Origin of the sequence: Thiocystis violacea (assembly GCF_016583575.1) — a bacterium.
GTDB classification, from domain to species: Bacteria; Pseudomonadota; Gammaproteobacteria; order Chromatiales; family Chromatiaceae; genus Thiocystis; species Thiocystis violacea.
Genome location: NZ_NRRG01000007.1, coordinates 1 through 55,162 on the forward strand (window position 1 = coordinate 1; position 55,162 = coordinate 55,162).

General features: G+C 64.1%; 56 protein-coding genes, 3 tRNA genes and 2 pseudogenes (1 of these 61 cut by a window edge). 30 read left to right on the top strand and 31 right to left on the bottom strand.

The annotated features are described in order from the left end of the window. Nucleotides 1-161: 161 nt before the first annotated feature. Nucleotides 162-581: pseudogene (locus CKO27_RS05310) on the top strand (EAL domain-containing protein); the annotation flags it as partial. A gap of 20 nt (nt 582-601) precedes the next feature. Next, a complete protein-coding gene (locus tag CKO27_RS05315) occupies nt 602-1,342 on the top strand; it encodes a substrate-binding periplasmic protein (RefSeq protein WP_200373846.1) in 741 nt (246 codons plus the stop codon). 40 nt (nt 1,343-1,382) lie between these two features. Here CKO27_RS05315 and CKO27_RS05320 read toward each other — a convergent pair whose 3' ends face one another. The 4 genes from CKO27_RS05320 to CKO27_RS05335 are packed head-to-tail and all read right to left on the bottom strand — an operon-like array spanning nt 1,383 to nt 4,388. Then, the gene (locus CKO27_RS05320) at nt 1,383-1,676 is read right to left on the bottom strand and encodes a YkgJ family cysteine cluster protein (RefSeq protein WP_200373847.1); all 294 of its coding nucleotides are present in this window, start codon (nt 1,674-1,676) and stop codon (nt 1,383-1,385) included. Next, entirely contained in the window at nt 1,663-2,565 is a 903-nt protein-coding gene (gene asd / locus CKO27_RS05325) for an archaetidylserine decarboxylase (protein ID WP_200373848.1), read from the bottom strand. Before asd ends, CKO27_RS05320 begins: the two co-directional genes overlap by 14 nt. Next, nucleotides 2,562-3,179 (bottom strand): SCO family protein, encoded by a 618-nt coding sequence (locus tag CKO27_RS05330; protein WP_200373849.1) that lies wholly within the window; start codon nt 3,177-3,179, stop codon nt 2,562-2,564. The genes asd and CKO27_RS05330 overlap by 4 nt, the downstream gene beginning before the upstream one ends. Before the next feature lie 12 nt (nt 3,180-3,191). Continuing rightward, on the bottom strand, nt 3,192-4,388 hold the full coding sequence (locus CKO27_RS05335) for a pyridoxal-phosphate-dependent aminotransferase family protein (RefSeq protein WP_200373850.1): 1,197 nt from the start codon (nt 4,386-4,388) through the stop codon (nt 3,192-3,194). A 104-nt stretch (nt 4,389-4,492) separates the two neighbouring features. On the opposite strand from CKO27_RS05335, the gene msrB reads away from it, so the two are divergent. After that, nucleotides 4,493-4,894, top strand: coding sequence for a peptide-methionine (R)-S-oxide reductase MsrB (msrB, locus tag CKO27_RS05340; RefSeq protein WP_200373851.1), 402 nt, complete (start codon nt 4,493-4,495; stop codon nt 4,892-4,894). A 50-nt stretch (nt 4,895-4,944) separates the two neighbouring features. Here the strand turns inward: msrB and CKO27_RS05345 are convergent, their stop codons facing one another. Continuing rightward, nucleotides 4,945-5,589 carry a hypothetical protein gene (locus CKO27_RS05345; protein WP_242470749.1) on the bottom strand — a complete coding sequence of 215 codons (645 nt, stop codon included), beginning with the start codon at nt 5,587-5,589 and terminating at the stop codon, nt 4,945-4,947. Nucleotides 5,590-5,885: 296 nt separating this feature from the next. Between CKO27_RS05345 and CKO27_RS05350 the strand changes: the two genes are divergently transcribed. The 4 genes from CKO27_RS05350 to CKO27_RS05365 all read left to right on the top strand — a co-directional run bounded on the left by CKO27_RS05350 (nt 5,886) and on the right by CKO27_RS05365 (nt 9,436). Then, nucleotides 5,886-6,386, top strand: coding sequence for an ATP-dependent zinc protease family protein (locus CKO27_RS05350; RefSeq protein ID WP_200373852.1), 501 nt, complete (start codon nt 5,886-5,888; stop codon nt 6,384-6,386). Nucleotides 6,387-6,526: 140 nt separating this feature from the next. Continuing rightward, entirely contained in the window at nt 6,527-7,987 is a 1,461-nt protein-coding gene (locus CKO27_RS05355; RefSeq protein ID WP_200373853.1) for a circularly permuted type 2 ATP-grasp protein, read from the top strand. An 18-nt stretch (nt 7,988-8,005) separates the two neighbouring features. Further along, nucleotides 8,006-8,968 carry an alpha-E domain-containing protein gene (locus CKO27_RS05360; RefSeq protein ID WP_200373854.1) on the top strand — a complete coding sequence of 321 codons (963 nt, stop codon included), beginning with the start codon at nt 8,006-8,008 and terminating at the stop codon, nt 8,966-8,968. A 177-nt stretch (nt 8,969-9,145) separates the two neighbouring features. Further along, nucleotides 9,146-9,436, top strand: coding sequence for a hypothetical protein (locus CKO27_RS05365; protein ID WP_200373855.1), 291 nt, complete (start codon nt 9,146-9,148; stop codon nt 9,434-9,436). 89 nt (nt 9,437-9,525) lie between these two features. Here the strand turns inward: CKO27_RS05365 and CKO27_RS05370 are convergent, their stop codons facing one another. Further along, nucleotides 9,526-9,969 (bottom strand): helix-turn-helix domain-containing protein, encoded by a 444-nt coding sequence (locus tag CKO27_RS05370; protein ID WP_200373856.1) that lies wholly within the window; start codon nt 9,967-9,969, stop codon nt 9,526-9,528. A gap of 358 nt (nt 9,970-10,327) precedes the next feature. Between CKO27_RS05370 and CKO27_RS05375 the strand changes: the two genes are divergently transcribed. Beyond that, a complete protein-coding gene (locus CKO27_RS05375; protein WP_200373857.1) occupies nt 10,328-10,741 on the top strand; it encodes a bacteriohemerythrin in 414 nt (137 codons plus the stop codon). 159 nt (nt 10,742-10,900) lie between these two features. Here the strand turns inward: CKO27_RS05375 and CKO27_RS05380 are convergent, their stop codons facing one another. Further along, nucleotides 10,901-11,494, bottom strand: coding sequence for a VPLPA-CTERM sorting domain-containing protein (locus CKO27_RS05380; protein WP_200373858.1), 594 nt, complete (start codon nt 11,492-11,494; stop codon nt 10,901-10,903). Between the two features lie 683 nt (nt 11,495-12,177). Between CKO27_RS05380 and CKO27_RS05385 the strand changes: the two genes are divergently transcribed. Further along, nucleotides 12,178-12,438, top strand: a complete 261-nt coding sequence (locus CKO27_RS05385) for an antitoxin (RefSeq protein WP_200373859.1) — start codon at nt 12,178-12,180, stop codon at nt 12,436-12,438. Beyond that, on the top strand, nt 12,435-12,833 hold the full coding sequence (locus tag CKO27_RS05390) for a type II toxin-antitoxin system VapC family toxin (protein WP_200373860.1): 399 nt from the start codon (nt 12,435-12,437) through the stop codon (nt 12,831-12,833). The genes CKO27_RS05385 and CKO27_RS05390 overlap by 4 nt, the downstream gene beginning before the upstream one ends. A 197-nt stretch (nt 12,834-13,030) precedes the next feature. On the opposite strand, the gene CKO27_RS05395 is transcribed toward CKO27_RS05390, so the two are convergent. Both CKO27_RS05395 and htpX read right to left on the bottom strand, forming a co-directional pair. After that, nucleotides 13,031-13,115 (bottom strand) — tRNA-Leu (locus CKO27_RS05395). A 193-nt stretch (nt 13,116-13,308) separates the two neighbouring features. Beyond that, nucleotides 13,309-14,196: a protease HtpX gene (htpX, locus tag CKO27_RS05400; protein ID WP_200373861.1), complete on the bottom strand. Its 888-nt coding sequence runs from the start codon at nt 14,194-14,196 to the stop codon at nt 13,309-13,311. Between the two features lie 179 nt (nt 14,197-14,375). Between htpX and CKO27_RS05405 the strand changes: the two genes are divergently transcribed. Then, nucleotides 14,376-14,451 (top strand) — tRNA-Ala (locus CKO27_RS05405). 57 nt (nt 14,452-14,508) lie between these two features. Beyond that, nucleotides 14,509-14,584, top strand: a tRNA-Glu gene (locus tag CKO27_RS05410). Between the two features lie 135 nt (nt 14,585-14,719). Here the strand turns inward: CKO27_RS05410 and hypF are convergent. Then, on the bottom strand, nt 14,720-17,113 hold the full coding sequence (gene hypF, locus CKO27_RS05415) for a carbamoyltransferase HypF (RefSeq protein WP_200373862.1): 2,394 nt from the start codon (nt 17,111-17,113) through the stop codon (nt 14,720-14,722). An 89-nt stretch (nt 17,114-17,202) separates the two neighbouring features. On the opposite strand from hypF, the gene CKO27_RS05420 reads away from it, so the two are divergent. Beyond that, nucleotides 17,203-17,790 carry an NUDIX hydrolase gene (locus CKO27_RS05420; RefSeq protein WP_200373863.1) on the top strand — a complete coding sequence of 196 codons (588 nt, stop codon included), beginning with the start codon at nt 17,203-17,205 and terminating at the stop codon, nt 17,788-17,790. A 205-nt stretch (nt 17,791-17,995) separates the two neighbouring features. Next, on the top strand, nt 17,996-18,532 hold the full coding sequence (msrA, locus tag CKO27_RS05425; RefSeq protein WP_200373864.1) for a peptide-methionine (S)-S-oxide reductase MsrA: 537 nt from the start codon (nt 17,996-17,998) through the stop codon (nt 18,530-18,532). A gap of 366 nt (nt 18,533-18,898) precedes the next feature. On the opposite strand, the gene CKO27_RS05430 is transcribed toward msrA, so the two are convergent. The 3 genes and pseudogenes from CKO27_RS05430 to CKO27_RS05440 form a co-directional block, all read right to left on the bottom strand. Then, a complete protein-coding gene (locus CKO27_RS05430) occupies nt 18,899-20,206 on the bottom strand; it encodes a ribonucleotide-diphosphate reductase subunit beta (protein ID WP_420825816.1) in 1,308 nt (435 codons plus the stop codon). A 459-nt stretch (nt 20,207-20,665) separates the two neighbouring features. Next, entirely contained in the window at nt 20,666-21,169 is a 504-nt protein-coding gene (locus CKO27_RS05435; protein ID WP_200373866.1) for a hypothetical protein, read from the bottom strand. A gap of 428 nt (nt 21,170-21,597) precedes the next feature. Next, a pseudogene (locus CKO27_RS05440) lies at nt 21,598-21,759 on the bottom strand (transposase); the annotation flags it as partial. Between the two features lie 41 nt (nt 21,760-21,800). Here CKO27_RS05440 and CKO27_RS25135 point away from each other — a divergent pair. Next, a complete protein-coding gene (locus tag CKO27_RS25135) occupies nt 21,801-25,088 on the top strand; it encodes a polysaccharide deacetylase family protein (protein ID WP_200373867.1) in 3,288 nt (1,095 codons plus the stop codon). Next, the gene (locus tag CKO27_RS05450; RefSeq protein ID WP_200373868.1) at nt 25,085-26,233 is read left to right on the top strand and encodes a glycoside hydrolase family 26 protein; all 1,149 of its coding nucleotides are present in this window, start codon (nt 25,085-25,087) and stop codon (nt 26,231-26,233) included. The genes CKO27_RS25135 and CKO27_RS05450 overlap by 4 nt, the downstream gene beginning before the upstream one ends. A 22-nt stretch (nt 26,234-26,255) precedes the next feature. Here the strand turns inward: CKO27_RS05450 and CKO27_RS05455 are convergent, their stop codons facing one another. The 7 genes from CKO27_RS05455 to tatA (CKO27_RS05485) all read right to left on the bottom strand — a co-directional run bounded on the left by CKO27_RS05455 (nt 26,256) and on the right by tatA (CKO27_RS05485) (nt 33,916). Further along, nucleotides 26,256-27,383, bottom strand: coding sequence for an inorganic phosphate transporter (locus CKO27_RS05455; RefSeq protein ID WP_200373869.1), 1,128 nt, complete (start codon nt 27,381-27,383; stop codon nt 26,256-26,258). Between the two features lie 10 nt (nt 27,384-27,393). Beyond that, complete coding sequence (locus tag CKO27_RS05460; protein ID WP_200373870.1) at nt 27,394-28,020, bottom strand: DUF47 domain-containing protein; 627 nt, start codon at nt 28,018-28,020, stop codon at nt 27,394-27,396. 149 nt (nt 28,021-28,169) lie between these two features. Continuing rightward, on the bottom strand, nt 28,170-29,561 hold the full coding sequence (locus tag CKO27_RS05465) for an APC family permease (protein WP_200373871.1): 1,392 nt from the start codon (nt 29,559-29,561) through the stop codon (nt 28,170-28,172). A gap of 88 nt (nt 29,562-29,649) precedes the next feature. Further along, nucleotides 29,650-31,104, bottom strand: coding sequence for a TrkH family potassium uptake protein (locus CKO27_RS05470; RefSeq protein WP_200373872.1), 1,455 nt, complete (start codon nt 31,102-31,104; stop codon nt 29,650-29,652). Next, nucleotides 31,104-32,513 carry a Trk system potassium transporter TrkA gene (trkA, locus tag CKO27_RS05475; RefSeq protein WP_200373873.1) on the bottom strand — a complete coding sequence of 470 codons (1,410 nt, stop codon included), beginning with the start codon at nt 32,511-32,513 and terminating at the stop codon, nt 31,104-31,106. The genes CKO27_RS05470 and trkA overlap by 1 nt, the downstream gene beginning before the upstream one ends. Next, the gene (locus tag CKO27_RS05480) at nt 32,510-33,442 is read right to left on the bottom strand and encodes an FAD:protein FMN transferase (RefSeq protein ID WP_338115901.1); all 933 of its coding nucleotides are present in this window, start codon (nt 33,440-33,442) and stop codon (nt 32,510-32,512) included. The genes trkA and CKO27_RS05480 overlap by 4 nt, the downstream gene beginning before the upstream one ends. A 171-nt stretch (nt 33,443-33,613) precedes the next feature. Next, the gene (gene tatA / locus CKO27_RS05485) at nt 33,614-33,916 is read right to left on the bottom strand and encodes a twin-arginine translocase TatA/TatE family subunit (protein WP_242470751.1); all 303 of its coding nucleotides are present in this window, start codon (nt 33,914-33,916) and stop codon (nt 33,614-33,616) included. 277 nt (nt 33,917-34,193) lie between these two features. Between tatA (CKO27_RS05485) and CKO27_RS05490 the strand changes: the two genes are divergently transcribed. Beyond that, entirely contained in the window at nt 34,194-35,258 is a 1,065-nt protein-coding gene (locus tag CKO27_RS05490) for an AI-2E family transporter (protein ID WP_200373875.1), read from the top strand. Between the two features lie 19 nt (nt 35,259-35,277). Here the strand turns inward: CKO27_RS05490 and CKO27_RS05495 are convergent, their stop codons facing one another. Both CKO27_RS05495 and CKO27_RS05500 read right to left on the bottom strand, forming a co-directional pair. Continuing rightward, nucleotides 35,278-36,078, bottom strand: a complete 801-nt coding sequence (locus CKO27_RS05495) for an undecaprenyl-diphosphate phosphatase (RefSeq protein ID WP_242470752.1) — start codon at nt 36,076-36,078, stop codon at nt 35,278-35,280. A gap of 293 nt (nt 36,079-36,371) precedes the next feature. Then, nucleotides 36,372-36,533 carry a universal stress protein gene (locus tag CKO27_RS05500; RefSeq protein WP_200373877.1) on the bottom strand — a complete coding sequence of 54 codons (162 nt, stop codon included), beginning with the start codon at nt 36,531-36,533 and terminating at the stop codon, nt 36,372-36,374. Between the two features lie 397 nt (nt 36,534-36,930). Here CKO27_RS05500 and CKO27_RS05505 point away from each other — a divergent pair, with 397 nt between their 5' ends. The 9 genes from CKO27_RS05505 to CKO27_RS05545 all read left to right on the top strand — a co-directional run bounded on the left by CKO27_RS05505 (nt 36,931) and on the right by CKO27_RS05545 (nt 43,603). After that, nucleotides 36,931-37,443 carry a SoxR reducing system RseC family protein gene (locus CKO27_RS05505; protein WP_200373878.1) on the top strand — a complete coding sequence of 171 codons (513 nt, stop codon included), beginning with the start codon at nt 36,931-36,933 and terminating at the stop codon, nt 37,441-37,443. Between the two features lie 17 nt (nt 37,444-37,460). Beyond that, entirely contained in the window at nt 37,461-38,042 is a 582-nt protein-coding gene (gene rsxA / locus CKO27_RS05510; RefSeq protein ID WP_200373879.1) for an electron transport complex subunit RsxA, read from the top strand. A gap of 11 nt (nt 38,043-38,053) precedes the next feature. Further along, nucleotides 38,054-38,590 (top strand): RnfABCDGE type electron transport complex subunit B, encoded by a 537-nt coding sequence (locus tag CKO27_RS05515; RefSeq protein WP_200373880.1) that lies wholly within the window; start codon nt 38,054-38,056, stop codon nt 38,588-38,590. A gap of 87 nt (nt 38,591-38,677) precedes the next feature. Beyond that, nucleotides 38,678-40,129: an electron transport complex subunit RsxC gene (rsxC, locus tag CKO27_RS05520; RefSeq protein WP_200373881.1), complete on the top strand. Its 1,452-nt coding sequence runs from the start codon at nt 38,678-38,680 to the stop codon at nt 40,127-40,129. Next, complete coding sequence (locus CKO27_RS05525) at nt 40,126-41,229, top strand: RnfABCDGE type electron transport complex subunit D (RefSeq protein WP_200373882.1); 1,104 nt, start codon at nt 40,126-40,128, stop codon at nt 41,227-41,229. Before rsxC ends, CKO27_RS05525 begins: the two co-directional genes overlap by 4 nt. Continuing rightward, nucleotides 41,226-41,837 carry an electron transport complex subunit RsxG gene (rsxG, locus tag CKO27_RS05530; RefSeq protein WP_200373883.1) on the top strand — a complete coding sequence of 204 codons (612 nt, stop codon included), beginning with the start codon at nt 41,226-41,228 and terminating at the stop codon, nt 41,835-41,837. The genes CKO27_RS05525 and rsxG overlap by 4 nt, the downstream gene beginning before the upstream one ends. Next, the gene (locus tag CKO27_RS05535) at nt 41,837-42,508 is read left to right on the top strand and encodes an electron transport complex subunit E (protein WP_200373884.1); all 672 of its coding nucleotides are present in this window, start codon (nt 41,837-41,839) and stop codon (nt 42,506-42,508) included. The genes rsxG and CKO27_RS05535 overlap by 1 nt, the downstream gene beginning before the upstream one ends. Nucleotides 42,509-42,518: 10 nt before the next feature. Then, a complete protein-coding gene (locus CKO27_RS05540) occupies nt 42,519-42,782 on the top strand; it encodes an RnfH family protein (protein ID WP_200373885.1) in 264 nt (87 codons plus the stop codon). Nucleotides 42,783-43,000: 218 nt separating this feature from the next. Next, the gene (locus CKO27_RS05545; protein ID WP_200373886.1) at nt 43,001-43,603 is read left to right on the top strand and encodes a DedA family protein; all 603 of its coding nucleotides are present in this window, start codon (nt 43,001-43,003) and stop codon (nt 43,601-43,603) included. Between the two features lie 61 nt (nt 43,604-43,664). Here CKO27_RS05545 and CKO27_RS05550 read toward each other — a convergent pair whose 3' ends face one another. From CKO27_RS05550 to tatA (CKO27_RS25140), 5 genes are all read right to left on the bottom strand, one after another. Further along, nucleotides 43,665-44,303, bottom strand: a complete 639-nt coding sequence (locus CKO27_RS05550; RefSeq protein ID WP_200373887.1) for an SOUL family heme-binding protein — start codon at nt 44,301-44,303, stop codon at nt 43,665-43,667. A gap of 9 nt (nt 44,304-44,312) precedes the next feature. Beyond that, entirely contained in the window at nt 44,313-47,483 is a 3,171-nt protein-coding gene (locus tag CKO27_RS05555) for an efflux RND transporter permease subunit (protein WP_200373888.1), read from the bottom strand. Beyond that, on the bottom strand, nt 47,480-48,661 hold the full coding sequence (locus CKO27_RS05560; RefSeq protein ID WP_200373889.1) for an efflux RND transporter periplasmic adaptor subunit: 1,182 nt from the start codon (nt 48,659-48,661) through the stop codon (nt 47,480-47,482). Before CKO27_RS05560 ends, CKO27_RS05555 begins: the two co-directional genes overlap by 4 nt. A 287-nt stretch (nt 48,662-48,948) precedes the next feature. Next, nucleotides 48,949-49,287, bottom strand: a complete 339-nt coding sequence (gene tatB, locus CKO27_RS05565) for a Sec-independent protein translocase protein TatB (protein WP_200373890.1) — start codon at nt 49,285-49,287, stop codon at nt 48,949-48,951. 34 nt (nt 49,288-49,321) lie between these two features. Beyond that, nucleotides 49,322-49,576 (bottom strand): twin-arginine translocase TatA/TatE family subunit, encoded by a 255-nt coding sequence (gene tatA / locus CKO27_RS25140; RefSeq protein WP_200373891.1) that lies wholly within the window; start codon nt 49,574-49,576, stop codon nt 49,322-49,324. A gap of 231 nt (nt 49,577-49,807) precedes the next feature. Here tatA (CKO27_RS25140) and rlmH point away from each other — a divergent pair, with 231 nt between their 5' ends. The 3 genes from rlmH to rng all read left to right on the top strand — a co-directional run bounded on the left by rlmH (nt 49,808) and on the right by rng (nt 52,536). Further along, entirely contained in the window at nt 49,808-50,290 is a 483-nt protein-coding gene (gene rlmH / locus CKO27_RS05575) for a 23S rRNA (pseudouridine(1915)-N(3))-methyltransferase RlmH (RefSeq protein ID WP_200373892.1), read from the top strand. An 87-nt stretch (nt 50,291-50,377) separates the two neighbouring features. Then, complete coding sequence (locus tag CKO27_RS05580; protein ID WP_200373893.1) at nt 50,378-50,995, top strand: Maf family protein; 618 nt, start codon at nt 50,378-50,380, stop codon at nt 50,993-50,995. A gap of 86 nt (nt 50,996-51,081) precedes the next feature. Beyond that, entirely contained in the window at nt 51,082-52,536 is a 1,455-nt protein-coding gene (rng, locus tag CKO27_RS05585; RefSeq protein WP_200373894.1) for a ribonuclease G, read from the top strand. Nucleotides 52,537-52,598: 62 nt separating this feature from the next. Here the strand turns inward: rng and CKO27_RS05590 are convergent, their stop codons facing one another. From CKO27_RS05590 to CKO27_RS24920, 3 genes are all read right to left on the bottom strand, one after another. Continuing rightward, a complete protein-coding gene (locus CKO27_RS05590; RefSeq protein WP_200373895.1) occupies nt 52,599-53,219 on the bottom strand; it encodes a DUF3782 domain-containing protein in 621 nt (206 codons plus the stop codon). Nucleotides 53,220-53,372: 153 nt separating this feature from the next. Next, a complete protein-coding gene (locus tag CKO27_RS25255) occupies nt 53,373-53,507 on the bottom strand; it encodes a hypothetical protein (RefSeq protein ID WP_420825815.1) in 135 nt (44 codons plus the stop codon). Nucleotides 53,508-53,636: 129 nt separating this feature from the next. After that, nucleotides 53,637-53,759, bottom strand: a complete 123-nt coding sequence (locus CKO27_RS24920) for a hypothetical protein (RefSeq protein ID WP_276570131.1) — start codon at nt 53,757-53,759, stop codon at nt 53,637-53,639. A gap of 283 nt (nt 53,760-54,042) precedes the next feature. Here CKO27_RS24920 and CKO27_RS05595 point away from each other — a divergent pair, with 283 nt between their 5' ends. Then, nucleotides 54,043-54,993 (top strand): LysR substrate-binding domain-containing protein, encoded by a 951-nt coding sequence (locus CKO27_RS05595; protein ID WP_200373896.1) that lies wholly within the window; start codon nt 54,043-54,045, stop codon nt 54,991-54,993. A 129-nt stretch (nt 54,994-55,122) separates the two neighbouring features. Here the strand turns inward: CKO27_RS05595 and CKO27_RS05600 are convergent, their stop codons facing one another. After that, a protein-coding gene (locus tag CKO27_RS05600; RefSeq protein ID WP_200373897.1) for an iron-containing alcohol dehydrogenase crosses the window boundary here: on the bottom strand, nt 55,123-55,162 show its 3' end. The gene runs 1,148 nt beyond the window's last position; the window shows 40 of its 1,188 coding nt (coding positions 1,149-1,188); the start codon falls outside the window, past its right edge — the gene reads right to left on this strand; its stop codon occupies nt 55,123-55,125.

Here is a 55,162-nt window from a genome sequence, read left to right on the forward strand (position 1 = left end):
GTCGTTGCCGCTGCGCGGCGCGCTGACGAGGATGCATGGGGGCTGGCTCCACGGGTGGGCAGTTGGGTTTGGCCACTCTCAGCCTACCACCACCGCCAGCCTTTCTCATGCGTTTCAGCAGGTTGGGCTTATCTTAGTGCCATTCGGAACGGGTCTCCAATTCGGACGCGCTCGTGGCGTTCATCGCGGAGGTGAAGAGGTATGGCGCTCGAATCGCGATGGATGATTTTGGCAGCGGCTACTCGAATTTCGAGAGCCTCATCCAGTTGGATGTCGATTTCCTTAAGATCGACGGCTCGCTCATAAAAAACATCATCGTTGACAGGAACTCCGAGATCGTCCTGGAGACCCTTATCTCGTTCGCCGGCAAGCTCGGCATCACGACCATCGCGGAGTTCGTGAGCAGCGAGGAGCTTTATAATAAGATCAAATCGATGGGAGTGGATTTCGCCCAGGGCTATTTCATCGGTAGGCCGGAGCCGCTCATCGAAATGGACGCTTCGTCGAATCCATCTCGTCGCGCCAGCCCAACGCGCATCGATGCTCGGGTCGCGGTTCCAGACCGACGGGAGGATTCATGAGGGCTATCGGAATCGTCTGGATGCTATTGAGTATCTGCTGGCTCGGCCTTGGCTTCGCCGAGGATAGGATCCGACTGACGAACGGCGAGTGGCCTCCCTATTTTTCGAGCCATCTCAAGCATTACGGCGTGGGTTCGCGGATCGTGTCGGAGGCGTTCGCCATGGAGGGCGTCCGGGTCGAATATGGTTTTTTCCCCTGGAAGCGTTCGCTGAAATTGGCGGAGGAAGGAACCTGGGATGGAGCGGTCGGTTGGGACAAGAATCCCGAAAGGGAACGGAAATTTCATGTCAGCCTTCCGGTATGGGAGGCCCCCTGGGTCTTCTTCCACCTGAAGTCCCTTTCATTCGACTGGATCGATTTCGATGATCTCAGGGATCTGCGTATCGGGGGTACGCTTGGCTATATGTATTCTCGCGGGTTCTTCGAGGCTGAAAGCTCGGGTCGAATCAAGGTGGAAAGAACCACGTCCGACGAGTTGAACTTCAAGAAACTGCGCGGCGGGCGTATCGACGTTTTCCCGCAACTGATGGATATCGGCTATTTTCAGCTACATGAGCTCTATGATCCCGAAACGGTCGACTTGTTCACACATCACGATATCCCGATCGGAAAACACTGCGACTATCTTTTGTTGAGCCGCCATGGTGAACGAAATACTGAAATGATGGAGCGCTTCAATCGAGGGTTGAAGAAGTTGAGGCAAAGCGGAAAGTACGAGCAATATTTCGACGAATCCCGAAGAGGCGAATACGGCGACTGAGCGCGCCGACCGAGGTTCGATCGCTGGAAAGCCCATCGAATCAGGCGTCGGCGGGCGCGGTCAGGCGCTCTAGCTCGGCGAGATAACGCATGGCCTGGGTTCTGTCGGTGCCGCACATTTCTCGATTCGGCGATAGGGATAGGCAGACCCTGGGGCGCTCGGGTGAACCGAAGAGTCGGCAGGCGAGATCCGGGGCGAGCTGCGCGCAGGGCGTCCCGGCGGGTTTGCCCGCTGGCATCTCCGGGATGGGGCTGCTGATCGAGACGGCGATACAGCAGGCGGCGCAGCCGGGCCGGCAGGCGATGGGCTGGCGATCCAGTTCAGGGCTTGGCATCGGCCCCGGCGATGACGCCCAGACGTTGCCCGAGCCGGACCTTGTCTCCGGGGACCAGGGCGGGCGCCCATCGGGCGCGACCGGGCGGGAAGAGCAGGATCACGGTCGAGCCGAGATTGAAACGCCCCATCTCCGCGCCACGCTCCAGTGGATTCGCGGGGCCGTCGGCGGTCTGGTCCCAGTGCTTGAGCCGGGTGCCTGAATGGGGCGGCGTGATCTGGCCCGCCCAGGTGGTCTCGATCCCGCCGACGAAGATGGCGCCCACCAGGATCAGGGCCATGGGACCGGTTTCGGTCTCGAAGCGGCAGACGACCCGTTCGTTGCGGGCGAAGAGATCGGGCACGCCGGTCGCCGTGGTGGCGTTGACGCTGAACAGACGCCCCGGCACATGGGTCATGCGGTCGAGACGTCCGGCGAGCGGCATGTGGATGCGGTGGTAATCATGGGGCGCGAGATAGATGGTCGCGAAGGTGCCGCCATCGAAGGGATGGGGTTCGTCCGGCTCCAGCGCCAGCAACTCCCGGACACCGTAATCGCGTCCCTTGGCCTGGATCAGCCGGCCCTGGGTGATGGGGCCGATTTGACTGATGGCGCCGTCCACCGGGCAGAGGATGGCGTCGGGGGCCGGATCCAGGGGCCGGGCCTCGGGCTTGAGGGCGCGCGTGAAGAAGGCGTTGAAGTGCGGATAGGCGGCCAGATCCGGCTCCAGCGCCTGGCGCATGTCGATTCTATAGAGATGCGCGAAGGTCTGGATCAGGAGGTTCTTGAGCGGCTTCCATCGCAGGCGCGCCAGCCCATGCATCCGCTCCGAGAGCCAGAGCTGAGGAATCAGGTGTTGCAGCGCGATGAAGAGACGCGCCTTGAGGCGCGTTGAGGCGGAATCGGTCATGGTGTCTCCGGAAGCAGGGTGTGAGCGTTCGCCAGGATCGCTTTCAGATCCTCGGCCATGGCGCCGCCGTCCTGGGTTTCCGGGAACAGGGCCAGCAGATGACCGCCGGGGGCGATCACGAAGAGGGTCGGCGAGTCCTGGGTCGGTAGCCCCAGGGCGTCGCGCAGCGGCGCGATCTCGTCCGGCGTGCCGCCGAGCAGCCGCAGGGCGGGGGACAGGCGGGCGAAGTCGCGGGCCAGGGTGCTATTCCCGTCGCCCGTGATCAGGACCAAGCCAAGCTTTTCGAGCAGCCCCCGTTGGTCGGCGAGCCGGTTATTGACGTCGATCAGTCGCCGAACGGCGCGCTGCCCCGAGGCGTCGGCGAGATCGCCGAAGGCCAGCAGGGTCCAGCCCGCGTCCAGGTCCGTGCGGGCGACGGGGCGGCCGAAGGGATCCTTGAAACTGAAATCCGGAATCTCGCCCGGCGGCTGGATGAGGACGCCGCCGATCTGGAGCGGTCCGGTCGCGCCCTGTCGATGCTGATTGCCCCATTGGTAGCCGAGCACGAAGAGCGCCATGGTCGCCAGGGCGAAGAGGAGACGGAACCAGAGGTTATGGCGGTTGGGCAGAAACATGCGGCGCCTTCCTCAGTCCGAGGCTCCGTCCAGATCAAGCACCGCCCGCGCCGCCGTGAGCGCTTGTCCGCCATCGGCGGGATGGCCCATGGCCGCGAGTTCGCTGGCCAGCGCGCCGAGACAGAGCAGGATGTTGGCGGGACGACTGCTATGGCCCATGAGTCCGATGCGCCAGATCCGACCGGCGAGTTCGCCGAGTCCGGCCCCGATCTCCAGGCCATGGCGCGCGAGCAGACGGGCGCGCAGGGCCGCCTCATCGATCCCGGCGGGAATGCTCACGCTGTTGAGTTGCGGCAGACGCTCGGCCTCGGGGACGATCAGTTCCAGCCCGAGCGCCTGCAGACCGGCGCGCAGGGCGCGATGGTGGCGGGCGTGACGCTCCCAGGAGGCTTCGATGCCTTCCTCGGCCAGCATCAGCAGCGACTCGTGCAGCGCATAGAGGGCGTTGACCGGCGCGGTGTGGTGATAGGTGCGTTTCCCCTCGCCGTTCCAGTAACCCATGACGAGGCTCAGGTCGAGGAACCAGCTCCGCGCCTTGGTCGCGCGGGCGCGCACCTTGTCCAGGGCGCGCTCGTTGAAGGTCACCGGGGCCAGTCCAGGGGTGCAGGAGAGACATTTCTGCGAGCCCGAATAGACCGCGTCCAGCCCCCAGGCATCCACCTCCAGCGGCGATCCGCCGAGCGAGGTCACGGCGTCGACGATGGTCAGACAGTCGTGACGACGCGCGATCCCGGCCAGCGTTCGGGCGTCCGACTGGGCGCCGGTGCTGGTCTCGGCCTGGACGAAGGCGAGCAGGCGCGCCTCCGGATGGCGCTTGAGGCTGTCCTCGACCTGATTGGGATCGACCGCGCGACCCCAGACGCCGGGCACCGGGATGGGCCGGCCGCCGGCGCGCTCGACGTTCTCCAGCATGCGTCCGCCGAAGACGCCGTTGACGCAGACCACCACCGCGTCGCCCGGCTCGACCAGATTGACGAAGCAGGTCTCCATGCCGGCCGAACCGGGCGCGGAAATCGGCATGGTCATGGCGTTGCGGGTCCGGAAGGCCCCGCGCAGCAGTTCCTTCAGCTCCTCCATCATGGCGACGAAGGCGGGGTCCAGGTGCCCGATGGTGGGGCGGGCCAGGGCGGCGAGCACGCGCGGGTGGACATCGGCGGGGCCAGGCCCCATGAGAGTGCGCACGGGTGGATTGAAGGAACGGATGGTCATGGGGGCTTCCGTGAATCGATCGGCGGGCTGGCGAGTATAAGTGGCGCCCCCTGGTGGCTCAAGGACGGGCGCGAACAGTCAATCGGGCATCGAACGAGGGCGATATGAACAAAAAAATCGACAAATCGGATGCGGAATGGCGCGCGGAACTCACGCCGGAGCAGTATCGCGTCTGCCGGGAGAAGGGCACGGAGCCCGCCTTCACGGGACGCTATCATGCCTTCAAGGAGAAAGGCGTCTACCGCTGCGGCTGTTGTGGGGAGAGCCTGTTCGCGTCGGACGCCAAGTTCGATTCCGGCACCGGCTGGCCGAGCTTCTGGCAAGCGGCCGATCCGGAGGCGGTCGCGACCGAGGAGGACGTCAGCCACGGCATGCGCCGCACCGAGGTTCATTGCCGGAGCTGCGGCGCGCACCTGGGGCATCTGTTTCCCGACGGCCCGCGTCCGACCGGATTGCGTTACTGCATCAACTCGGTCTCGCTGGCGTTCGAGCCCGAAGGCCCCTGATCGTTTCGGAGCCTGGTCGCGGGGAGGCCTCGTCTCGCGGTCCGACGCGGCTATTCGGGAGCCGAGTCTCCGAGTTGGTCCGGGATTTCAATCGTCTCCGACCCCTCCGGATTGTCCGGCGTCTTGGCCTCGGGTTCGCTCGGTCCCGTGCCGAGCAGTCCGGACGTGGCGCTGCGGCCCGGAACATCGAAGCGCATCTCGGGCCAGACCGCGAGACCCTTGGCGGCGGACACGGTTCCGCCCGACTCGCCGTCGATGGCGGTTCCGCTCAGGGCGGTGCGCACTATCATCGGGCTTTCGCCGGTGATGCCCGTCAGTTTGCCGGTTCCGCCCGTGATGGTGAACTTGCCCTTGCAGGCGCCGGGCTCGCCGTCGCAGGTGAACTCGGCGAAGACGTAGTCGCCGGTCGGGCTCTCGATGGTGCAATAGCCCTGCCCGGAGATCTGATTGTTGAGGACATGGATGATCTGAGTGCTGGGACAGGTGAAGAGCGCGGCGTCGAAGAGCCCGTCACCTTGCTCGATGTACATGATGCCCTCGAAGGTGCCGATGAACTGGAGCTTGTCCACCCCGACCTGAAATAACTGTCCGTTGGCCTCCCAGGGGGCCATGATCTTGGCCGTGCCCACCTCGGCGGCGACCTGGAGTGACGGAAACAGCAAGGAAAGAAAGAGGGCAAGGGTGTGTCCGTGCATGGGGCTCCGGCCGGAAACGGCCGCGGTCGGTTGAAGTTGGGCGCGATTCTAGGCTAGTTGCCGAGATGGCGTCGATTCTTGCCCGCCTGGCTTGAACGCGGGCTGGCTAATGACCGAGTGGTCTTCGGTAGGGTACATTCAGGCGGTTGCCAGGGCGGATTTAGGCATGGTCCCAGCTCGGTCACTCTCGTAATGACATCCATATCCTGACCGAAGGGGAGGATTCATTCGCGTCATGAGACCTGTGACCAAGCCTCTCCTGGCCGCGCGGTTCTTCCCTTCCCGGAGGTGGCGGCATGATTGATACCGACACGGAATCTGGCGCTATGCGGCTGGGCTGGCGCGAATGGCTCGCGCTCCCGGACCTGGGTCTGACCCTGGTCAAGGCCAAGATCGACACGGGGGCGCGCACCTCGACGCTGCACGCCTTCTACGTGGATACCTTCCGTCGTCGGGGGCGGCTCCATGCACGCTTCGGGGTGCATCCGCTTCAGCGCCGAACGGATGTCGTGATCCATGGCGAGGCCCCCGTGATCGACCAGCGGCGGGTCTCCGACTCCGGCGGTCATCGCGAGGAGCGCTACGTGATCCAGACCCGCCTGTCGCTGACCGGCCAGGAATGGCCGATCGAGGTGACCCTGACCAATCGCGAGAGCATGCTCTTTCGGATGTTGCTGGGGCGCACCGCCGTCGCCGGCCGGGCGCTGGTGGATCCGGATCGGTCCTTCCTGGCCGGCCGGGTGCGGCGACCCTGGGAAATCTATGGGGTCGAGAGAAAGGTCGACGCGGCCGTCTGATCGATCTCCGCGCCGGACGGGCGCGGTGGCGGGATGGACTTCCAGGTCTCGTGTCCAGCATACTCGATCCGGCGCGAGTCCGGACCCTCTCGGCTCGCCCGCATCCGCCCCTTTAGGCATCCGGCTTCAGGTCTCGCGTCATGAGTATCGATTGGAACGACTATCCCTGCGAGGGTTTGTACGACGAGTTGGTCGAGGCCCCCGGCAAGGGGCGCTCCAGCGTCGAGGGGCTGCTCCAGGATCTCGAGGCGCTCGGCCCCGAGGAACTGGTGGCCCGACAGGAGGCGGCCAATGTCTCCATCAAGGAAATGGGCATCACCTTCACCGTCTATTCGGAGGAGGGCGGGGCGATCGATCGAACCTGGCCCTTCGATATCATCCCGCGCATCATCCCGCAGTCCGAGTGGAATCGGGTCGAGGCCGGGCTGCGTCAGCGGGTCCAGGCCCTCAACCTCTTCATCGACGATCTCTATCACGACCAACAAATCATCAAGGACGGCGTCTTCCCGGCCGAGGTGCTGGCCAAATCGGTGAATTTCCGACCCCAATGCGTGGGCGTGAATCCGCCGCTCGGGATCTGGGCGCACATTTGTGGCTCCGACCTGGTGCGCGACGCGGACGGGGTGCTCTATGTGCTGGAGGACAATCTGCGGGTGCCCTCGGGCGTCTCCTACATGCTGGAGAACCGGCTGGTGACCAAGCGGGTGTTTCCCGAGCTGTTCGAGCACTACGCGCCGCTACCGGTCGACGATTATCCGTCCCAGCTCTTCGACACCCTGGCCGCGCTCTCGCCGCGTCCGGCCGATTATCCGGCGGTGGTGGTGCTCACGCCCGGCATCTACAACTCGGCCTATTTCGAGCACGCCTATCTGGCTCAACAGATGGGCTGCGAACTGGTCGAGGGGCGCGATCTCTTTGTCGACGATGACGACTGCGTCTACATGCGCACCGTCGACGGGGCGGCCAGGGTCGATGTCGTCTACCGTCGCATCGACGATCTTTTTCTGGATCCGGAGTCCTTCCTGCCGGACTCGGCGCTTGGCGTACCGGGTCTGATGCGCGCCTGGAAGGCCGGCAAGGTCGCGCTGGCCAACGCCCCCGGAGCCGGGGTGGCGGACGACAAGGTGGTCTACGCCTTCGTGCCCGAGATCATCCGCTACTACCTGGACGCGGATCCCATCATCCCCAATGTCCCCACCTATCGCTGCATGGAGCCGGACGCCCTGGCCTATACCCTGGCGAACCTGGAGTCACTGGTGGTGAAGCCGGCGAACGAGTCGGGCGGCTACGGCATGCTGGTCGGGCCGGCCTCGACCAAGGCCGAGCGCGAGATGTTCGCCGGGCTGATCAAGAAGGATCCGCGCAACTACATCGCCCAGCCGACCCTCAAGCTCTCCACGGTTCCGACCATCATCGGCAACAAACTGGAGCCGCGCCATGTGGATCTGCGCCCCTTCATCCTCTCGGCGGATCGCCAGCAGGTGACCATGGGCGGACTGACGCGGGTCGCCATGCGCAAGGGTTCGCTGGTCGTCAACTCATCCCAGGGTGGCGGCAGCAAGGACACCTGGATCCTGCCCGATCAATCCGAAGCCGAATAGCCGAAGGGAGCGGATTTCATGCTGTCGCGTGTCGCGGAAAATATCTACTGGCTGTCCCGTTATGTCGAACGGGCGGAAAACACCGCCCGTATCGTCACCGTCAACGCCAACCTGCTACTGGACCTGCCCAAGGGTATCGCCCCCGGCTGGGGTCCATTGATCTACATCACGGGCGCGAACGCGCTCTTCGAGGAACATTACAAGGACTACAGCGAGCGTCACGTCCTGCGTTTCCTGATCAGTGACGAGCGCAACTCCTGCTCGATCCTCTCGGCGCTGGTCGCGGCGCGCGAGAACTGCCGCGTCATCCGCGATTTCGTTCCGCGCGAGGCATGGGAGCAGCTCAACGCGCTCTACTTCTTCGCCCGCGAGGAACTGGATCGGGGCATGACCAAGGGTGGGCGGCACGCCTATCTCAAGCACATCATCCAGGGCGCTCAAACGATCACGGGCATGCTCTCCGGGACCATGCTGCATGATCAGGGCTACGACTTCCTGCATCTCGGCCGTTTCCTGGAGCGCGCCGACATGACCACCCGCATCATCGACGTGCGCTCGGCCAACCTGCTGCCCGAGGAAACCACCGAACTGCGTCCCTTCGAGACCATCCAGTGGGTCAGCGTGCTCAAATCGCTCACCGGCTATCAAGCCTATCGGCGCAGCGAGCAGATTCGGGTGCTGCGCGGTCCCGTGCTGCGCTTCCTCTTCCAGCATCCGGCCTTTCCGCGCTCGGTCAATTACAGCCTCGAATCGCTACGCAAGGGCTTGGAAAAGCTGCCGCGCAACGAATCGACCCTGCGCGTGGCTGGCCGGCTCAAACGGACCCTTGAAGGCGTCGAACCCAGGCGACTGAACCAGCAGCAGATCCATGCCTTCGTCGACGAACTCCAGGTCGGCATCGGCGAGTTGCACGACGAGATCGCCCGGACCTGGTTTCCGCCGCCGCTCGGATCGGAGCTCCAGTCCCAGACGCAAGGCTGATCACGGTCTGGCGGGAAAGGCATCGGGCTCTGGCGGGACATGGCCGAGTCAGCGCGGGTTTCCCCGGAAATCGCCTGATTCGGAAATACATTTGGATTTCACCCTGTGTCTGTTCATCGACCGGCTGTCGGAGCCTCTTTCGACGCCGGTCCTTGCCGAGAATGGAGGAGGAAGACCATGAATGTTGTCCCCTTGTTCGGCCTACTGCTCACCGGCGCCGGCTGGATGCTGACCCTGATGACCGCGACCGCCATGCTGTCCGGATCCTACGAGGCGCGCACCTGTCAGACCGAGTGCGTACAGACCCTGTTCTTCTCCGGCATGGCGGCTGGCCTCCTGGGTTTGCTGCTTGGCCTCATCGCCATCCGGATGTCGACCGGCCGCGCGCTCAGCCAGGTCGTCCTATGGCTGGCGGTTCCACTGTGCGCCATCTTCGCGGCCATCTTTCTTATCGGAACCTTGGCCTGATTCAAGATCACCGGACCACCGGGCATGTGAAGTTAAAGCTTCATCACCGGGAACCTCCCCGGCAAGACCTGAGGGCGGCGGCGGCTGTGCTAGTGCGGTCCCTGGGGTTCTTGCCGTGGTATTAACTTGCGCGCTTCATGGCTGATGATCGGGGGATCTTCTGGTGTTCTTGAGCCGTCAAGCAGGTCCAATAGCTGTCGGCGGCGGGCCTTGTCCATGGCTCTGAAACCCTCGATCAGACCGCGCTCCTCCTCAAGCAGTGGTTCGAACTCATCAAGCAGCAACAGCCAAGCGGGAGTCACCGACTCCAGCGCGGACGCCAGTTGCGAAGCGGCCTCCAGGCTCATGCGGCGAATGCCCTGTTCATAGTTGCTGATTCTGGATTTGGAAAGTTGCCCGTCGGTGCGCATGGAAAGGTCTCGCAACGACCAGCCGCGCCGTTGTCTTTCCGCGCGAAGACGGGTTCCGATTCGCTCCGAGAGTTTTGCAAATTCAGGTTCCACGATCGGATGGCTCCAATATTGGCGGGACATTAAAATCCCGATGAATTTACTGTAGCAAATCTCTCGTAAACTGCTCTTTTCGATTTGTGTCCGCGCGCGGGGCCTGATCCGGGATCTCTCCGGGCGATGGATTGTTGACCGTGACCCGAGCGGCTATGATCGGAACCGAGAAAGGATCCCTAAACCGCTCGGCGGATTCTTTGGTACCCGGCTTGATCGTGAGACAGGCGTTGGGTTTCGTCGCGGGGAGGTGGCTCGTCCATAGGCCATGCGGAATTGCATCACGAACACATTTTCCAGGGTGCGAGGGGGCGGTCGAGGTATATCCGTCATGAATGGCCAGGCTGGCCCGTCCGCGCATCCGTACACGATCAAGGCTGGGTGTCACATGTTAAGAGATTGGTCCGACGTTTACCTGATCGGCATCGCCGATATCGATCAGCAGCATCGCGGTTTTTTTGCGGCCTCGCATCGCCTGTACGAGGATATCCTGGATCGCGAGGGGAAGAGCGCCGTCACCGAGGCGATCACTTTCATGCGGGATTATGCGGAGAGTCATTTCCAGACGGAGGAGGTCTTCATGCGCGAGCACGACTATCCCGCCATCAAGGAACATCTGCGACAGCATGTCGCTTTCTTTCGGAGTCTGGACGAGCTGGAGAATGATCTGATGATCTTCGGACCCAGTCAGGATCTCGCGGATCGTGCTTTGGATATCACTCAGGACTGGCTGATCGATCACATCGCGGATGAGGATATGCTGTATTCATTGCATATCAAAGGTCGCTTGGCCTCCTCGTGACTTCTCGGCGCCGGGATCCTAACGAACTGTCTGGGTCTTCCGGCTTCCTTGAGGATGTGGTGAGCGAAAGCCGCGTCTTCATCCAGCAGGCCATGAAACAGCGGGTCCGGGTCGGTCATCCGTGCAATCACCGATGACCGACCCGACAAAATAGGTCTATCAGGCTGTTTTATCAGCCTTTCCCGAGCTTAACGACTTGCGGCGACCAATGGCCGCCCCGCCGAAGAGCGCTGAACCGAAAAGCCAAGCGGCCGCCGGCACCGGTACTACGGACGAGGTTCCGCTGGAGAATGAAGCCTTCACCTCGCCGCTATTCAACTGAGTAGTGAATCGGAACACGGCGGCCGTATTGTCAAAGTTGCTCGAACTTAATGTGCCAGAAATCGTGACCGAAAGCTCATTGCTGGTTTGTACGTTGGATATGGATTCGGTAACAAACTTGAAATTATGGGAGTTTTTATTGAATTCCCATATCGAGGTTCCGGCGATGTCACTGAATGCGAAATCGTACATTTTTAGGGTGTTGTTTATGGTGTTAGCACCAAGCATTGGCTCCAGGTCGCCCTGTGCGTTATCCACGTCCCAATCTGAAACCCCGGATGTCTTGAAATTAATTCCTGTTGCAGTTGGGAGTGTTCCCTTGGTCTCCATCGTTCCGACGATTTCCACCGATCCATTAATCGTGGCGGCACTTGCGATGCTTGTTGTCGCAAGCATCGCGAGTCCACTTAGTAGATAGATAAATTTTTTCATTGGCCGACCTCGGTAATTAGGAGTTGACAATTTGATTGCCTGAGTAGTGCATGGTTGTGACGTGTGCTTCGTATAACTCGAAGCAGTTTAGGTTCCGATTCAGGCGGGTTAAATTAAGCAATAAAAGGGCCAGCTATTTGTTTCCATGCAAATCAAGGATGTAAGCGATTTCTCCTTGTTTCCCCTATCGTTTGTGTAACAAAATTGAGTCGCTTTCTTGACGCGATTTGTGATGCGAAGGTTGCGTAATAATTTAATATTTAAAGTGAATTTGTCATTTATGTCTTCGGGGTTCGTCTCGAGTCTGGTACACGCTTCCGGTGCTCTATCAGGATCGATGTTGCTGCATCGATGCCGTGGTGCAAAAGCATTCCTCGAGGACTGCGCCTTGAAGCGGTGCTGGTGGCGTTTGGAGTGGGGTGCGACCATAACCTGGACTTGGGCGGGAACGAACCCCGGCAATGGCGTCCCTACAAAGCTTGAGCCTCGGAGCGTACTTGAGAAGGACAGAATCGAGAGGTGCGAAATTTCAGGAAACTTCAGTCATGAGATCTTCCCTGTCGATTAGGTGAAGGCGGCTGTCGGCCAATCTTGCGCGGCAGGTAAGATAGCCGAGTATAGATCTTGATCTATCTCACGGTCAGTCATACGCTCACCTGAACATCGTGCCAGAGGATACCGCCATGACCCAAGTTGCCAAGCTCTTCACCAACGGTCGCAGCCAGGCGGTGCGCTTGCCAGCGGCTTATCGGTTCGAGACCAAGGAAGTCTTCATTCGTCAGGATCCGGAAACCGGCGATGTGATCCTGTCGCGCAAACCCTCGACCTGGGACGATTTTTTCGCCGCGCTCAAGGGTGCCGGGATACCCGCCGATTTCCTGGACGCACAGGAACGCCACCAGGGCATGCAAAATCGCGATCCTTTGCAGGGATGGTGCGAATGAGGCGCTATCTGCTCGACACCAACACCGTCAGTCACCTGCTCAAGGAGCATCCCGCCGTTGCCGCGCGCCTCGTGGCCGTGCCCATGGCCGCCCTGTGCCTCTCGGCGATCACCGAGGCCGAATTGCTGTTTGGTCTGGCGAAGCGACCGGACGCGCCGCGCCTCCACCGCGTCGTCCGGGAATTTCTGCGCCGCGTCGATGTGCTGCCCTGGGACAGCGCCATTGCCGAGCGTTATGGAACCGAGCGGGCCGCCCTGGAGCGTCAAGGAAAGAACCTGGCGCCGCTGGATCTGCTGATTGCCGCGCACGCGCTCGGCGTCGACGCGGTTTTGGTCACCAATGACCGAGCCTTTACTCAAGTCGCTGGGCTGACGGTTGAAGACTGGACCCAGTGATTCGCGTGCGCCAGAGCATCTGACCCGCCGTGGCTATCGGCGGACCGCCGGAGCCTCGAATTCCTGTACCGCGACCCGAACGAACGTCGACATTCTATAGGCCGGGTTTTGAAGGCTGTTGGCTCGGATTTGGCCCGGATTGACGGGTCTCGAACCTCTCTGTTGAAGCGAGAACCGATAACTCTTTGACTCAATTGTGGTGCCCGGAGCCGGGGTCGAACCGGCACGGCCGAAGCCGAGGGATTTTAAGTCCCTTGCGTCTACCAATTTCGCCATCCGGGCTGTTGGAGAGGAATTTGCGTTTGGCCCGCTAGATTAGCGCAGCCAGGTGGGTTTCGAAAGATCCGATCGCACCCGGCGGGTTGAGGTCAGAGGGATTGGGCCTTCTTTGACCGCGTTGACCAGGCGCGAAAAGCCCCGACCGGAGTCGGGGCAGGACGGGGCTTCTGAATCTCCGCGCGCTTGGGTGTGTCGATCAGTAGGGGCCTTGCTCCAGCGCGGCGATGCGTTTTTCCAGCGGTGGGTGGCTGCGGAAGAGGGCCATGAAGCCTTCGCCGATCTTGCCGGAGATGCCGAAGGCGGCGAATTCGCCGGCCGGCAGATCCTGGGGTTCGTGAACCCGTTGCAGCGCGCGCAGGGCGTTGGCCATCTGGCGTCGGCTGGTGAGGTTGGCGCCGCCTTCGTCGGCCCGGTATTCGCGGAAGCGCGAGAACCACATCACGATCATGCTGGCGAGGATGGATAGCATGAGTTCGGCGATGATCGAGGCGATGAAATAGCCGACGCCATAACCCTGTTCGTTTTTCAGAATCACGCGGTCGACGATGTGGCCGATGATCCGGGCGAGGAAGACCACGAAGGTGTTGACCACGCCCTGGATGAGGGCGAGCGTTACCATGTCGCCATTGGCGACGTGGCTGATCTCGTGTCCGACGACCGCTTCCACCTCGTCACGGCTCATGTGGCGCAGCAGGCCGGTGCTTACGGCCACTAGGGCGTCGTTGCGATTCCAGCCGGTCGCGAAGGCGTTTGGATCGGGGGAGTCGAAGAGGCCGACCTCGGGCATACGGATACCGGCGCGCTCGGATTGGCGCGCGACGGTTTCCATCAGCCACTGCTCCAGCGGAGTCGAGGGATGCTCAATGACGTGGACCCCCATGCCGCTCTTGGCCATCGTCTTGGACAGGAAAAGCGAGATGAGCGAGCCGCTGAAACCGATGATGGCGGCCATGATCAGGAGCGCGCCCATGTCGATCCCGCCGCTCTCCAGGAGGACGCCATCGATTCCGAGCAGTCTGAAGACGACACTGATGACGATCAGTATCGCGACGTTGGTGGCTAGAAACAGCATGATTCGCATCATTGGGGTTGGATCTCATTGATTCGTAGTCCAAAAATACCCCTAAGCTTGCTTGGCGCGCAAGCCCGGAAGGTCTCCGATGGTACTGGCGCCTCATATAGGGGCGATGCCTGAACAACAAAATTTTAAAACTACTGGACAGGTCCGAGAAAGACCTATAGTATTTCGCGTCTCGAAGCCATGGGGCCATAGCTCAGCTGGGAGAGCGCAACACTGGCAGTGTTGAGGTCGGCGGTTCGATCCCGCCTGGCTCCACCAAATTCAAGATCATTCAAGGTATTAGGCCGCCTTGAAATCGATCTAAAAATAGTAACTGTCCCCATCGTCTAGTGGCCTAGGACACCGCCCTTTCACGGCGGTAACCGGGGTTCGAACCCCCGTGGGGACGCCAATCAAGCATAACGGGTTAGCCGCGACAGTGGCTAGCCCGTTTGTCGTTGGGGGTGCGTATCAATGCGCTCGATCCAGGACAAACTCGCCACCATCGTCTCCGATATCGACCGGGCGGGGCATGCCAATCAAACCCCTATGTCTCGTCGCGTTCCATGCGCCGCGACGTCCGAGTCAGTGCTCGGGCCGCCGCGACGCTCGCCTGACCGAGCGCCAGGCCGCCGTCGTTCGACGGTACGTGCCGCTGACCGAGCGGGTTCAGTCCGGCGGCGCTCAAACCCTTGGTGACTGACTCCATCAAAATCCTGTTCTGAAAGACGCCACCCGAGAGCGCGACGGTCGTGACGCCGTGTGTCCTCGCCAGCCGTACGGCCGTATCCACGATCGCGTCCGCGAAGCCGACGTGGAAACGGGCCGCGATGCGTGCCGGCGCGACACCCTGGGCGAGATCGGTGAACAGCGCCCCCCAGAGTGGGGCCGCATCCAGTTGCCACGCGGATGACTCCTGGTCGAGCCGGCAAGGATAGCCGGGCGTCGAGGCGTCGATCGCCCCCGTGGCGAGGGCCTCAAGCTCGATCGCGGCCTGCCCCTCATAAGTCACCCGCTCACCCCCGAGTCCGAGCGCGGCCGCCACGGCGTCGAAGAGTCGCCCGGCCGAGCTGGACCGCGGGGCATTCAATCCGCGTTCGATCAGTGTTTGTATCAGTTCAATCGGCTTGTCGCTCAGTCTTCGCGTGACCTCCAGGTCTGGGTAACGGGCGCGCATGGCGTCCCAGCCGTCGGCGGCCTCGAGTTGCGCCAGTAGATTGCGCCAGGGCTCCAGGATCGCCTGGGTTCCGCCCGGCATGGCGACCGGCTTCAGGTGCCCGACGCGGCGGTAGTCTCGGTAGTCGCCGAGCAGGAACTCGCCGCCCCAGAGCGTGCCGTCGTCGCCGAGACCCAGACCATCGAGGAGGATCCCGAGCACCGGATCGGCGTCGAGTGGCCGGTCGTTGTCGGCCAGCACCGAGGCGAGGTGGGCGTGATGGTGCTGGACGCCGACCAGCGGCAGCCCCTCACGCTCCGCCCAGGCGCGGCCGATGAGCGTGGAGCGATAGTCCGGATGGAGATCCACGGCCAGGATCGCGGGTCGATGCTGAAAAAGGTCGCGATAGAGCCGGAGCGTAGCCTCGTATTCGCGGGACGTTCTGGCCTCTTCCAGATCACCGAGATGCTGGGAGAGGATCGCCTCGCCGTCGCGGACCAGACAGAAGCAGTTTTTCAGTTCGCCGCCGAAGGCGAGGATCGGCGGTGACTCGGCGAATCCGGGTGGCAGCGGCCTGGGCGCCGGGGCGTAGCCGCGTGCCCGGCGCAGCCGTCGCGGGGCACCGGCCATGACGCGTACAACCGAGTCGTCGACCCGGTTCTGGATGTCGCGATCGTGTAGCAGCGAGAAATCGGCGATCGGCTTGAGACGCTGGCTCGCGTCCTGATTGTCGAGACATTGCGGCTCGTCGCTCAGGTTGCCGCTGGTCATGATCAGCGGGCGATCCCAGTCGGCCAGCAAAAGATGGTGGAGCGGGCTGTAGGGCAACATGAAGCCGAGCGTGACCTGGCCGGGGGCGATCGCGGAGGCCAGTCCGGCGGACGTTCCGTCGGCGTTGGCGCATCGATCCAGCAGGACGATCGGGGCCGCCGGGCTTCGCAGTAGCTCGGCCTCCTGGTCCGAGAGGTGACAATAGGTCCGGATCACCGCCAGATCCCGCGCCATCAGGGCGAAGGGCTTGGCGAAGCGGCGCTTGCGACCGCGCAATTCGGCGACGGCCGGCTCGTTGGTGGCATCGCAGGCGAGATGGAAACCGCCGATGCCTTTGATGGCCAGGATCCGGCCCGCGTCCAGCAACCGGCTGGCGGCGGCGATGGCATCCCGATCGCCCCTGTCGGCGGCTGTCGGCTCGGCGCCATCCGCGTCGATCAGCCAGACCCTGGGTCCGCAGTCCGGGCAGGCGTTGGGCTGGGCGTGGAAGCGACGGTCGCCGGGATCCTCGTACTCGGCCTGGCAGCGTGGACACATGGGAAAGGCCGCCATGCTGGTCCGCGCGCGGTCGTAGGGGAGGCCGCGCACGATGCTCAGTCGCGGGCCGCAATGGGTGCAGTTGGTGAAGGGATAGCGGTAGCGTCGGTTGGACGTATCGCGGATCTCGGACGCGCAGGCGGGGCAGGTGGCCGCGTCGGCGGCGAGGCTCGTATGGATCTCGGTGGCTTCGCTGGCCAGGATCACGAAAGACTGGGTGACGAGCGCGGTCTCCAGGGGCTGGCGCTCGATCGCGTCGATCCGCGCCAGGGGCGGGCATTCCGCTCGCAGTCGCGCGCAGAAGCGATCGATCGACTCCGTCTCGGTCGAGTCGCCCGGCTGGACGCGGATCAGCACGCCCTCGCCGTCGTTGCGGACATCACCGACCAGACCGAGGGCGCGGGCGAGGCGCCAGACCGTCGGTCGGAATCCGACCCCTTGCACCAGCCCTCGAACCCGTATCCGTTCGGCCTTCATCTCGATCGCTCCAGGCGGTTGGCCCTTGAAAATCCGCGTGACTTCTGTCTATCTGTCGACTGCATTCGGTGACGATCGACAGGATTGACATGAATTATTGCAGCCGATGTGGCGCCCCCGTCAGCCTTCTCATCCCCTCCGGCGATAACCGCGAGCGCCATGTCTGCGGCCAGTGCGGGACCATTCATTACCAGAACCCCAAGGTGGTGGTGGGCTGCATCCCGGAGTGGGAGGACCGGATCCTGCTCTGTCGGCGGGCGATTCAGCCGCGCCTGGGTCTCTGGACCCTCCCGGCCGGCTTCATGGAGCGCGGCGAGACCACCGAGGATGGGGCCGCGCGCGAGACCCTGGAAGAGGCCAATGCGCGTGTCCGGGTCGGGCGTCTCTACAGTCTCTTCAGTCTGCCCCATCTCGACCAGGTCTATATGCTCTTTCGCGCCCGGCTCCTGGATCTGGATTTCCACCCTGGCGAGGAGAGCCTGGAGGTCCGTCTGTTCACGGAGGCCGAAATCCCCTGGGAGACGCTCGCTTTCCCGACCATTCGGGAAACCCTGCGACTCTATTTTCGCGATCGCGAGGGCATGTACTCGGGCGAGATCGTCCGCGAGTGGGGCGACGCGCCGCGCGTGCGGGTGATCATCCATGAGGGAGGGCGCGACGACGAGCATCCCTTGTGAGCCCAGGAATTCGTGCGCAACCGGCCGGCCGGCCGGCCGGGCGGGCGTCCACTTCGAGGATCATCCCCTTCCGGTCCGTCCGAAGCTGGTCATTGGCCGGCGCCTGGCGCGATGGGCGCTTGGCTCGGACAGGTCGCACCCTCATCTCCCAGTCCCATGAGCCGGCTCGAACGGGCCGGCGATGAACAACCTGGGGGACGAATCGATGACGATACAGAAGGCGACGCTCGGTGGTGGCTGTTTCTGGTGCCTGGAGGCGACCTTTCAATCACTCAAGGGGGTCCGGTCGGTGGTGTCCGGATACGCAGGCGGTCAACGCGCGAATCCAACCTACCAGCAGGTCTGCACCGGCGCGACCGGACATGCCGAAGTGGTCCAGATCGAATTCGACGAGGCTCTGATCGACTTCGCGACGCTGCTGGGTGTTTTCTTCGCCATTCACGATCCAAGCACGCCCGACCGGCAGGGCGCGGATGTCGGGACTCAATACCGATCGGTCATCTTTCATCACGGCGAGGAGCAGCGAGCGATCGCCGAGTCGGTCATCGCCAGGCTGACCGCCGACGGCATCTGGCCGCATCCCATCGTGACCCAGGTGGCGCCGGCGCCGATCTTCTATCCGGCGGAGGATGAGCACCAGAATTACTATCGCCTTCATCCCAGGCAGGGGTATTGCCAGGCGGTCGTCGCGCCTAAGCTTGCCAAGCTGCGGGCCGGGTTTCGGGATCTGTTGAACGAGTAGGGGCGGTTCAGCCTAGAAAGAGCCGCCAGCGATCAGCCTCCAGCTGTTGTGTATGGCCGAGGTTTTCGTTTCTTGCGGGCATCACCCAATGGGTTAGCCTCGGCCGGTCTCGGTCAATGGCCAAGTGACCGATTCCCAATAGCTGGAGGCTGGAGGCTGGAGGCTGAAAGCTCTTTTTAGGTTCAGTGGTCGGTGTCGCGGGGTGGCGCGGCCTGTTTGCCTTTTGGGCGTTCTTCGGTTGCGATCAGCCGGTCTTCGCTTTGGGACTCAATCGGGGCTGGTGCGATGAAGAACGGACGGTTCGCCGTCCGTTTGTTCGTGTGTCTGGATCCTTCCGCGACGAGCCAGGGCGTCGCCACGCGCCCGTCAATCCCAGTTCAGCGCACCGCCGGTTTGATACTCCGTCACCCGCGTTTCGAAGAAATTCTTCTCCTTCTTGAGATCCAGCACCTCGGACATCCAGGGGAAGGGGTTGGCGGCGCCAGGATACTGTTCGGACAGTCCGATCTGGGCGCATCGGCGGTTGGCGATGAACTGAAGGTATTCCTCGAACATGGGCGCGTTGAGCCCGAGCACGCCGCGCGGCATGGTGTCGTGGGCGTAGCGGGCCTCCATGGCGACCGCGTCCCGGATCATGGTCACCAGCTCCTGCTTGAACTCGGTCGTCCAGAGGTGTGGGTTCTCGATCTTGATCTGATTGATGACATCGATGCCGAAATTCATGTGCATCGATTCGTCGCGCAGAATGTACTGAAACTGCTCGGCGGTGCCGGTCATCTTGTTGCGCCGCCCCATGCTGAGTACCTGCACGAAGCCGACGTAGAAGAAGATCCCCTCGAAGATGACATAGAAGGCGACCAGTTCGCGCAGCAGTGTCTGGTCGTTCTCGGTGGTTCCGGTGTGGAAGTGGGGATCGGCGAGGTGCTGGGTGTAGGGCAGCGCCCATTCGGCCTTGCGCGCGACCGAGGGGACTTCCCGATACATATTGAAGATCTCGCCCTCGTCCAGTCCCAGGCTCTCGACCACGTACTGATAGGCGTGGGTGTGCAGCGCCTCCTCGAATGCCTGACGCAGCAGATACTGGCGGCACTCGGGGTTGGTGATGTGACGATAGACGGCCAATACCAGGTTGTTGGCGACCAGTGAATCGGCGGTCGAGAAGAAGCCGAGATTGCGCTTGATGATGGTGCGCTCGTCCTCGGTCAGGCCATCGGGATCCTTCCAGAGCGCGATGTCCGCGTTCATGTTGATCTCCTGCGGCATCCAGTGGTTGGCGCAGGCGTCCAGATATTTCTGCCAGGCCCAGTCGTACTTGAAGGGCACGAGCTGGTTGAGATCGGCGTGACAGTTGATGATCTTCTTATCATCGACGCGCACACGCCCGGCCCCCATCGCGAGGGTCTCGAGTCCGGTGGCCCCGCCGACGCTGGCCTCCTGTTCGCGATGAGCGGTGCTGGATCCGCTCGGCGGTTCGGCTGTTCGCATGGCGGGCAGCAGGGTGTCCTCGATCGGCAGGGCCGCTTGAGGATCATCGAGCGAGGCGAAGGGATTGGGATCCACCACCGGCGCGGCCCCGGCGGTCAGCATCAGCGATTGGTTGTCGATCAGCCCCAGGCCAGGTCGCGCGCGCGCCTGGGAGTCGTGGGACGCGCTCCTGGTCGCCGCCGTCGCCATCACCCGAGGTGTCTCGATCCCGGCCGGCGGCTCGTCATCGAAGGCGCTCGTCACCCGAGGATTCGGGTTCTTGGTGGCCACGGCGAGTGGGTCGTCCCAGTTCAGCATGATGCTCTGCCCTCGGTATCGGTCGGTGTGGGAAGAAGGCCGCGGGTCATCTGGATTTCCCTGTGGCGGTGCCGCTGGCCCATGGGCGCAGTGTAAGGCATTTTTCGGCTAAGTCTAGTCGGTGGCACTATATGTTGTAGCGTCTTGATTTTGTATCTCGATATATAGTGTCCGCGATCGACCGCTCGGGTCGGCCTGGCGCGGGGCGAAGGCGGTCGTCGCGCCCGCTGGGAACACCGACGCGCCCGAGCGCGGGCGAATCGGAGGGCCTGGCGGCGACTTCAAGGGCGTGTGGTGGCCTGGCGGATCGCCAGGGAGCGACCTGGGAAACAAGCGGTGGTCCTGGGAAGATCAGGCGGGGGACGGTGAGTGGTCGCGTTCTTCCATCCAGAACCGGCGGTTGCCCATGTCTGGCTCGATGGGTCGATTGATGTCGTGAACGTCCGGGGGCGGGTTGGCTGAATCGCTCTTCCGAGGGGCCTCGGGCCTGGATGGGGATGGCCCAGAGGGGAGATAAGAGGCGATGACGCCATAGAGATCGCTCGCGGCGCGTTTGGCCTGGGCGACGGGCAGATGATCGAAGCAAATCAGGGTCGGCTTGATCCGCAGATAGGAGCCGGGAACCGCGAAGCGGTCGAAGATGGCGCGGACCTCGCGTTCCAGGGCGGCGAAATTGGCTTGAATTCTGGCGTCGCAGCAGGGCGGCAGGGTGACATAGTCCCAGAGCACGTCGGCGGACATCTCGCCGCTACGGATGACGACGTAAGGCGTTTGAGCATTGCGGCAGGCGTGAAACCAATCCGTGTCGGTGAAGGAATCCCTCGCGTCGACCAGATCGAAAGGCGCGGCTGTCATGGCGGCTGTTCTCTTTCTTTATTCCGTGAGTCATTGGTTTTCCTACGATTGATCCTTGTCCCTCGAAAGACGCGGGAATCGCAAGCCGGATCGGATCCGGCCGATCCAGAGGAGGGCCATGGCGCGCACCATGGGGCGCGTATCGTAGCCAATAAGGATGAGGCAATCGCGCGGCCCTGTCGATTATGGATGTTCCCAACATCGGCCTATCGGCGCGCCGAGGGGGCGGCGCCATCGCAGTGGACGTCTGGCCGGTTGTGACGCCGGCTTGCTTGGCGGAAAATGAGCGTCGTTCGCAACGGAATCAGCCGAGGACGCCCAGCCGCCTGTCGGACTCGAGCTTTCGGATTGGCTGAAAAAGCCAATCAAAAGGCTATTTTCTCGAAAATAGCTTTTTTGGCCAATAACGTACTTTTCCGCGAATTTCCTTACCGCGGGCGCAGGACGGCCATGCGTTCGAGGTTCCTCGCCGTGCGGACGGTGGTCCATGCGTCGCGCACGTTGTCCAGACCGCGCGCGGGAAACTGACGAAATCCCATCGCGGATTTGATAATGCCGAAGACTGGTTCGACGGTTTGTTTCGTCGACGCACCTGAGTAGTTACGTTTAGCCTATGGATCGAGAGCAATTTGTGTTCCGTGACCCACATGGCGGTCGCTGGAAGACGCTTAGCCGCGTCGCTGGCGTCGGCGTGGCCTTTGCCACGCTCGTCCTGGCGATCTTCCTCTATTCGTTGCTGGTTGAGCCGCGCCTGGAGCCATTGCCCGCGACCCCGGAGCATCGGTTGGCCATGCTGTCGGGCGTTCTGACCGCGACCGTGAACCGGCCCAAGTCTCCCGCGCCCTGGTTGACCCAGACCTCGGCTGGATCGTACGCGGCGGGGACGTCCCATCCCGAGCCCGTGCGACTGGGTTTCCTGGACGATGACGAAGAACGCGCGCTTGCTTCCCTCCGGGAACATGCCGACCAACTCACCCATGTTGCTCCTTCTTGGTTTCAGCTTACCGGCATGCCGCCGCGCTTGGAATCGACGCCCAGCCCGGAGGTCGCCGCCATCGCCGCCGAGCGGTCCGTCGGCCTCATGCCGATACTTGCGAATCTGCTCGGAGAGGAGTTCGATCCCGAGGCCGTGGAGCATTATCTGCGAGCCGACAGCGCGGAGCAGCGCGCGCTCGCCGGGGAGATCCGGGAGGCGTTGCTGGCGATCGGGGCGCGCGGTGTCACCCTCGTCTTGGAACAGATCGATCCGACCTACCGGGAGGAGATGGTTCGGCTGATCGGCCTGCTGGGGTCGGAGCTGCGCGCGGCCGGTCTCGAACTGTGGCTCTGCGTCCCGGTCGGGGACGACCTCAAGGTCTTCGACCTCGACGCCCTCGCGCCCCATGTCGATCGCTTCGTCGCCATGCTCTATTACGAAACCGGCGAGTACGACGAGGCCGGCCCGCTGGCCTCCCTGCCCTGGTTCGGCGAATGGCTGGAGGCGCTGGCGAGGCATGGGGATCCGAGCCAATGGGTCATCGGTATCGGAACCTTCGCCTATGACTGGCCAGTGAACGGCAAGCCCGAGCTGGCGTCCTTCCACGACATCATGGCCCGCGCTGCCTCCGCCCAGGCCGGCCGGATCGCCAATCCCGCGCCCTATGAAGGCCCCCATTTTTCCTATACGCGACAGGGCGTCGAGCACAGCGTCTGGTTTCTCGACGCGACGACCTTCCGCAACGAGCAACGGCTGGTATTGGAAAAACGTCTGGGCGGAATCGGCATCGACCGGCTGGGCACCGAGGATCCGCTGATCTGGAAGGCGATCGGCTGCGGTCTCTCATGCGCCGCCAGCCATTTCGAGCGGATATCGGCCTCGGACCATATCGGCATGGTCGGCGACGGGGATTTCATCGAGGCGAGTAACGATCAGCGTCCTGGACAGCGCCATATCCAGGTCGACGAGGCGGGTGCCTGGGGCGTCAGCTATATCGATTTTCCGCGATTCGCCGTGGTGCGCCGACAAGGCGATACCGCGCCGGACCGCATCGCCCTGACCTTCGACGACGGTCCCGACCCGGAATGGACGCCTCAAGTCCTTGACATCCTTCGGGACGAGGGGATCAAGGCGGCCTTTTTCGTCACCGGAACCCATGCGAGCGAGTATCCGGATCTGGTGCGGCGCATCGTCGCGGAGGGACACGAGATCGGCAATCACACCTTTACTCACACCGACCTCTCCAAAGCCGGGCCGCTGCGAGTGAAGCTGGAGCTGAACGCGACCCAGCGCGCGATCGAAGACATCACGGGACGCTCAACCCTGCTGTTTCGTCCGCCCTATGACGCCGACCGCACGCCTCACAAGCTGCGCGAGATCACGCCACTGATCCTCGCGCAGGAGTTGGGCTACATCCCGACCATGGCGAGCATCGACCCGCTGGACTGGCAGACGCCGCCAGCGGAGGAGATCCTGGAGCGGATCAGGTCCGCGCGGGCCTCGGGTAGCGTGGTCCTGCTCCACGATGCCGGTGGCGATCGCTCCGCTACGGTCGCCGCGCTGCCTGAGTTGATCGCCTATCTCAAGGCGCGTGGCGATGAGATCGTGCCGTTGCACCGTCTGCTCGGGGTTTCCAGGGAGGCCGTGATGCCCGCGATCCCACCGGCGGACCCCCTGCCGCAGCGGCTGGTCGCCGGTACCGGGATCAACCTCTTGCAGGCGCTGGAGAACGGACTCCAGGTCTTTCTCGTGCTGGCAACCGCCCTGCTTTTCCTGCGAACGCTCTTCGTCGTCTGGCTTGCCGCGCGGCGTGCGCGCGCGGAGTCGCGGGAGGCCGAGGTGTCTGCTTTTAGTCCGCCGGTCTCGGTGATCCTCGCCGCCTACAACGAGGAGACGGTGATCGCGCAGACGCTCCGCGCCTTGCTGGCGAGCCGCTATCCCGCGCCCTTCGAGGTGATCCTGGTCGACGACGGCTCGACCGACCGGACCGCCGCCATCGTCGCCGGAATCGCCCGTGCGGAGCCGCGCCTGCGGCTGGTCAGCCAGCCCAACCGGGGCAAGGCCGCGGCACTGCGATCCGCGCTGGGGCAGACGCGGCATGACTTCATCGTCACGCTCGACGCCGATACCCAGTTCACGCCGGAGACCATCGTCGAGCTGATGAAACCGCTCCGGGATCCTAAGGTCGGCGCCGTCTCCGGGCAACTCCGTGTCGGCATGCCGACCACGCTGCTGGGACGTTTTCAGGCGCTTGAATACCTGGCGGCCTTCAATCTGGATCGTCGCGCCCTGGATCGGCTGAACGCCATCACGGTGGTGCCGGGGGCGGCCAGCGCCTATCGGGCGGAGGCCATTCGAGCGGCCGGCGGCATCCAGTCCGACACCCTGGCCGAGGATACGGATCTGACCCTGTCGCTCCACCGCGCCGGCTATCGCGTCCGGCACACCACCCGGGCGCGGGCGGTCACCGAGGCGCCGCGCTCGGTGCGGGGGCTGTTCCGGCAGCGTAAGCGCTGGTCCTTCGGAACCCTGCAATGTCTGTGGAAGCATCGCCGCCTCTTCTGCCATCCCGCGTACGGCTGGCTTGGCTGGTTCGCCATCCCCGGCATCTGGTTCTTCCAGATCTTTCTGGTCGCGCTCGCGCCGGTCGTGGATCTCTGGTTGATCGCGACCCTGCTGCGGGGTGCGTCCGGTCCCGCGCTCTTCTATGCCGGACTCTTCCTGGCGGTCGATCTGATCCTGGCGCTGGTCGCCTGTCGGCTGGACGGGGAGCCAGCGCGGACCGCCTTGCTGGTGCTGCCGATGCGTCTGCTCTACCGCCCCCTGCTCAGCCTCGCCATCCTCTCATCGCTTCATCGCGCGCTGCGCGGGAGCTGGATGGCCTGGGGTCTCCAGGAACGCTGGGGGTTGGCGCGACGCCGGGGCGAGGGCCTGACATCATGAGGCATCGGCACTGGATGATCATTGGTGGCACCCTGGCCCTGCTGTCGCTTGGAGTGCTCTCGCTCGGCCTGTCGGCGACCCTCGGGACGAGTGGCACTCAACCGCCGCCGCCTGACTCCATGCGCGGGACGAAGCTTCTGGCGCCCGGGCAAGGCGCCTATACAGGGGCCTATATCGACTTCGGCGAGCACGAGGACGAAGTCACGCTGGAGAAGATCGACGCCTTCGCGACACTCGTCGGCAAACGTCAGGCGCTGGTCGCCTTCTCCAATTTCTGGGGTCGCGGACACTTCCCGACGCCCCAGGCCCGGATCATCGTCAACGCGGGCGCCACCCCAGTGCTGTTCTGGAATCCCTGGGACCGACGCGATGGCAAGCGGCGAACCGAGTTCGATCTGAACGAGATCGCGGCCGGTCGCTGGGACGAATACATCGACACCTGGGCGAGCGAGGCGCGCGCCTTCGGCAAGCCCCTACTGGTGGCCTGGGGTTTGGAAATGAACGGCAACTGGTTCCCCTGGTCAGGGGTTCTGCACGGCGGCGGCGAGCCCATTCCCGGCTCCGACCCACCGCTCCACAAGGGGCCGGAGACCTTCAAACGCGCCTATCGGCACGTCGTCGACCGGGTACGGGCGGCTGGCGCGTCCAATATCTCCTGGCTCTTCCATGTCAACAACGCCTCCATTCCCCGTGTCTCCTGGAATCGGATGGCGGCCTACTATCCCGGCGGCGACTACGTGGACTGGCTGGCCATGAGCGCCTATGGCAAGCAGTTTCCGACCCAGCCCTGGGTCGGTGTGGACAAGGCGATCCTCGGTCCCTACCAGGAACTGGCGGCGGTGGATCCGAGCAAGCCGGTCCTGCTCGCCGAGTGGGGCATCGGCGAGTTTCCCAAGCAGGGCGACAAAGGGGCCTGGATCGACGAGGCATTCGAAGCGATGGAGCAACGGATGCCACGGCTCAAAGGGGCGGTGTTCTGGCATGAGCGCTGGCAGAACAAGGATCTGTCCTACAGCAATCTGCGGGTAAACTCGTCCTTGCCAGCGCTCACCGCCTTTCGCAAAGGCGTCTCGCGGCCTTTTTGGCTGGCCGAACCGCGTAACTCGACGACCCAGCCAGAATCGAGCGGGCAAAGGATCCAGTGACCCCATCCTCATTCGACTCCGCTCAGGTCAGGTCGAGTACCTGGAGCAGCTTGAACAGGCCAAAGGCGATACCGCCGGCGGCCGGGATCGTCAGGATCCAGGCCCACAGCATGCGCTCGACCACGGTCCAGCGGATGGCGGAGAAGCGCTTGGCCGCGCCCACGCCCAGAATGGCGGCGGAGATGTTGTGGGTGGTGGACACCGGGATGCCCAGCGAGGAGGCGAGCGTGATGACGCTGGCCGCGGCGGTCTCGGCGGCGAAGCCGTGGATCGGATGCAGCCGCACGATCTTATGACCCAGGGTCTTGATGATTCGCCAGCCGCCGACCGCCGTCCCGGCGGCCATCGTCAGGGCGCAGGTCACCTTGATCCAGGTGTCGATGTCGCCGTGGGCGATGGCCGCCTCGCTCGGGCGCAGCCAGGTCAGCCAGGCCGGTAGGATCTCAAGGGTGCCAGCCTGGTGCGCCGAGAGCAAGGCCAGTGCGATGATGCCCATGGTCTTTTGCGCATCGTTGAGGCCGTGGGCGAGCCCCATGTAGGCCGCCGATCCGAGCTGGGCCTTGCCGAAGAAGGCGTTGACCCAGCGCGGGCGGGCGAGACGCTGGAGCCATCCGCCACGGCGCGCCATCGCCCATAACAGCGCGAAGAGCAGACCCATCGCCAGAAAGCCGGCGGTAAAACCCAGCAGCGGGCTGCTGACCATGGGCACCACGACCTTCCAGAGCACGCCGGCGCCCTTGTACCAGGGATCGGCCGGCTCGGACCAGATCACCGCCGACCATTGCAGATCGGTCGCCGCGACGGCCGCGCCGCACAGACCGCCGATCAACGCATGCGAGGAGGATGAGGGCAGACCGACGAACCAGGTCGCCAGGTTCCAGACGATGCCGCCGGCCAGCGCGCAGAGGATCAATTGCGAGCTGACCTCGACGACGGTCTGATCCAGGAGTCCGGAGGCGATGGTCTTGGCTACCGCCGTGCCCCAGAGCGCGCCCAGCAGGTTGGTGGTAGCCGCCAGCGCCACCGCCTGCATGGGCGTCAGCACCTTGGTCGCGACCACGGTGGCGATCGAGTTCGCCGTGTCGTGGAAGCCGTTGATGTATTCGAACACGAGCGCGGTGAGGATCACCGTCAGGAGGAGAGTCAGCACGCCGGTCTCCTCAACTGTTCTTGAGCACGATCTGGTAGGCGACCAGACCGGCCTCGCGGCAGCGATCGATGGCCTTCTCCAGGATCTCGAAAAATTCCTTGATCAGGAACATCTGCTGGCCATCGAAGTGGCCAGCGTAGATGTCGCGGTAGAGTTCGAGCATCAACCGGTCGGCCTCGCTCTCGATGGAGCGCAGACGATCGTTCAGATGCTTCATCTCTTCGAGCTTCATGCGCCGGAGCTGGCCGACCATCTCCGCCACCACGCTCGCCGCCTGCGCCAGCATGGCCGCGCGAGGGGCAAAATCGATTCCATCCAGCAGCCGAGTGGCCAGGGCGTAACGCTCGGCGAACCGCTCCACCTGTTTGGGGATGCGCACCAGCGCGGAGTTCAGCGCCTCGATGTCTTCGCGATCCAGCGCGGTGACAAAGCTGTTGATCAGCTCTTCGTTGATCCGATCCGCGATGGCGCGTTCGCGCTGGCGAGCCAGCCGGAAGGCGTCCAGCGCTGGAGGCTGGTCGCGCTCAAGGAGCATCCGGTGCAGCGCCGTGGTGCTGTCGGCCGCCGCCGTGGCGGCCTCCTCAAGCAGGCCAAAAAACTGGTTGCCTTTGCCGAAGATCGTCTGGAGCGAGAACATGGAACGGCCTCAAAGGTGGAGAGGATAGCGATTTTTGGTCTATCGCGGCGTCGAAGTCAGGCCGTTCCCGAGACGGTGCCAGCGTTCCATCACACCCATTCGAAGACCGGATCCGGGGACGGCCATGACGGTCTGTCGCGGATTTCGTGTCAAGATTCGACGGTCGCCAAGGCACTATGGTGACGCGAATAGGTGAAATAGATCACGAACCCGAGCGCCAGCCACAGCCCGAAACGCAGCCAGGTCACGAGTGGCAGATTCAGCATTAGATAGAGACAGGAGATCGCGCCCAGCAGCGGGACCAGCGGCGACCAGGGTGTCTTGAAGGGACGCGGCAGGTCGGGATGCGACGCGCGCAGACTGATCACCCCGAGGCAGACCAGGAAGAAGGCGGCGAGGGTGCCGATGTTGACCAGCTCGGCGACCTCGCCGATGGGTGTCAGCCCGGCGACCACCGCCATCAACAAACCGCTCACCACGATGACCCGAATCGGAGTCCGGGTGCGCGGGTTCACGCGGGCGAAGACCGGAGGCAGGAGCCCGTCGCGCGACATGGCGAGGAAGACCCGTGTCAGTCCATAAAAGAGCACCAGCATGACCGTGGTCAGACCCGCGATCGCCCCGGCCGCGACCAGCCCGGCGGCCCAGGGATAACCCAGCCGGAGCATCACGTCGGCCACCGGGGAGCCAACGTTGAGACTGGGATAGGCCACGACCGCCGTGAGCAGCCCCGAGACCAGGATGTAGATGAAGGTGCAGACCGCGAGCGAGACCAGAATGCCGATGGGCAGGTCGCGCTGGGGGTGGCGCGCTTCCTCGGCGGCGGTCGAAACGGCATCGAAGCCCACATAGGCGAAGAAGATCAAGGCCGCGCCGCCCATGACCCCGTTCCAGCCAAAGGGCATGAAGGGACTCCAGTTGGCGGGTTGGACATGGGACGCCGCCACCAGGATGAAAATCGCGATGGCGATCAGCTTGACCACCACCATGATCGCATTGAAGCGCGCGCTCTCGCGCACCCCGAGGCTCAGGAGCGCCGCCAGGATCAACACGATCAGCGCGGCCGGCAGATTTATCAGCCCGTCCTCCAGCGGCCCCTTGGTCAGGAACTCCGGGAGGGCCAGTCCGACCGCCGCCAGGGCGTTGTTGACATAGCCGGACCAGCCGATGGCGACCGCCGAGGTCGCCACGCCATATTCGAGGATCAGATCCCAGCCGATGATCCAGGCGACGATCTCGCCGAGTCCCGCGTAGCTGTAGCCGTAGGCGCTCCCGCAACCGCCCACGGACGCGGCCAGTTCGGCATAGGCCAGGGCGCTGAAGGCGCAGGCCACGCCGGCGACCATGTAGGACAGGATGATGGCCGGACCCGCCTGGGTGGCCGCGGCCACCCCCGTCAGCACGAATATCCCGGCCCCGATGATGGCGCCGATTCCGAGCAGGGTGAGATCCAGGGGGCCGAGCACCCGCCGCAGCTCCCCTGTATAAGAGGCGTGATCCGCGTTGATAACCTTGGTTCGCAGCAATCCGGAAAAATTCATGGAACCTCCTGAAAATTCAAGTGGATCGGATCGGCGGCAATCCGCCAACGGGACAGGAGCGGTTTTGTCGGCGTGGACGTGTCCATGCCTACTTCCGCCAGAACTGCGGTGTAAACAGGATCAGCAACGAGAAGACCTCAAGCCGCCCGAGCAGCATGGTGAAGCTCAGGACCCAGATCTCATAGTCCGTGAGGCTGCCGTAATTGGTCGCCGGCCCGACCTGCCCCAGACCGGGGCCAGCGTTGTTGATGCAGGCGATGACGGCGGTGAAGGCCGAGACGAAATCCAGTCCGCCGAAGATGAGCAGAAAGGTCAGGGTCACGATACTCATGAAATAGAGAAAGATGAACCCGAGGATGGCCACGACCACGCTGTTGGGAATCATCATCCCGCCGACGCTGACGGGCGCGGCTATGGCGGGATGGAGCAACCGGGTCAGCTCGCGCGAGCTTTGACGCACCAGGATCAGGGTGCGGATCATCTTGATCCCGCCGCCGGTGGAGCCGGAACTGGCGGTGAGCGTGGAGAGAAACAGCATCCAGAAGGGGACGAAGATCGGCCACTGGGCGTAGTCCGTGCTCACGAAGCCGCAATCGGTGGCGATCGAGACCAGATTGAAGCTCACATAGCGCAGCGCGGTTAGGAAGTCTGGATAGACATCACCCCACCAGATGTAGAGGGAGCTGCCCAGACAACTGACCAGGAGAACCGCCAGCACGCCACGCGCCTCCGCATCCCGCCAATAGGGCCGCGGGCTGCCCGCGCGCCAGGCCGTGAAGTGGGTCGCGAAGTTGAGCGCGGCGAGCACCATGAAGCCGATCAGCACCGCCTCGATGGCGGGCGAGTCGAAGGCGCCGACACTGGCATCCCGAGTCGAGAAGCCGCCCAGACTGAGGGCCGCGAAGGCGTGACAGATGGCATCGAACCAGCCCATGCCGACCAGCCACAAACCGAGGATGCAGGCCAGGGTCAGCACCAGGTAAATGGTCCACAGCAAGGCGGCGGTATCGGCGATGCGGGCGGTGAGCTTGGCGTCCTTGATCGGGCCGGGCACCTCGGCGCGCAGGAGCTGCATGCCGCCGACGCCGAGCAGCGGCAGGATGGCGACCGCCAGCACGATGATGCCCATGCCGCCCAGCCAATTGAGCGCATGTCGCCAGAGGTTGATGGAGGGGGCGACGCTATCGAGCCCGGCCATCACCGTCGCGCCAGTGGTGGTCAGGCCGGACATGGTCTCGAAAAAGGCATCGGTGAAGGAGAGCTGTTCGTGCAGCATGAGCGGCACGGTGGCGATGGCTGAAATCAGGATCCAGGCCAGGCTCACCAGGATGAAGCCATCGCGGGCCTTCAGTTCCCTCTGGAACCTTTGGGTCGCCAGGGTGAGCGCGCCGCCCGCGGCCAGGCAGGCCGCCAGACTGATGACGAAGGTGAGCAGCGTGCCGTCGCGGTAGATGACCGCGGAGGTGATCGGCATGGCATAGGTGAGACCAAAGACCATCAACAACCGGCCGAGGACGTTGGCGACGGACAGCAGGCCACGCATCAGAAGAAGGCTAATCCGACCTGGAACAGCCGCTCGACCTTGGGCACCAGTTCCTTGCTCGCGAGGAAGAGGATGACGTGATCCTCGGGTTCGATGATCGTCTCGTGATGGGCGATCACGACCTGACCGAGTCCGAGCCTGGCGCCTGGCGTGTCGCGGCTGATCCCGCGCACGATGGCCCCGATGCTGGCCCCCTTGGGGAGAGCCAGCGCATCGATGCGCCGTCCGATGACCTTCGAGGTCGAGGCGTCGCCATGGACGACGAACTCCAGCGCCTCCGCCGCGCCCCGGCGCAGGCTGTGCACGGCCGCCACGTCGCCCCGGCGCACATGCGCGAGCAGCGAACCGATCGACACCTGGGCGGGCGAGATGGCGATATCGATGCGGTCCGCCTGCAACAGGTCGGCATAGGCGCGCCGGTTGATGAGCGCCAACACCCGCCGCGCGCCCAGGCTCTTGGCCAGCAGGGAGGCCATGATGTTGTTTTCGTCGTCGTTGGTCAGGGCCAGGAAAAAATCCATGTCATCGATATTCTCGGCGGCGAGCAGGGTCTCGTCCGTCGCGTCCCCCTGCAACACCAGCACACGCTCCAGCGTTGAGCCGAGCGCCTTGGCGCGTGCCTCATCGACCTCGATCACCTTGACCCGATAACGATCCTGGGCAACGCTCGCCAGACGAGACCCGATGTTGCCGCCGCCCGCGATCATGAGTCGCCGCGTGGGCCGATCGCGCTGGCGCAGTTCGCTCATGACCTGACGGATGTCGTGGGTCGCCGCCAGGAAAAAGACCTCGTCGCCGACCTGGATCAGGGTCTCGCCCTCGGGTGTGATCGGCTGATCCCGGCGGTAGATGGCGGTGATGCGGACATCGATGTTCGGCATGTGCCGGCGCAGATCGGAAACGCGATGCCCGACCAGTGGACCGCCCTCGATGGCACGCACGGCGACCAGGCTGACCAAGCCCTCGGCGAATTCCAGAACTTGCAGCGCCTCGGGAAATTCGATGAGTTTGAGGAGATAGTCGGTGACGATCTGCTCCGGACAGATACTGAAATCGACCGCGAAATTGCGGGTATCCAGCAGTTCCGGGTGTTGGCTGTAGTCGGCCGAGCGCAGCCGTGCGATCTTGGTCGGGATCTTGAACAGGGTTTCGGCGGTGCGGCAGGCGCAGAGATTGGTCTGATCGCTTTGGGTGACCGCGATCAGCAGGTCCGTATCCTCGGCCCCCGCCTGGCGCAGGACCGAAGGCAAGGCGGCGTTCCCCACCACGGTGCGCAGATCGAGCCGATCCTGCAACTGCCGCAGACGCTGGATATCGGTGTCGATCACGTTGATTTCATTGGCTTCGGAAACCAGGCTCTCGGCCACGGACGCGCCAACCTGACCGGCGCCCAGGATGATGATTTTCACGGCTGGCGGCTTCGGGTCAAATAGTCCTCGAAGGCCGGGCTGCCGAAGCCTCGCAGCGTTTCTCCCTCGCGGACGATGAAGTAGGCCGCCAGCCCCTGATCGGTGGCGAGCGCCGGTCCCCGCTGTTCTCCAAGCACCATGAAGGCGGTCGCCAGTCCATCGACGACCATCGCGCGCTCGCCGACCACCGTGGCCGAGCCGAGGTGGCGCTCGATCGGGGCGCCGGTGCCGGGATCGATCTCATGGGAGTAACGCTTGCCGTCCTTGACGAAAAAGTTGCGGTAGTCGCCCGAGGTCGAAATGGCCCGATCGGAGACCGGGACCAGGCGGTGAACGGAACGTTGGTCCGGAAGCGGCTCCTCGATCGCGATGGCCCAGGGCTGGTCCTTGGCATTGCGCCCCTTGGCGCGGATGGTTCCGGCCACCGCCACCATGTAATCGCCCACGCCCTGCGTCTCCAGCTCGGTCGCCACCCGGTCGGCGCCGACCCCTTCGCCAAGCGCCGAGAGGTCGATGTAGAGATCGCCCCGCGCCTTGCGAACGGCCGGCGGCGAGGCGCGCAGCTCCAGCTTGCGCCAGCCGACGCGCGCCCGCGCGGCCTGAATCGCTTCCTGGGTCGGCAACTCGTCCGGGCGTGCCTCGGGTCCGAAGCCCCAGAGGTTGACCAAGGGTCCGATCGTGATGTCGAACGCGCCATCGCTCAGGGCGGCGATGCGCTGGCCTTCGGCGATCACCGCATGGAGGTTGGGCGAGATGGGAATCCAGTCGGTGCTGGAATCGCGGTTGAGGCGGGAGAGCTCGGACGTCGGCTCATAGGTCGAGATCTCACCGATCACCTGATCGAGCGCCGATTCCACCTGGAGCCTCAGCGTCTCGGCGCTCAGGCCAGCCGGAGGGCGGGCGACCTTGACCGAGTAGTAAGTCCCCATCGTGGGGCCCTCGATCTCGATCAAAGGGGACGAGCGTTCGCCGCAGCCAACCAGCAGCAAAGCGCCCATACTTATCGCAAGAGGCCACAAATTCATGCGTTTTGCCTTTCTCGGGATCGAATGCCGCCGGATCGCGACCGCCGGATTCATGGGAGCACCGCCCGGCGCCATTCAGTTTGGCCGATTGGGCGTCGCGTCCCTGGTCTGGCCACTCTCCGCGCCGGTGGCCTCATGCGATTCCGTGGGACCGTCGCCCGAGACCGAGCGTCGGAAATCGCGAATGGCCGAACCGAGATCCGACGCGATGCCTGGTAGCCGCTTGGATCCGAACAAGATGAGCACCACGACCAGAATCAACAGAAGCTCCCAGAGACTCATGCCGGAAAGACCCATGCGAATAACCCCGTTGAAAAGGACGGCTGACAGGATGGTCGCGCCGGCCACGGCTTGGCCGAGCGCGCTCGGATCCAACATTGAGCGCGGGATTCTAGCACCCGGTTTAGGGGCATGACACCAACCGGCTTCGCGGATGCGCGAAAGCCCGTCGGACGGATGCGCCAACGACAGGCAGGAGAGGAATGACCCACCAGGGTTCCGCCTGGGGTATCTTTAATGACCGCGAGCCCTTCCCCCGGCGGGAGGGGTCAATCTCGACGCCTTGAGGCGTGATCCAACCCCTCGATGTCGCCATTCCTTTCGGCTGAACGCGACGTATCTCGCGCGGCAGCCGCAAGAAGGAGAACCGCCGACCATGACCGACAAAGGCTTCACCGGGGCGCTCGGCGGTCGTATCGCCTTGGGCGCTTTCTTGATTGGCCTGCTGTTCCTGAGCTACCGGGTGCTGCACCTCTTTCTCGTTCCCGTGGCCTGGGGGCTGATCCTGGTCTATGTCACCTGGCCCCTGCACCGTCGTTTGCGCGCGCGGCTGAGTCCCTATCCGGGTCTGAGTGCCTTCGTAATGAGCCTGTTGCTCACCTTGGTGTTCGTCCTCCCCGTGCTGTGGGTGATTTTCATGCTGAGGGCCGAGGTTCCCGCGCTCTATGCGCGGCTTGTCGTCCTTCTCAGTCAGGGGCCGGATATCCTTCCGCCCGGTCTGGCGCGCCTGCCCTGGATCGGAGCCGAGCTTGAGCGACTATTGGCAATGGCCGCCGAGGATCCATCGGCCTTGCGCCATCAAGTGCTCCTGTCGCTCAAACCCCTGGCGGAGGATTCACTCCAACTGGCCGGCGACCTGGGGGCGACGGCCTTCAAGTTCGGCTTCGCCGTGCTCAGCGCCTTCTTTCTCTACCGCGACGGCGACCAACTGCTCGACCAGACGCGGCGGCTGCTGTTGGGTCTGCTTGGTGGACGCTCCGAGTCCTACCTCAAGGCCATCGGCGACACCACACGCGGCGTCCTCTACGGGTTGGTCTTGACCGCCCTGGTGCAGGGCGCCCTGGCGGGCGCCGGCTACTGGGCGGCGGGGATCGAGACGCCCATCCTGTTCGGCGTGCTCACGACCTTCCTGGCCCTGATCCCCTTCGGTACCCCGCTGGTCATCGGACTGGTCTGCCTTTGGTTGTTCCTGACAGGAGAGGTATGGCCAGCCGCCGGACTCGCGGCCTGGGGCGCCCTGGTCGTGGGCCAGATCGACAATCTGTTTCGTCCGCTGGTGATCAGTAGCGCCGCCCGCATTCCCTACATCCTGGTTCTGTTCGCGGTGCTTGGCGGCCTTACCGCGTTTGGGCTGGTGGGACTCTTCGTCGGCCCCATCGTCATCGCCATCCTGCTCGCCGTCTGGCGCGAATGGATCGCGGAGCAGGGATCCCGAGCTTGAGATCCCGCCCATCGCCACATCACCAGGACACCAGCCCCGTATAGGCGGTGATCAGCACCAGCAGGCCAAATCCGATGCGATACCAGGCAAAGACCTCGAAACTGTGGTTGGACACGTAACGCAAGAGGGCCTTGATGGTCAGCGTGGCGGCGAGAAAGGCCGCGAGGAAGCCGACGCCGAAGACCGGCAGGTCGTCCATCACGAGCAGATCCCGCGCCTTGTAGACGTCGTAAACGGTCGCGGCCAGCATGGTTGGAATCGCGAGGAAAAAGGACAGTTCGGTCGCCGCCTGCCGTGACAGCCCGAAGACCAGCCCGCCCATGATGGTGGCGCCAGCACGGGACACACCCGGAAACATCGCGAGTGTCTGCATGAAGCCGACCTTGAGCGCCTCGCGCCAACCGATCTCGTCCATCTCGGCGAAACGCACCCGTGGCGGACGCCGCTCCAGGTAAAGGATCACCAATCCGCCGACGATCAGCGCCCCCGCCACAGTGAGCGGATTGAAGAGATAGGTCTTGATCGTGTGATGGAAGAGCACGCCGAGCACCAGAGCTGGCATGAAGGCGATCAGGATGTTCAGTGCGAAGCGACGCTCGGGGGTCGGCTTCCACATGTGTCGCACCACCCGTGCGATCCGCCCGCGATAGAGCCAGCACACGGCCAGGATGGCGGCGAGCTGGATGACGATCTTGAACACCTTGCTCTGCTCGTCGGTGTAATCGAGCAGGCTACCGACGATGATCAGGTGCCCGGTCGAGGAGATCGGCAGAAACTCGGTTAAACCCTCGACAACGCCGAGAATCAGTGCATTTGTCATGTCCCATGACCATTCCATATGTGTTCGTCACCTTTAGTCGTGTTACGCCATTACGAATCTCGCCACCCACGAGCGCGCCAGCGGCCGTCTCGGGGTATTTCGAGGATAACCGTTCCTTGGCGCTGATTGTTCCTTAATGGACAGTCGCGCCCATGCCGCCAAAGCGGCGCGGACATCCACCAAGCCTCGAATGCCCTCCAGCAAACCGCCGATGGAGGAACTCCAGTTCAGTGGAGAGCCCGGGGCCTCACTGAATGGATGGGGCGCCGATCGAGGTCGCCCCTTGACCTCGATCAGCCGGTCTTGATGACAGGTTCCGCGCGGGGCGTGTCGTTGAGGATGCGCTCCGAGATGCTGCCGAGCCGCATGCGCGCCAAGCCACGCCGTCCGCGCCGCCCCATCAGGATGAGATCGACGTTCAACGCCTCCGCGAGATCGCGGATCTCCTGATGCATATTGGAAACCTTGCCGCTTTAATGAAAAGAATCGATATTTTCAAATATAAGAATAATCTATGATTTTGGCGGTTTGAAAATGCCGTCATGCCCTGTCGACCGCCTTGGTTCCTCCCGCCCGATTGGTTCGTCTCTCTGCATGAATATCGAATTATTACAGCTTACTATGCTGGATTTTTGGGTCGGTCCGCCAAGGTTGTTGGCTCCTGTCGCGGGAGGTTTTCAGGGTTGATTCAGGCGCCGGCCTCACGACGAAGCTGGACCTCCGGCGCTATTGGGACGATCAGGGGCCATTGCATATCCAACAGGGTTAGACGTACCTTCACTTTTTGTGCGCCGCAGCAAGGCGGCGTCGCTGCCGATGTCGAACCACCTTCCTGATTGAGGTCGCTTTTTCATGCCCATTGATGTCGCCTCGCCCGAGGATCCGACGGATCCGCTTCAGCCGGCGCTCGTCGAGGGCCTGGCGCGCGTTGTGGCGGTCGAGGGTGGCGTGGCCTGGCTCGAACCCGAACAAACCACCAGTTGCGGTGCCTGCGCCTCTTCCGGGCTGTGCGGCTCCAAGGGGATCGGAACGAGCGAAAGCTGGCTCGAACGGCGCCGCTTTCCGCTCACGAACGCACCGGGGCTGGTCGTCGGCGAGCGGGTGGTCGTCGGCGTCCACGAACGTGCCCTGCTCAAGGCGTCGGGAACCGCCTATGGGTTTCCTCTGGTCGTCATGCTGGGTGCCGGCGCCGTGGCGCAATGGATCGCCGGGAGCGACGGCATCACCATGGCCACCATGGTCGTCGCGCTTGGCGTCGGCCTGGTCGGCGCACGCCTGGGCGCCCGCTGGCTGGGTGCTCGCGGCCAGCTTGCCCCTCGTTTTCTCCGCCGTGCCAGTGCCGGCGAAACCTGTCGGATCGATTAATCGGAAGGGTTCGGAACATGCAGGAATACATTCTTCTCATGGTCGGCGCGGCGTTGGTCAACAACGTGATCCTGGCCCGTTTCCTGGGTCTCTGTTCCTTCATGGGCGTGACGACCCGGATCGATACCGCCATCGGCATGGGTCTGGCGACGACCTTCGTCATCACCGTCTCCTCGATGGCGAATTGGGGAGTTGAACACTATTTATTGGTGCCCTACGGTCTAGGCTATCTGCGCACCGTGACCTTCATCCTGGTGATCGCCGGCGCCGTGCAGTTCACCGAGATGACGGTGCGCAAGGTCTCGCCGCCGTTGTTTCAGATGCTGGGCATCTATCTGCCGCTCATCACCACCAACTGCGCCGTGCTGGGCGTCGCGCTGCTGCTGGTCGAGGGCAAGATGACGTTTATCGCGGCGACCCTGTTCGCCTTTGCCTCCTCGCTCGGCTACAGCCTGGTCATGGTCATCTTCGCTGGGCTGCGCGAGCGTCTGGCGCTGGCCGAGGTACCGCGTCTGTTCGCCGGTCCACCGATCGGATTCATCGTCGCCAGCCTCCTCGCGCTGGCATTCCTGGGTTTTTCTGGCATTAGCACGAGCTGAGGGCTGAAGCAATGTTGACGGCGGTTGGAAGTTTGACGGCGATGGGCGTGGCCCTGGGTGGCATGCTGGGTGTCGCGGCGCGTTTGCTCGCCGTCGAGGAAGACCCCTTGGAACTTGAGCTTCAGGCCATGCTGCCGGGCTCGCAGTGCGGGCAGTGCGGTTTCGTCGGCTGTGCCCAGGCGGCGGTGGCGCTGGCCAAGGGCGAGGCGTCGGTCACCCTCTGTCCGCCGGGCGGCAAGGCCGTCGCGGAACAATTGGCCAAGCGCTTGGGCGTGACGGTCGATCTGGGCGATCAGGCTCCGCGAGTGCCCGTGTATGCGGTTATCGATGAGGAACTCTGTATCGGTTGTACCCGTTGCGTCAAAGAGTGTTCGGTCGATGGCATTGTTGGTGCCAGCAAGCTGATGCACACGATCGTCGCCGAGGTCTGTCACGGCTGCTCCAAGTGCGCTCAGGTTTGCCCCACCGATGCGATTCGCATGGTAGAGATCCCGCTCACCCTCGCCGCCTGGCATTGGCCGAAGCCCGCCTCGCCCCATACGCACTAAGGTTCTTCTCCCCGCCCCTCTTCTCAGCGGGGGGATTTCGAGCGCCCGCGGCGCGACTTTCACGGTGTCCCTGGAGCCGTCGATAACATGAAGCTTTTCCCGATCCGTGGCGGTATCCATCCCGAATACCGCAAGGAATTGAGCGGCGAACGCGCCATCGAGGCGCTGCCGCTGCCCAGCCGACTCTATATCCCGCTGCAACAGCACATCGGCGCGCCCGCCGAGATCCTGGTCTCCGAAGGCGATCTGGTCAAGAAGGGCCAGGTCATCGCGCGCCGTCAGGGACAGATCTCCGCGCACCATCATGCCTCCACCTCCGGGCGCGTGGTCGAAGTGACCGAGATCCCCGCCCCCCATCCGTCGGGCCTGCCGCAGCCGACCATCGTCATCGAGCCCGATGGCCGGGATGAGTGGGTCACGCTGCCCGAGCCCATCGCCGATCCCTTCGCGGCGGCCCCCGAGGTCATCGAGGAGCGCGTCGCCGAGTCCGGCATCGTCGGGATGGGTGGCGCGACCTTTCCGTCGGCGGTCAAGCTGAACCTGGGCATCCGGCACCGGATCGACACCCTGCTGATCAATGGCGCCGAGTGCGAGCCCTATCTGACCTGCGACGATCGGTTGATGCGCGAGCACGCCGAGGCGATCATCGACGGCGCCCGCATCATGGCTCACACCCTGGGCGCACCCAGAATCGTCGTCGGCATCGAAGAGAACAAGCCGCAAGCATTGGCGGCCATCACGGTCGCGGCCAGCGACTTTCCGAACATCGACGTCGCCGCACTGCCGGTGAAGTATCCGATGGGTTCCGAGCGTCACCTGACGCTGGCGATCACCGGACTGGAGACCCCGGCGCGCAAGCTGACGGCGGATCTGGGCGTCGTGGTGCATAACGTCGCCACCGCGCGCGCCGTCCATCAGGCTGTGCGTCTGGGCCGTCCGCTGATCGCCCGCGTGGTGACGGTGAGCGGCGGGGCGATGCGCGAGCCCAAGAACATCGAGGCGCCCATCGGCGCGCGGGTGTCCGATCTGATCGACTTCTGCGGCGGCTTCTCACAGCGCCCGGAACGCATCATTCAGGGTGGCCCCATGATGGGTACGCCGCTGCCGAATCTGGATGTACCAGTCGTCAAGGGCACCTCGGGCATCCTGGCGCTCACCGCGGCCGAGATCAACGAACGCCCCGCCGATCCCTGCATCCGCTGCGGCGCCTGCGTCAACATCTGTGCCTGCGGTCTGACGCCGGTCGAACTCGCCGCGCATATCCGCCATGACGATCTGGAAGGCGCGGCGAAGCTCGGACTCGCGGACTGTGTCTCCTGCGGTAGTTGTTCCTGGGTCTGTCCTTCGCATATTCCGCTGGTCCATTATTTCAATTACGCCAAGGGTGCCCTGAACGCTCGGGATCGCGAGCAGCGCAAAACCGAGCGGACGAAAACGCTGGTCGAAGCCAACGCGGCGCGTCAGGAGCGGATCGCCGCCCAGCGCGCGGCCGCCCGCAAGCCCAAGGCGGCGCCCGCCGCCAACGAGGTTCCGTCATGATCGGCGCGGAGACCACGAAAAGCGGGCCCTTCGCCCACAGCACGAACACGGTCCGACAGACCATGTTCACGGTGATCCTGGCTCTGTCGCCCGCCACGCTTTTCAATCTTTATCTGTTCGGCTGGCCGTCGATCCTGCTGTTCGGCGTCACCATCGGCGCCTGCGTGGTGACCGAGGCCATCTGTCTGGCGCTCGCCGGGCGGCCGGTGACGCACACCCTGAGCGACGGGTCGGCCGTCCTCACCGGCTGGCTGCTGGCCATGACCCTGCCGCCCTGGGCGCCCTGGTGGATCGGCGTGCTCGGCGCCGTCTTCGCCATCCCGCTGGCCAAGCAGGCGTTCGGCGGACTGGGTCAGAATCTGTTCAACCCCGCGATGGTCGCGCGCGTCGCCCTGCTGGTGTCCTTTCCGGTGGTGATGACCGCCTGGATCGCGCCCCATCCGCTGTTCTCGGCCAGCGCGCCCGGTCTGGCGGACTCCATCGCCATCACCTTCGGCGGGCAGGTGCCGGACGGCGTGACCGCCGCCACCGCGCTCGGCTATGTCAAGACCGAGCTGTCGCGGGGGATTCCGGTCTTCCAGTCGCTCGTCGAGTACGGCCGTGGCAGTAACCTGACCTATACCCCGGATCTCATGGATCTGGCGACCGGCTACAAACCGGGCAGTCTGGGCGAAACTTCGGCGATCCTGATCCTCATCGGGGGCTTGTTCCTGATGCGTCGGCGCATCATCACCTGGCATATCCCGGTCACGGTGCTGGGGACGCTGTTCCTGATGGGCACCCTGTTCAACCTGCTGGATCCGGGCCGCTTCGCCCCCGGACTTTTCCATGTCATCTCCGGGGCGACCTTCCTCGGCGCCTTCTTCATCGCCACCGACTATGTGACCTCGCCGGTCTCGGAGAAGGGACAGTTGATTTTCGGCATCGGTGTCGGACTCCTGACCTGGGTCATCCGCACCTTCGCCGGTTATCCGGAAGGGATGGCCTTCGCCGTGCTGCTGATGAACTCGCTCACCCCGATCATCGACCAATACACCCGTCCGCGCCTCTTTGGCCGCACGCGCAAAGGCGAGCCCTTGCCGCTTAAGGGGAAAGCATGAATCCGCTCATGAAACAGGGCACCTTGATCCACGCCGCCATTCTCGGCGTCTTCTGTCTTGGTTTTGGCATCTTCCTTGGATTGACCGAGCTGGCGACCCGCGACGCCATCGCCGCCCGCGCGATGGAAGACCGGCAGAACTCGCTCGGACAGGTGATCCCGGCGAGCCTCCACGACAACAACCCGGTCATCGACAACTTGACCATGCAAGACGCCGAAGGCAACGACATCACCATCTACCGCGCCCGCAAGGCCGGCCAGGTGACCGGTGTCGCCTACGAAATCCACGGCTCGGGCTATGCCGGACACATGAAATTCATGCTCGGCGTGGACGCCGAGGGCCGGGTTCTGGGGGTACGCGCCCTGAGCCACAAGGAGACTCCAGGGCTGGGCGACAAGATCGAGATCAAGAAGGGCGACTGGATTCTCCAGTTCGCCGGACTCTCGCTGGGCAACCCGCCCGCCGAGAAATGGAAGGTGAAGAAAGACGGCGGACAGTTCGATCAGTTCACCGGAGCGACCATCACCCCGCGTGGTACCGTCACCGCGATTCGTCACGGGCTCGAATTCTTTGCCGCCAATCAGGCGAAGCTGCTGGAGGTACGCTGATGGCGACCGATTACGGCCGGATCGTCCGCGACGGTCTGTGGGACAACAATGGCGTGCTCGCCATGCTGCTCGGCATGTGCCCAACCATGGCCATGACCACCAGCGCCACCAACGGATTGGGGATGGGACTGGCCACTGCCGTGGTGATGGCCGCCTCCAGTTTCATGGTCGCCGCCTTCCGTAACTACATCACCCGCGAGGTGCGCATTCCGGTCTATATCCTGATCGTGGCGGCCAACGTCACCTTCGTGGATCTGACCATGAATGCCTGGATGCACGAACTCTATAAAGTGCTGGGGCTCTTCATTCCGCTGATTGTCTCTAACTGCCTGCCGCTCGCGCGGCTCGAATCTTTCGCCTCGAAGGAGCCGGTCTTGCCGTCGCTCATGGACGGCATCTTCATGGGTCTGGGGTTCACGCTCGCGCTCACATTGATCGGCGCGGTGCGCGAGATTTTCGGATCGGGCACCCTCTTTGCCGACGCCTCGCTCCTGCTGGGTCCGGCCTTCAAATTCATGGAACTGCGCATCATGCCCGCCGATATGGGCGTGCTCATGATGATCCTGCCGCCGGGCGGATTTCTGGTCACCGGGCTGGTGGTGGTGGGCAAGCGCCTGCTCGACATCCGCGCCGGAAAGGGCATCCAGATGGCCGGCGCGCATAGCGTCTGAGGAGATTCCAATGAAGGTGAGCATTGTCTATGCCTTGGCCAAGCGCCAGACCTGGTTGGACGTCGAGGTTCCCGAGGGGGCTACCCTGCGCGAGGCGATCGAGCGCTCGGGCATCCTCGCGCAATGTCCCGAGATCGACCTGGACCAGCAGAAGGTTGGGGTCTTCGGCAAGGTCTCCGCCCTGGAGACCCGGCTGGAAGATGGCGATCGCGTCGAGATTTACCGTCCGCTGATCGCCGATCCCAAGACCATCAAGACTCGCGCCAAGAGCTAGCACGGTGTCGGCCTTAAAGATGGGGCATTGAGCGTCCCCGATGGGGCTGGCGTTCTTGGTTGAGTTGATCGCTCGTCGGACCCCTCGTATCGTCGGGTGTGAGACCGAGGAACCTTGCCTCCGAGCCCCGCTCGATCGCTTGCGCGAGCCACGGGACCGCAGGTTCCGTCATGCTCCCTCAATGATCTCTAAATCCACCGAATCGAGGTTTGACCCGAATGCTGCACGAGTTTATCGACTGGATCCTGATGACGGTCAATGGCTGGGGATATGCCGGGATTTTTATCCTGATGGCGATGGAGTCGACCGTCCTGCCGGTGCCAAGCGAGGTGGTGCTGATCCCGGCGGGATATCTCGCCTATCAGGGCCAGATGGACCTGATACTCCTCCTGCTGGCCTCGACGACCGGTTCCCTGGTGGGGGCTTTCGTCAATTACGGGTTTGCGCTCCTGGTTGGGCGACCCTTTCTGGAGCGCCACGGCCGGTATTTTTTCGTGCGTCCCCCGCTCCTGCATAAGACGGATGCCTTTTTCGCGAAACACGGAGCCATCTCGACCTTTACCGGGCGGCTGATTCCGGGTATCCGCCACCTGATCTCCCTGCCCGCCGGGCTTACCCGCATGAATATATCGGCTTTTGCCTTCTATACCAGTCTCGGCGCCGGACTCTGGTCGGCGGTCCTGATCGCGCTGGGTTACTTCATCGGTGGCAATGAAGGGGTCATCGAGGAGAACCTGCCCCTGGTGACGGCGGCCGCCATGGCCTTTGTCGCCCTGACCCTGCTGGGCTATGTTGTCTGGCGGCGACGGCAGATCGTCTAGCCGATCCGATCGGGATCTCCTCGATCGCTTTCGATTTTGGGTTCCGTACCCGACCAGTGGCTCAATCCTTCGCCACCCCGATGAGTACCTCGTTGCGTCTCAGGAAACCGGGGGTCAAGGGGTCGTTGTAGTAGGCGTAGACGGGCGGCGAGGCTGGTTTGAGATCGCGTGATCGCATCCATTCCAGTAGGGCCGCCTCATGTTCGGCGATCAGGGCGTCGGTCGTCCTTCCGCTGAAGCGCACGGCGGCGGTGCGTCGCGGCGGGATCTCGCGCAGGCGCACGTCCGTCGATCCCGGTGGCGGCAAGGCCGCAAGCGCGCGGTCGGCCGGCATGATGAAGCTCACCGTCCATCGATCGCCCTCCGATCGGGATTGGGTCACGGGCGCGGTCATGGCGATCCGTTCCTCGGGTTGCTGGATCACCGGGGCGGTCATGGCGACTCTGGTTCCGGCGCGATCCTTGGCGAAGATGTAGTTGGCGAGCGGCGAGAACGCCTCGCTCAGCGCCTCCTTGCGCGCGCCTTCGCGCGCCACCTCGGCGACGACCATCGCTGGATAGTCGCGCAGCTCGAACGCTCCCTCCGCGACCACGACCTCGTAAGCGGGCGTCTCGACGTTCTGCACCACGAAGACGAAGACCGCCATCGCGGTGATACCCAGCAGGGCCAGGGCGGACAGCAGGATCAGCAGGATTTTCATAGGCGGCATTCAGACCTTTTGGGTGGCCTCGGTGGTGTGTTCCCGGTGACCGATCCAGGCCCAGAGACGGGAGGCGCGCGCGTGCAGGCTCTCATGCAGCGAGAGCAGAGCCGGGGTGAAGATCAGCACCAGAATGGTCGAGAAGCCGATTCCGAAGGCCAGCGAAACGGCCATTGGAATCAGGAACTGGGCCTGAAGACTGGTCTCGAAGATCAAGGGGCCGAGACCCACGACGGTGGTGGCGGAGGTCAAGAGCATCGCCCGCAGTCGCGAGACTGCGGCCTCGACCAGGGCGGTGTCGACCTCCATCCCCTCGTCGCGCAGCTCGTGATACATGCTGACCAGGATGATGGCGTTGTTGACCACGATGCCCGAGAGTCCAAACAGACCGAACAGGGACAGGAGCGTCAGATCCAGACCGAGGATCCAATGTCCGCCGACCGCGCCGACCAGCCCGAGCGGTATGGCCGTCATGACCACCAGCGGCCAGCCCCAGCTCCCGAAGACGGCGGCGAGGATCATATAGATCAGCCCCAGGCCCAGGATCAGGCCCAGGCGCATGTCGCCCAGGGTCTCGCGCTGATCGGCCGCGCGTCCCTCGAAGCTGTAGTCGACCTCGTAGTGCGTGACCAGCTTGGGCAGCAGCTCGCGTTCGAGCGCCTCGCGCACGTTGTCCGGGGTGGCCAGCGCGCGATCGATATCGGCCGAGACCTCGACCGCGAGCCGCCCGTCGGCATGGCGCAGGGCCTCGAAGCCGCGTTGGGTGTCCCAGGCGGCGACCGTGGTGAGCGGCACGAAGCTGCCGTCCGGCACGCGCACCAGCAGTTGTTCCAGGGCGCTCAGACGAACCCGTTCCAGACGCGGCAGCAGAACCCGGACCTCCAGCTCGTCCTGTCCGACCTGGACCAGTTGCGCGAGGTGGCCGTCGAAGGCGGCCCGCAACTGCTTGCCGAGCGATTCCGTGGTCAGCCCCAGGGCCTGCCCGGCGGGCGTCAAGCGGTAGATCAACTGCTCGCGGCCGAACGGCATGTCGTCGACCATGTCCGAGACGCCCGGAAGTCCTTCCAGACTTTGCGCCAGCTCCAGTGCCGCCGTTTTCAGCTTGGCCGCGTCGTCGCCGGTCAGGCGCACCGTCAGATCGCGTCCGGGCGGACCTGATCGGCGCGATGAAATGACCAGGCTCTCAAGCCCCGCCGGCATCCGGATGTTGTCGCGCCAGGTCGCGAGGAATTCCTCGTTACGGACCTCACGATCCTCCGAGGGAGTCAACTCCACCAGGATCGAGGCGAGCTGATCGCCCTTGGCGCTTCCACCGGCCTCGACCGAAACCGTGGCGCCGAGCCGGGCAACGGCGGCCTCGATCAGATCGCCGCCGAATTTCTGCTCGGTCATCATCAAGGCCCGCTCCATCTCGGCCATGAAGGCGGCGCTCTGATCGCGCGGGGTTCCGGCGACGAAGGTGGCATTGGCGAAGACGATCTGGGCTTCGGGGGTCGGGAAGAAGACGAACTGAATCCGCCCGCCCGCCATCAGACCGACCGCGAGGATCATGAGCACCGCGACCAGGCTGACGGTAACACCGCGCCAGCGCAGCGCCAGCACCACCAGGGGGCGATACATGCGGTCGCGGAAATGATCGAATCCGGCGTTCACCCGCTGTCTCCAGCGCGGAACGCTGGCCACGGCATGGTGTTCGAAGGCCGCGCGCAGGTGCGACGGCATGACCAGGAAGACCTCCATCAGCGAGGCCATCAGGACCATGATGGCGACGAAGGGGATGTCACCCAGGATGTTGCCCATGATGCCGCCGACCAGGATCAGCGGCAGGAAGGCCGCCACCGTGGTCAGCGCGGAGGCGACGACCGGCCAGAACATGCGCCGCGCACCGGCGATCGCCGCCTCGGCGGGCGTCAAACCCTGTCGGAAGCGCGCCTCGGCATGCTCGCCGATTACGATGGCGTCGTCGTCGATGATGCCCAGCGTCAGCAGCAGCCCGAAGAGGCTGATCATGTTGATGGTGCCGCCGAAGGCCCAGAGCAGCGCCAGCGCGGCCATGTAGGCGGTCGGGATCCCCATGGCGACCCAGAAGGCGACCCGCCCCGGAAGGAACAGAAACAGCAGGAGCAGGACCAGGGTGAGACCCTGGAGTCCGTTATGGATCAGCAAATCGATGCGATCCTTGATGCTCTCCCACTGGGCGTCGAAGATCGTCAGTTCGATGGCGGGCGGCAGGGTCGGGCGGGTGTCGTTCAGCCAGTCGTCGAAGATCTTGGCCGCCTTCAGCGAATGGCCCTGCTCGGCGCGCTGGACCAGGAGTTCGACCGTCGCGGGCGCGCCGGCCATGGCGTCCTCGGACTCGCCGACCGGGATGGCCGAGAGGCTCAGGCTCGCCGGTCGCGCCTCGCGCACGATGGTCGCGACATCGCCCAGACGCACCAGGCCACGCTGGTCGCTGACGATCGCCAGATCTTCGAAGGCCACCGGGTCGCGGCGCTGCTCCAGGCCGCGCAGTTCGCGCGCCCCATCCGCCTCGCCGGCGACGCCGGAGGGGATGTCGCGGGCGATCCGCCCGACCTGCTCGCCGATACCGTCGAGCGACAGCCCCAGGGTTTCCAGAGTCCGCCCCGGCACCTCGATGGCGATGCGTTCCTCCGGCAGGCCGGAGATGTCCACCCGGTCGATGCCGCGCGCGAGCAACTCGCGCTCGAACTGGCGGATCCAGGGGCGCAGCTCGGCGAGACTCGGACCCGAGACCAGCAGACGGGCGACCGACTCATAGCGCGAGATCCGGCTGATCTGCGGGGTCTCGGCCTCCTGGGGGAAATTGCGGAACTCGTCGACCCGCTGGCGAACCTGATCGAGCGCGAGCATCGGGTCCGCGTCGTCGCGCAGTTCCAGCGAGAGACTGGCGATGCCCTGGCTGGCGGTCGAGGTCAGCTTTTTCACGTCGTCGACCGTCTTGAGGCGCTCCTCCAGGGGGATGATGATCCCGTTCTCGACATCCTCGGCCGAGGCGCCGCTCCAGACCACGCGCACCGCGATCACATCCAGGGCGAAGGTCGGGAAGAACTGGATGTTCATGCGTGTCAGGGCGATCGCGCCCAGGATGAACATGCTCGCCATCAGAAGGTTCGCGAGCAGGCGATGCCGTGCGAAGACCGCGATCAGACCCGTGCTCATTGGATCGTCTCGACCTTGAGTGTATCCACCGCGTTCGGCAGATGGGTGATCATCACCCGCTCGCCGGGCCTCAGATCCGGCGCTCGCACGAGAACCAGTCCCGCGCCGCCGGTGGCCGTGTCCAGCTCGCCGACACGCTGGACGGCGAGGCCGCTGAGCCGGCCATCCCGGATGGCGAAGACGCGATCGCCTCCATGCAGGGCGGTGAACGGCAGGGCGATGGTCCCGGGCGCCACTGGTCGTTCCAGACGCAGATCCACGAAGGCGCCGAGCGGAATGCTGGTGTCCGGATCGAGCCGCAGCAGGGCGTCTACCCCTCGGGCGTCGGCCTCGCCGGCGAGGCGTTCCAACACGGCGGAGATGGCTTGACCCGCGTGGGATCCCTGGGCCGTCAAGCGCAGACCGGCCGACAGGGCGTCGCGCAGCTCCTCGCTGTAGGTGCCTGGAATCTTGGCCCGGACGTAGAGACCGTCGAGCGGATAGAGGGTCAGGATGGTCTCGTTGGGTTGCATCTGATCGCCGGCGGCGGCCTCGACGACGCCGATGCGGGCCTCGAATGGCGCCCGGATCGAGCCTCGCGCCGCATCGCGTTCCGCCTCGGCGAAGGCCGCCGAGAAGGCCGCCAGACGTGCTGGGTGTTCGGCGATGGACTGCTCGCGCAGCGTCACGGCGAGACGCGCCCTGGCGTACTGCTCCCTGGCCTCGTCGACGCTGGAGATGGAGCCCAGCTTCTTCGACTGGACCGTATCGGCGCGCTCGACCGCAGCCAGCGCCAGTCTAAGGATCTCGCGTTCCTGCTCCAGCGCCTCGGTGTCATGGATGAGTCGCAGCCCTTCCTTTTCGAGATCCGCCTTGGCCTTGTCGAGCCGTGGCTGAAGGTCGCGCGGATCCAGTCGCGCCAGCAGGGTGCCGGCCGCGACCCGTTCGCCGTCGCGCACATGAATCTCCAGCAGTTGGCCCGCCACGGGCGCCGCCGCCCGAATCCGGTCGGGCGCCTCCACCCGGCCGAAGAGCGCGAGCACGGGATGATGGTCGGTGGGTTGGACGGCGTTCGCCTCGACCCGCCAGATGCGTTCCATGGGTTCGACGGCATGCGGAACGGGGCGGGTTTCCTTGAGGCCAATGAAGGCCCCGATTCCGACGAGCAGGATCAGGACCGGAAGAATTCGGCGCGGCATAGGGACGGCTTGGCTCGATGTTGAGAGGTTCGGTCAGTGGCTAAAGGTGTGGGGTGTGGTGGGTCGGAACAAGCGTCCCAATCCCGACGCGCCCATGGAGTGCGTGCCATGCTCGCGCTGGAAGGGGTGTTTCGGCCGGGTCTGACGCGGGGTGATGGCGTGGCGCGCCGTCGCGGGTGGCGCGCCTGGCGAATGTCCATGACGAGGGGCTTTCGAGCCGCCGGTACTGGTCCGGAAAGGAATCGGAGTTAGTGGCGGGTGGCGCCGGACGTTGGATCGGAGCGCGTTCAGTCCCCGCGAGGCGGATCCGGCCGGATCCTGTCCTTGTCCGAATCCGGCTTCCGCGTCTCGCCGTCGGACGGCATATCGGACCGGGCGGTTGTCTTGGGCGGCTCCTCCAGGATGGTTTCCAGGGGATTGAGGCGTGCCTGATGGTCGAGAACCTTCCTGAGTTCCTCGGTCTTGAGCTCGCGATCGATTTCCTGCTTGACGCTGGCCAATGTCCGGCGCGCGTGTCCGACCCACTTGCCGGCGATCCGCGCCACCTTGGGCAGACGCTCGGGTCCGATCACGACCAGGGCGACGATCGCGACGAGAATGAGTTCCTGGAATCCGACGTCGAACATGGGTCGGTTTCAGCCATTCAAGCCAGAACGGGGCTCAGGTCCGGTCACGATCGGCGGGCCGTGCCTGGGTTGGACTCTCGGTCGTCCGCTTTTCGCCGGCCTGGGTCAGGGAGGCGGGGTCACCGGACTCCTCGTCGTCATGGTCCGATTTCGCCATGGAGCCGCGGAAGCCCCGAATGGCCTCGCCGAGGTCGGATCCGATGTTCTTCAACCGCTTGGTGCCAAACAATAGGACGACGATCACCAAGATGATCAAGAGCTGCCAGATACTGATGCCACCGACTCCCATGCGTTTCTCCGTCTAGTTCGACCCGTGATTGAGCCGGGGCGTCCAGGGCTGGCGCCCGGTCGCGATACGAGGCTCGTAAGGGGGCCGATCATAACCGAAGCGGTTTCGCCCTGAAAGCGATGCTTGACCGCTCTCCACCGATGGCGGACTGTGCGTCGACCGGCACGGATTCAAGCCGGGCGATGGGGCGATAATCATCCCAGGGCATTAATCGACGGGGTGGTTCTCCAGTTGCGTATTCATCTAATCTGCGTAGGGCGACGGATGCCCGGCTGGGTCGAGGAAGGCTATCGGGAGTACGCCAAGCGGTTGCCTCCGGAGTGCGGGTTGCATCTGATCGAGATCGACCCGGTCCGTCGGGTCAAGTCGACCGCTTCGAGGGCGGCGCGCGAGGAGGAGGGACGCCGTATCCTCAAGGCGATTCCCAAGGGCGTCGACCTGATCGCGCTCGACGAACGTGGGCGTTCCTGGAGCACGGAGACCCTGGCCGGCCAACTGCGGAACTGGTTCGCCGATGGCCGGGATCGCGCCCTGCTGGTCGGGGGCGCCGACGGACTGGCCGAGGAGTGCCTGGCGCGCTCGCGCGAGCGCTGGTCGCTCTCGGCGCTGACCTTCCCGCATCCGCTGGTGCGGGTGATCCTCGCCGAGCAGATCTACCGGGCCTGGAGTCTGACGCAGGGACACCCCTATCATCGAGGCGACGCCACTCAATAAGCCTGCCATGATCCAGGCCGGATTCTCTAGCGAACGCTGACCGGAGGATCGTCCGGCCTCGCCTGAATGGCTTGAGTTCACACAGACATGACCGACGCGGACCATCAGCATGACATTTATCTGGCCTCCCGATCGCCCCGGCGCGGCGAACTCCTGACCCAGATCGGGGTCAGGTTCGCCGTCGTCGGCGCGGATCTGGACGAGACCCCCAGGCCGGGTGAGTCCCCGGAGTGCTATGTCGGCCGGCTCGCGCTGGAGAAGGCCCGGCTGGGCCGCTCGCGTGTGCCGGACCTGGACCGGCGGCCGGTGTTGGCGGCGGATACGGCGGTGGTGCTGGGTGAGCGGATTCTTGGCAAGCCCGAGGACCAGGCCGAGTTCCTGCGCATGATGGGCTGGCTTTCCGGTCAAACCCATCGGGTGCTGACGGCGGTGGCGCTCCTGGCCGAGGGCGAGGTCTGGCATGAGATCAGCGAGAGTCGCGTGACCTTTCGTGTTATCGACCCCGAGGAGAGGCTGGCCTACTGGCGCGGCGGCGAACCCCAGGACAAGGCGGGCGGTTACGGCATCCAGGGGCTGGGCGCGCTCTTCGTCGCGGGTCTCCAGGGCAGTTACTCGGGCGTGATGGGACTGCCGCTTTACGAGACTGGCCTTCTGTTGCGGCGGGCCGGTATTCGTTTGATAGCGGACGAGGACCCGGCCGCTTGAGACCCTCATCCTCCTCCGGCGGCGGAGGTTGGCGTACGCGCTAGCCGCGATCCACGAACAAAAACGCAAACCAGGATGATGATTTCGTGAGCGAAGAGATCCTAATCAATGTCACGCCCCCCGAGACCAGGGTCGCCGTGGTCGAGAACGGCGTGGTGCAAGAGATCATCATCGAGCGCGCCGAGCGTTGCGGTCTGGTCGGCAGCATCTATAAGGGGCGCGTCTGCCGGGTGTTGCCGGGGATGCAGGCGGCCTTCGTCGATATCGGCCTGGAGCGGGCGGCCTTCCTGCACGCCTCCGACATCATCGGCCACCAGGGCGAGCCGCGCGGCGACCAGATCCACGAGCTGGTGCGCGAAGGCGACATGATCGTGGTGCAGGTGGTCAAGGATCCGCTCGGCACCAAGGGCGCGCGTCTGACAACCAATATCTCGATCGCCTCGCGCTATCTGGTCTGCATGCCGGCGCTCGCCAGCACCGGCGTCTCGCAGAAGATCGAGGACGACGACGAACGCCGGCGTCTGCGTGAGATCCTCCAGCGCTACGTGGAGGCCCACGAGGGTGGCGGCGGCTTCATCGCACGCACGGCGGCCGAGGGCGTCACGGAAGAGGCCCTGCTCAAGGACATGGCCTTCCTCGCCAAGCTCTGGCGGGGCGTGCGTGACCGCTGTGCCGCGGTCAGTCAGATCGGGCTCATCCATGACGATCTGCCGCTCGCCCTGCGTGCCCTGCGCGATCTGGTCACCCCGGAGGTGGAGCGGATCCGCATCGACTCGCGCCTCATGGTCGACAAGGCCGTTCCCTTCGCCAGGAAATACATCCCGGAGATCCACGACCGCATCGAGTATTACCAGGGCGAGCGTCCGCTGTTCGACCTCTACGGGGTCGAGGAGGAGATCAAGAAGGCCCTGCTGCGCAAGGTCAGCCTCAAGTCCGGTGGACACCTGGTGATCGACCAGACCGAGGCCATGACCACCATTGACGTCAACACCGGCGCCTTCGTCGGTCATCGCAACCTTGAAGAGACCATCTTCAAGACCAACCTAGAGGCCGCCCAGGCGATCTGCCGTCAACTGCGTCTGCGCAATCTCGGCGGAATCATCATCATCGATTTCATCGACATGACCGAGGACGAGCACAAGCGCCAGGTGCTCCGGGCGCTGGAGAAATGTCTCGCCCGCGACCATGCCAAGACCCACATCACCGAGGTCTCCTCGCTCGGGCTGGTCGAGATGACCCGCAAGCGCACCCGCGAGTCACTGGAGCATGTGCTCTGCGAGCCCTGTCCCTGCTGCGGCGGCCGAGGCTCGATCAAGACCGCCGAGACCACCTGCTTCGAGATCTTCCGCGAGATTCTGCGCGAGTCGCGTCAGTTCGAGGTCGAGACCCTGCTGGTGCTCGCCTCCCAGGAAGTCATCGACCGTCTGCTCGACGAGGAATCCGCGCATCTGGCCGAACTGGAGGAGTTCATCGGGCGACCCATCCGGCTCCAGGCCGAGGCGCTCTACACCCAGGAGCAGTACGACGTCGTCCTGATCTGAAGGCGATTGTCGAAAAAGAGGGTATCCCTGTGGCGGGGCAAAGCGCGGTGTGCCATCCCGGCTCACCAGGCGGCGGGTTCAAACCCCTCGGGGTTGCGCACCTCGACCTGCTCGCCGTTCTGGCAGAGCACATAGAGACCGTTGGCCATGGCGTAGGTCTGTACGCTGTCCGGGATCACCATCGCGGCGACCGCGCCCAGCACTCGATGCGCGTGATAGAGCGGCAGTACCCGCTTGAGCTTGGCCATGCGCGCGAGATGCTCGTCGACGTACTCGCGCGTCAGCTTGCTCTTGCACTCCACGCCGACCAATACCCCATCGTTGACCACCAGCAGATCGATCTCCAGCGCCTCGCCGGCGCGTTTGGCCGTCACACCCTGATAGACCTCGTGGACCTCGATGCCCTGGGCGCGGAACAGACGCACCACCGCCGGGGCCACCATGTACTCCACGAATTCACCGAGCCGGTTGCCGAGGTCGCCGAGTTGTTTCGACACCCGCTTGACGATCTTGTCGGTCTCCTGGATCTGTCGGTCAGTCTCCTGGATTAGTCGGTCGGTCTCTTGCATCTTACGGTCAGTCTCCTGAAACTTCAGGTCGGTTTCCTGAAACTTACGGTCGGTCTCCTGAAACATCCGCCACACGTCCTCGAAGGTCGGGGCGGGTTGCTGGACGGTCGTCATGGCCGGTCTCCAAGGAAAAAGGCGTCGCCGAGTGCGAACGCGCGTACACGAAAAACAAGGGGCCGCGCCGAGGATCGCAAGCGGCGAACGCCTCATGTCTTCAATCGGTATCGGTCTTGGCGATCGGCGGTCCCCTATCCCCGGTCAATCGCGCTATGTGGTGGTCGCTGGTGTGCGTCCCCAGAAGAGTAGATGCCAGCGATACGCCTCGTCGAGGACGGCGCGGCGTTTGCGGCGGCGCGGGCTTGGGCCGGAGGAGCTGTCGCGACGCAGGAGATTCAACGCCATCCGGCGGATCGACGCCAGGTTTTCCGCCGAGTGGTCTTTGCGGGTCCGGCAGGCATCCTCCCCAAATTGGACAGCTAGAATCCAGACCTTTTCCAACGCTGTCTCGGAGAGACGGGAAACGGCGACCCCTTATTCGTCATCGGACACGAGTAACACTAGCCGTGCGGTCTTGCCATAGAACTGGCGATAGTGTTCCGGTAGATGCACCTTGCCTGCGTAATCGATCGTGGTTTCCATTTCGATGGAAAACATGGTTTTTACCTCCTGGCTCTTTATCCATACGGCGTATCTCCGTACAGGCTAAGCGGCCGTGCCTCTACCGAAGATGGACTCCCGGTGAGCGATGACCCGCTTGGGGAGCGACGAGACGCCGCCTGATCCAGGGATACTCAGCCGCCATGCGCCAGCGATCAGTGGCGGCCATGGTCCGCACGGCGACCAGCAACGGCCTGAGAAATAGGGGGCTGGTGCAACAATCAGGCGATAAGATGGCGAAACTGGCAAGGACTGCTGCATCAAGGCATCAATCACGGCCGTGGATGACTTCAACGATCTGGTCTATTTCGCCTCCGTGGTGGAGCACCACGGCTTCTCCGCCGCCGCGCGGGCGACCGGGGTCGAGAAGACCCGGCTGAGCCGGCGGGTCGCGGCCCTGGAACAGCGTCTGGGGATGCGCTTGCTGCAACGCTCGACGCGCAGCCTGGCGCTAACCGAGGCCGGCCAGCGGTTTTATGACCATTGCCTGGCGGCGGTGGAGGGTGCCCGTGTCGCTTACGAAAGCATCGCCGAATTGCGTCGGGAGCCGGCCGGGACGGTGCGGATGAGCTGTGCCCCCTTGATGGCGCAAAGCTATCTGGCGCCGATCCTGCCGGGCTTCCTGGCCCGGCATCCCAAGGTCGATCTGATTCTGGATTCCACGGACCGCGAGGTGAATCTGATCGAGGAGCGAGTCGATCTGGTCCTGCGCTCCCGGCTCGAGATCGAGGATTCAGCCGGCCTGGTGGCCAGACCCCTGGCCGACGCCCGGCGCCTCCTGGTGGCCAGCCCGGCCTACCTCGGGCGAATCGACCCGCCCAGCGCGCCGCGCGCCCTGTCGGGGTGCGAGACCCTGGGTCGGCCACTGGAGCTGTTCGAGGGGCGGATGCGCTGGGAGCTGAACGGACCCGGAGCGGAGACCCTGGTCGTGCCAGTCTCACCGCGCCTGGTCGCCAACGACCTGCGTCTGCTGCTGGAGGCCGCCATCCATGGCATCGGGATCGCCCTGCTGCCGGAGCCGATCGTGGCGAGTGACATCAGAACCGGCCGGCTCACGCAGGTGCTTCCGGACTGGACGGCGACGACGCACCGCATCTATCTGCTCTACCCCAGCCCACGCGGCATGCTGCCCTCGGTCCGCAGCCTGATCGACTACCTGTTGGTGCATCTGCCGGCGAGCATGAGCATCCAGGAGCGCGGTGTTGAGGCCGATGCCCTGCGGTATCCCTGATTGAGCATCCCGCCCGAACCGTCCGCGACAACGGAGCCTGGCTGAGAACCGAGAGATCTCCGCAAGGCGCGGCCGGTGATTCTCCTTGATCGCCTTCAGGACCAACTGGCTTGATGCGCGCGAGCCGGGCTACAAGGCCGCGCGCAGCACCGCGACGATGTCGTCTTGC

Coding starts and splice junctions, on each gene's coding strand:
- CKO27_RS05315 (WP_200373846.1), top strand. CDS start 602: ATGCTATTGAGTATCTGCTGGCTCGGCCTTGGCTTCGCCGAGGATAGG.
- CKO27_RS05320 (WP_200373847.1), bottom strand. CDS start 1,676: ATGCCAAGCCCTGAACTGGATCGCCAGCCCATCGCCTGCCGGCCCGGC.
- asd (WP_200373848.1), bottom strand. CDS start 2,565: ATGACCGATTCCGCCTCAACGCGCCTCAAGGCGCGTCTCTTCATCGCG.
- CKO27_RS05330 (WP_200373849.1), bottom strand. CDS start 3,179: ATGTTTCTGCCCAACCGCCATAACCTCTGGTTCCGTCTCCTCTTCGCC.
- CKO27_RS05335 (WP_200373850.1), bottom strand. CDS start 4,388: ATGACCATCCGTTCCTTCAATCCACCCGTGCGCACTCTCATGGGGCCT.
- msrB (WP_200373851.1), top strand. CDS start 4,493: ATGAACAAAAAAATCGACAAATCGGATGCGGAATGGCGCGCGGAACTC.
- CKO27_RS05345 (WP_242470749.1), bottom strand. CDS start 5,589: ATGCACGGACACACCCTTGCCCTCTTTCTTTCCTTGCTGTTTCCGTCA.
- CKO27_RS05350 (WP_200373852.1), top strand. CDS start 5,886: ATGATTGATACCGACACGGAATCTGGCGCTATGCGGCTGGGCTGGCGC.
- CKO27_RS05355 (WP_200373853.1), top strand. CDS start 6,527: ATGAGTATCGATTGGAACGACTATCCCTGCGAGGGTTTGTACGACGAG.
- CKO27_RS05360 (WP_200373854.1), top strand. CDS start 8,006: ATGCTGTCGCGTGTCGCGGAAAATATCTACTGGCTGTCCCGTTATGTC.
- CKO27_RS05365 (WP_200373855.1), top strand. CDS start 9,146: ATGAATGTTGTCCCCTTGTTCGGCCTACTGCTCACCGGCGCCGGCTGG.
- CKO27_RS05370 (WP_200373856.1), bottom strand. CDS start 9,969: ATGTCCCGCCAATATTGGAGCCATCCGATCGTGGAACCTGAATTTGCA.
- CKO27_RS05375 (WP_200373857.1), top strand. CDS start 10,328: ATGTTAAGAGATTGGTCCGACGTTTACCTGATCGGCATCGCCGATATC.
- CKO27_RS05380 (WP_200373858.1), bottom strand. CDS start 11,494: ATGAAAAAATTTATCTATCTACTAAGTGGACTCGCGATGCTTGCGACA.
- CKO27_RS05385 (WP_200373859.1), top strand. CDS start 12,178: ATGACCCAAGTTGCCAAGCTCTTCACCAACGGTCGCAGCCAGGCGGTG.
- CKO27_RS05390 (WP_200373860.1), top strand. CDS start 12,435: ATGAGGCGCTATCTGCTCGACACCAACACCGTCAGTCACCTGCTCAAG.
- htpX (WP_200373861.1), bottom strand. CDS start 14,196: ATGATGCGAATCATGCTGTTTCTAGCCACCAACGTCGCGATACTGATC.
- hypF (WP_200373862.1), bottom strand. CDS start 17,113: ATGAAGGCCGAACGGATACGGGTTCGAGGGCTGGTGCAAGGGGTCGGA.
- CKO27_RS05420 (WP_200373863.1), top strand. CDS start 17,203: ATGAATTATTGCAGCCGATGTGGCGCCCCCGTCAGCCTTCTCATCCCC.
- msrA (WP_200373864.1), top strand. CDS start 17,996: ATGACGATACAGAAGGCGACGCTCGGTGGTGGCTGTTTCTGGTGCCTG.
- CKO27_RS05430 (WP_420825816.1), bottom strand. CDS start 20,206: ATGGCGACGGCGGCGACCAGGAGCGCGTCCCACGACTCCCAGGCGCGC.
- CKO27_RS05435 (WP_200373866.1), bottom strand. CDS start 21,169: ATGACAGCCGCGCCTTTCGATCTGGTCGACGCGAGGGATTCCTTCACC.
- CKO27_RS05450 (WP_200373868.1), top strand. CDS start 25,085: ATGAGGCATCGGCACTGGATGATCATTGGTGGCACCCTGGCCCTGCTG.
- CKO27_RS05460 (WP_200373870.1), bottom strand. CDS start 28,020: ATGTTCTCGCTCCAGACGATCTTCGGCAAAGGCAACCAGTTTTTTGGC.
- CKO27_RS05465 (WP_200373871.1), bottom strand. CDS start 29,561: ATGAATTTTTCCGGATTGCTGCGAACCAAGGTTATCAACGCGGATCAC.
- CKO27_RS05470 (WP_200373872.1), bottom strand. CDS start 31,104: ATGCGTGGCCTGCTGTCCGTCGCCAACGTCCTCGGCCGGTTGTTGATG.
- CKO27_RS05480 (WP_338115901.1), bottom strand. CDS start 33,442: ATGGGGACTTACTACTCGGTCAAGGTCGCCCGCCCTCCGGCTGGCCTG.
- tatA (WP_242470751.1), bottom strand. CDS start 33,916: ATGTTGGATCCGAGCGCGCTCGGCCAAGCCGTGGCCGGCGCGACCATC.
- CKO27_RS05490 (WP_200373875.1), top strand. CDS start 34,194: ATGACCGACAAAGGCTTCACCGGGGCGCTCGGCGGTCGTATCGCCTTG.
- CKO27_RS05495 (WP_242470752.1), bottom strand. CDS start 36,078: ATGACAAATGCACTGATTCTCGGCGTTGTCGAGGGTTTAACCGAGTTT.
- CKO27_RS05500 (WP_200373877.1), bottom strand. CDS start 36,533: ATGCATCAGGAGATCCGCGATCTCGCGGAGGCGTTGAACGTCGATCTC.
- CKO27_RS05505 (WP_200373878.1), top strand. CDS start 36,931: ATGCCCATTGATGTCGCCTCGCCCGAGGATCCGACGGATCCGCTTCAG.
- rsxA (WP_200373879.1), top strand. CDS start 37,461: ATGCAGGAATACATTCTTCTCATGGTCGGCGCGGCGTTGGTCAACAAC.
- CKO27_RS05515 (WP_200373880.1), top strand. CDS start 38,054: ATGTTGACGGCGGTTGGAAGTTTGACGGCGATGGGCGTGGCCCTGGGT.
- rsxC (WP_200373881.1), top strand. CDS start 38,678: ATGAAGCTTTTCCCGATCCGTGGCGGTATCCATCCCGAATACCGCAAG.
- CKO27_RS05525 (WP_200373882.1), top strand. CDS start 40,126: ATGATCGGCGCGGAGACCACGAAAAGCGGGCCCTTCGCCCACAGCACG.
- rsxG (WP_200373883.1), top strand. CDS start 41,226: ATGAATCCGCTCATGAAACAGGGCACCTTGATCCACGCCGCCATTCTC.
- CKO27_RS05535 (WP_200373884.1), top strand. CDS start 41,837: ATGGCGACCGATTACGGCCGGATCGTCCGCGACGGTCTGTGGGACAAC.
- CKO27_RS05540 (WP_200373885.1), top strand. CDS start 42,519: ATGAAGGTGAGCATTGTCTATGCCTTGGCCAAGCGCCAGACCTGGTTG.
- CKO27_RS05545 (WP_200373886.1), top strand. CDS start 43,001: ATGCTGCACGAGTTTATCGACTGGATCCTGATGACGGTCAATGGCTGG.
- CKO27_RS05550 (WP_200373887.1), bottom strand. CDS start 44,303: ATGAAAATCCTGCTGATCCTGCTGTCCGCCCTGGCCCTGCTGGGTATC.
- CKO27_RS05555 (WP_200373888.1), bottom strand. CDS start 47,483: ATGAGCACGGGTCTGATCGCGGTCTTCGCACGGCATCGCCTGCTCGCG.
- CKO27_RS05560 (WP_200373889.1), bottom strand. CDS start 48,661: ATGCCGCGCCGAATTCTTCCGGTCCTGATCCTGCTCGTCGGAATCGGG.
- tatB (WP_200373890.1), bottom strand. CDS start 49,287: ATGTTCGACGTCGGATTCCAGGAACTCATTCTCGTCGCGATCGTCGCC.
- tatA (WP_200373891.1), bottom strand. CDS start 49,576: ATGGGAGTCGGTGGCATCAGTATCTGGCAGCTCTTGATCATCTTGGTG.
- CKO27_RS05580 (WP_200373893.1), top strand. CDS start 50,378: ATGACCGACGCGGACCATCAGCATGACATTTATCTGGCCTCCCGATCG.
- CKO27_RS05590 (WP_200373895.1), bottom strand. CDS start 53,219: ATGACGACCGTCCAGCAACCCGCCCCGACCTTCGAGGACGTGTGGCGG.
- CKO27_RS25255 (WP_420825815.1), bottom strand. CDS start 53,507: ATGGCGTTGAATCTCCTGCGTCGCGACAGCTCCTCCGGCCCAAGCCCG.
- CKO27_RS24920 (WP_276570131.1), bottom strand. CDS start 53,759: ATGTTTTCCATCGAAATGGAAACCACGATCGATTACGCAGGCAAGGTG.